The sequence below is a fragment of the Cytobacillus sp. SAFR-174 genome (assembly GCF_051964675.1).
Lineage (GTDB): Bacteria > Bacillota > Bacilli > Bacillales > Cytobacillaceae > Cytobacillus.
In genome coordinates this window covers 173015-229739 of record NZ_JBQCMZ010000002.1, presented here as the reverse complement: position 1 = coordinate 229739, position 56725 = coordinate 173015, and the positions used below count along the sequence as shown (strand labels likewise).

At 42.3% G+C, this 56725-nt stretch carries 62 protein-coding genes, 1 pseudogene and 1 riboswitch (2 of these 64 cut by a window edge); of the genes and pseudogenes, 19 read left to right on the top strand and 44 right to left on the bottom strand.

Annotated features, from left to right (window positions below; genetic code table 11):
• A protein-coding gene (gene thiM, locus ACTHRG_RS03400; RefSeq protein ID WP_440230581.1) for a hydroxyethylthiazole kinase crosses the window boundary here: on the bottom strand, positions 1–190 show its beginning. 626 nt of this gene lie to the left of the window's left edge; only the first 190 of its 816 coding nucleotides appear in the window; its start codon is at positions 188–190; its stop codon lies off the left edge, out of view.
• A gap of 13 nt (positions 191–203) precedes the next feature.
• Positions 204–965: a 3-oxoacyl-ACP reductase gene (locus tag ACTHRG_RS03395; RefSeq protein WP_076263339.1), complete on the bottom strand. Its 762-nt coding sequence runs from the start codon at positions 963–965 to the stop codon at positions 204–206.
• Between the two features lie 104 nt (positions 966–1069).
• Positions 1070–1182, bottom strand: a riboswitch (TPP riboswitch).
• Positions 1183–1297: 115 nt separating this feature from the next.
• Between ACTHRG_RS03395 and ACTHRG_RS03390 the strand changes: the two genes are divergently transcribed.
• Positions 1298–1750 carry an OsmC family protein gene (locus ACTHRG_RS03390; protein WP_076263341.1) on the top strand — a complete coding sequence of 151 codons (453 nt, stop codon included), beginning with the start codon at positions 1298–1300 and terminating at the stop codon, positions 1748–1750.
• Positions 1751–1785: 35 nt separating this feature from the next.
• Here ACTHRG_RS03390 and ACTHRG_RS03385 read toward each other — a convergent pair whose 3' ends face one another.
• Positions 1786–2535, bottom strand: a complete 750-nt coding sequence (locus tag ACTHRG_RS03385) for a Cof-type HAD-IIB family hydrolase (protein WP_076263343.1) — start codon at positions 2533–2535, stop codon at positions 1786–1788.
• Between the two features lie 141 nt (positions 2536–2676).
• Here ACTHRG_RS03385 and ACTHRG_RS03380 point away from each other — a divergent pair, with 141 nt between their 5' ends.
• The 3 genes from ACTHRG_RS03380 (at position 2677) to ACTHRG_RS03370 (ending at position 5167) form a co-directional block, all read left to right on the top strand.
• Positions 2677–3192 (top strand): CBO0543 family protein, encoded by a 516-nt coding sequence (locus tag ACTHRG_RS03380; protein ID WP_076263345.1) that lies wholly within the window; start codon positions 2677–2679, stop codon positions 3190–3192.
• A gap of 336 nt (positions 3193–3528) precedes the next feature.
• Complete coding sequence (locus ACTHRG_RS03375; RefSeq protein WP_076263347.1) at positions 3529–4095, top strand: sigma-70 family RNA polymerase sigma factor; 567 nt, start codon at positions 3529–3531, stop codon at positions 4093–4095.
• Positions 4088–5167 carry a hypothetical protein gene (locus tag ACTHRG_RS03370; RefSeq protein WP_076263349.1) on the top strand — a complete coding sequence of 360 codons (1080 nt, stop codon included), beginning with the start codon at positions 4088–4090 and terminating at the stop codon, positions 5165–5167. The genes ACTHRG_RS03375 and ACTHRG_RS03370 overlap by 8 nt, the downstream gene beginning before the upstream one ends.
• Positions 5168–5209: 42 nt before the next feature.
• On the opposite strand, the gene ACTHRG_RS03365 is transcribed toward ACTHRG_RS03370, so the two are convergent.
• Positions 5210–5500, bottom strand: coding sequence for a hypothetical protein (locus tag ACTHRG_RS03365; protein WP_048012061.1), 291 nt, complete (start codon positions 5498–5500; stop codon positions 5210–5212).
• A gap of 137 nt (positions 5501–5637) precedes the next feature.
• Between ACTHRG_RS03365 and ACTHRG_RS03360 the strand changes: the two genes are divergently transcribed.
• Positions 5638–6702, top strand: coding sequence for an AbrB family transcriptional regulator (locus tag ACTHRG_RS03360; RefSeq protein ID WP_076263351.1), 1065 nt, complete (start codon positions 5638–5640; stop codon positions 6700–6702).
• 189 nt (positions 6703–6891) lie between these two features.
• On the opposite strand, the gene ACTHRG_RS03355 is transcribed toward ACTHRG_RS03360, so the two are convergent.
• Entirely contained in the window at positions 6892–7644 is a 753-nt protein-coding gene (locus ACTHRG_RS03355) for a C39 family peptidase (RefSeq protein ID WP_076263369.1), read from the bottom strand.
• Between the two features lie 295 nt (positions 7645–7939).
• On the opposite strand from ACTHRG_RS03355, the gene ACTHRG_RS03350 reads away from it, so the two are divergent.
• Positions 7940–8875, top strand: coding sequence for a MerR family transcriptional regulator (locus ACTHRG_RS03350; RefSeq protein ID WP_076263353.1), 936 nt, complete (start codon positions 7940–7942; stop codon positions 8873–8875).
• 47 nt (positions 8876–8922) lie between these two features.
• On the opposite strand, the gene ACTHRG_RS03345 is transcribed toward ACTHRG_RS03350, so the two are convergent.
• A complete protein-coding gene (locus ACTHRG_RS03345; protein WP_076263355.1) occupies positions 8923–9936 on the bottom strand; it encodes a DUF3231 family protein in 1014 nt (337 codons plus the stop codon).
• Positions 9937–10019: 83 nt separating this feature from the next.
• Positions 10020–10844, bottom strand: coding sequence for an adenosylmethionine decarboxylase (gene speD / locus ACTHRG_RS03340; RefSeq protein ID WP_035330912.1), 825 nt, complete (start codon positions 10842–10844; stop codon positions 10020–10022).
• 225 nt (positions 10845–11069) lie between these two features.
• Between speD and ACTHRG_RS03335 the strand changes: the two genes are divergently transcribed.
• Both ACTHRG_RS03335 and ACTHRG_RS03330 read left to right on the top strand, forming a co-directional pair.
• Entirely contained in the window at positions 11070–12212 is a 1143-nt protein-coding gene (locus tag ACTHRG_RS03335) for a CAP domain-containing protein (RefSeq protein WP_286149096.1), read from the top strand.
• Between the two features lie 108 nt (positions 12213–12320).
• Positions 12321–12749, top strand: coding sequence for a cell wall hydrolase (locus tag ACTHRG_RS03330; RefSeq protein ID WP_076263359.1), 429 nt, complete (start codon positions 12321–12323; stop codon positions 12747–12749).
• Positions 12750–12793: 44 nt separating this feature from the next.
• Here ACTHRG_RS03330 and ACTHRG_RS03325 read toward each other — a convergent pair whose 3' ends face one another.
• The 4 genes from ACTHRG_RS03325 to ACTHRG_RS03310 all read right to left on the bottom strand — a co-directional run bounded on the left by ACTHRG_RS03325 (position 12794) and on the right by ACTHRG_RS03310 (position 15937).
• Positions 12794–13393, bottom strand: coding sequence for a YdcF family protein (locus ACTHRG_RS03325; protein WP_076263361.1), 600 nt, complete (start codon positions 13391–13393; stop codon positions 12794–12796).
• A gap of 123 nt (positions 13394–13516) precedes the next feature.
• Positions 13517–14152 (bottom strand): FMN-dependent NADH-azoreductase, encoded by a 636-nt coding sequence (locus ACTHRG_RS03320; protein WP_440230580.1) that lies wholly within the window; start codon positions 14150–14152, stop codon positions 13517–13519.
• 213 nt (positions 14153–14365) lie between these two features.
• The gene (locus ACTHRG_RS03315) at positions 14366–14515 is read right to left on the bottom strand and encodes a hypothetical protein (protein WP_175609184.1); all 150 of its coding nucleotides are present in this window, start codon (positions 14513–14515) and stop codon (positions 14366–14368) included.
• A gap of 192 nt (positions 14516–14707) precedes the next feature.
• The gene (locus ACTHRG_RS03310) at positions 14708–15937 is read right to left on the bottom strand and encodes a CNNM domain-containing protein (RefSeq protein WP_440230579.1); all 1230 of its coding nucleotides are present in this window, start codon (positions 15935–15937) and stop codon (positions 14708–14710) included.
• A gap of 489 nt (positions 15938–16426) precedes the next feature.
• Here ACTHRG_RS03310 and ACTHRG_RS03305 point away from each other — a divergent pair, with 489 nt between their 5' ends.
• Positions 16427–17698 (top strand): TolB family protein, encoded by a 1272-nt coding sequence (locus tag ACTHRG_RS03305; protein WP_440230578.1) that lies wholly within the window; start codon positions 16427–16429, stop codon positions 17696–17698.
• Positions 17699–17716: 18 nt separating this feature from the next.
• Here the strand turns inward: ACTHRG_RS03305 and ACTHRG_RS03300 are convergent, their stop codons facing one another.
• The 5 genes from ACTHRG_RS03300 to ACTHRG_RS03280 form a co-directional block, all read right to left on the bottom strand.
• Positions 17717–18415, bottom strand: coding sequence for an ABC transporter ATP-binding protein (locus ACTHRG_RS03300; RefSeq protein ID WP_076257816.1), 699 nt, complete (start codon positions 18413–18415; stop codon positions 17717–17719).
• Position 18416: 1 nt separating this feature from the next.
• Positions 18417–19370, bottom strand: a complete 954-nt coding sequence (locus ACTHRG_RS03295; protein WP_076257817.1) for an ABC transporter permease — start codon at positions 19368–19370, stop codon at positions 18417–18419.
• 35 nt (positions 19371–19405) lie between these two features.
• Positions 19406–19879: a nitrous oxide reductase accessory protein NosL gene (locus ACTHRG_RS03290; protein WP_076257818.1), complete on the bottom strand. Its 474-nt coding sequence runs from the start codon at positions 19877–19879 to the stop codon at positions 19406–19408.
• Positions 19869–21221 carry a right-handed parallel beta-helix repeat-containing protein gene (locus ACTHRG_RS03285; protein ID WP_076257819.1) on the bottom strand — a complete coding sequence of 451 codons (1353 nt, stop codon included), beginning with the start codon at positions 21219–21221 and terminating at the stop codon, positions 19869–19871. The genes ACTHRG_RS03290 and ACTHRG_RS03285 overlap by 11 nt, the downstream gene beginning before the upstream one ends.
• Before the next feature lie 121 nt (positions 21222–21342).
• On the bottom strand, positions 21343–22401 hold the full coding sequence (locus tag ACTHRG_RS03280; protein ID WP_076257820.1) for a multicopper oxidase domain-containing protein: 1059 nt from the start codon (positions 22399–22401) through the stop codon (positions 21343–21345).
• A gap of 347 nt (positions 22402–22748) precedes the next feature.
• Here ACTHRG_RS03280 and ACTHRG_RS03275 point away from each other — a divergent pair, with 347 nt between their 5' ends.
• Positions 22749–23579, top strand: a complete 831-nt coding sequence (locus tag ACTHRG_RS03275) for an undecaprenyl-diphosphate phosphatase (protein WP_048011828.1) — start codon at positions 22749–22751, stop codon at positions 23577–23579.
• Positions 23580–24000: 421 nt separating this feature from the next.
• On the opposite strand, the gene ACTHRG_RS03270 is transcribed toward ACTHRG_RS03275, so the two are convergent.
• Both ACTHRG_RS03270 and ACTHRG_RS03265 read right to left on the bottom strand, forming a co-directional pair.
• Positions 24001–24171, bottom strand: a complete 171-nt coding sequence (locus tag ACTHRG_RS03270) for a hypothetical protein (RefSeq protein ID WP_175609077.1) — start codon at positions 24169–24171, stop codon at positions 24001–24003.
• Positions 24161–24715, bottom strand: a complete 555-nt coding sequence (locus ACTHRG_RS03265; RefSeq protein ID WP_076257821.1) for a DUF1836 domain-containing protein — start codon at positions 24713–24715, stop codon at positions 24161–24163. Before ACTHRG_RS03265 ends, ACTHRG_RS03270 begins: the two co-directional genes overlap by 11 nt.
• A gap of 144 nt (positions 24716–24859) precedes the next feature.
• Here ACTHRG_RS03265 and trhA point away from each other — a divergent pair, with 144 nt between their 5' ends.
• Entirely contained in the window at positions 24860–25507 is a 648-nt protein-coding gene (gene trhA / locus ACTHRG_RS03260) for a PAQR family membrane homeostasis protein TrhA (protein WP_076257822.1), read from the top strand.
• A gap of 43 nt (positions 25508–25550) precedes the next feature.
• On the opposite strand, the gene ACTHRG_RS03255 is transcribed toward trhA, so the two are convergent.
• The gene (locus ACTHRG_RS03255) at positions 25551–26924 is read right to left on the bottom strand and encodes an N-acetylmuramoyl-L-alanine amidase (protein ID WP_076257823.1); all 1374 of its coding nucleotides are present in this window, start codon (positions 26922–26924) and stop codon (positions 25551–25553) included.
• Between the two features lie 255 nt (positions 26925–27179).
• Here ACTHRG_RS03255 and ACTHRG_RS03250 point away from each other — a divergent pair, with 255 nt between their 5' ends.
• Positions 27180–27782, top strand: coding sequence for a CotY/CotZ family spore coat protein (locus tag ACTHRG_RS03250; protein ID WP_061791756.1), 603 nt, complete (start codon positions 27180–27182; stop codon positions 27780–27782).
• Positions 27783–27870: 88 nt separating this feature from the next.
• Here the strand turns inward: ACTHRG_RS03250 and ACTHRG_RS03245 are convergent, their stop codons facing one another.
• Both ACTHRG_RS03245 and ACTHRG_RS03240 read right to left on the bottom strand, forming a co-directional pair.
• A complete protein-coding gene (locus tag ACTHRG_RS03245) occupies positions 27871–28242 on the bottom strand; it encodes a hypothetical protein (protein ID WP_061791757.1) in 372 nt (123 codons plus the stop codon).
• Positions 28243–28244: 2 nt separating this feature from the next.
• Positions 28245–29432 carry a ParM/StbA family protein gene (locus tag ACTHRG_RS03240; RefSeq protein WP_197199846.1) on the bottom strand — a complete coding sequence of 396 codons (1188 nt, stop codon included), beginning with the start codon at positions 29430–29432 and terminating at the stop codon, positions 28245–28247.
• Between the two features lie 175 nt (positions 29433–29607).
• Here ACTHRG_RS03240 and ACTHRG_RS03235 point away from each other — a divergent pair, with 175 nt between their 5' ends.
• From ACTHRG_RS03235 to ACTHRG_RS03225, 3 genes are all read left to right on the top strand, one after another.
• The gene (locus tag ACTHRG_RS03235) at positions 29608–30375 is read left to right on the top strand and encodes a CsxC family protein (protein ID WP_061791759.1); all 768 of its coding nucleotides are present in this window, start codon (positions 29608–29610) and stop codon (positions 30373–30375) included.
• 224 nt (positions 30376–30599) lie between these two features.
• A complete protein-coding gene (locus ACTHRG_RS03230; RefSeq protein ID WP_061791760.1) occupies positions 30600–31376 on the top strand; it encodes a CsxC family protein in 777 nt (258 codons plus the stop codon).
• Between the two features lie 80 nt (positions 31377–31456).
• The gene (locus tag ACTHRG_RS03225) at positions 31457–33472 is read left to right on the top strand and encodes a hypothetical protein (RefSeq protein ID WP_440230577.1); all 2016 of its coding nucleotides are present in this window, start codon (positions 31457–31459) and stop codon (positions 33470–33472) included.
• Positions 33473–33508: 36 nt separating this feature from the next.
• On the opposite strand, the gene ACTHRG_RS03220 is transcribed toward ACTHRG_RS03225, so the two are convergent.
• The gene (locus ACTHRG_RS03220) at positions 33509–34213 is read right to left on the bottom strand and encodes a CsxC family protein (protein ID WP_159344427.1); all 705 of its coding nucleotides are present in this window, start codon (positions 34211–34213) and stop codon (positions 33509–33511) included.
• 174 nt (positions 34214–34387) lie between these two features.
• Entirely contained in the window at positions 34388–34552 is a 165-nt protein-coding gene (locus ACTHRG_RS03215) for a hypothetical protein (protein ID WP_440230576.1), read from the bottom strand.
• Between the two features lie 118 nt (positions 34553–34670).
• Here ACTHRG_RS03215 and ACTHRG_RS03210 point away from each other — a divergent pair, with 118 nt between their 5' ends.
• Entirely contained in the window at positions 34671–35435 is a 765-nt protein-coding gene (locus tag ACTHRG_RS03210) for a type II toxin-antitoxin system SpoIISA family toxin (protein WP_440230575.1), read from the top strand.
• The gene (locus ACTHRG_RS03205) at positions 35416–35595 is read left to right on the top strand and encodes a type II toxin-antitoxin system SpoIISB family antitoxin (protein WP_035329945.1); all 180 of its coding nucleotides are present in this window, start codon (positions 35416–35418) and stop codon (positions 35593–35595) included. Before ACTHRG_RS03210 ends, ACTHRG_RS03205 begins: the two co-directional genes overlap by 20 nt.
• Positions 35596–35856: 261 nt before the next feature.
• Here ACTHRG_RS03205 and ACTHRG_RS03200 read toward each other — a convergent pair whose 3' ends face one another.
• The 3 genes from ACTHRG_RS03200 to ACTHRG_RS03190 form a co-directional block, all read right to left on the bottom strand.
• Complete coding sequence (locus ACTHRG_RS03200) at positions 35857–37227, bottom strand: aldehyde dehydrogenase (RefSeq protein WP_159344424.1); 1371 nt, start codon at positions 37225–37227, stop codon at positions 35857–35859.
• A 248-nt stretch (positions 37228–37475) separates the two neighbouring features.
• Positions 37476–38729: a methyl-accepting chemotaxis protein gene (locus ACTHRG_RS03195; RefSeq protein WP_197201313.1), complete on the bottom strand. Its 1254-nt coding sequence runs from the start codon at positions 38727–38729 to the stop codon at positions 37476–37478.
• A 201-nt stretch (positions 38730–38930) separates the two neighbouring features.
• Positions 38931–40091, bottom strand: coding sequence for an MFS transporter (locus ACTHRG_RS03190; protein ID WP_440230574.1), 1161 nt, complete (start codon positions 40089–40091; stop codon positions 38931–38933).
• A 247-nt stretch (positions 40092–40338) separates the two neighbouring features.
• On the opposite strand from ACTHRG_RS03190, the gene ACTHRG_RS03185 reads away from it, so the two are divergent.
• Positions 40339–40503 (top strand): hypothetical protein, encoded by a 165-nt coding sequence (locus ACTHRG_RS03185; RefSeq protein ID WP_169799804.1) that lies wholly within the window; start codon positions 40339–40341, stop codon positions 40501–40503.
• A 264-nt stretch (positions 40504–40767) separates the two neighbouring features.
• Positions 40768–41790 carry a DUF1646 family protein gene (locus tag ACTHRG_RS03180; RefSeq protein WP_061794295.1) on the top strand — a complete coding sequence of 341 codons (1023 nt, stop codon included), beginning with the start codon at positions 40768–40770 and terminating at the stop codon, positions 41788–41790.
• Positions 41791–41876: 86 nt separating this feature from the next.
• Here the strand turns inward: ACTHRG_RS03180 and ACTHRG_RS03175 are convergent, their stop codons facing one another.
• From ACTHRG_RS03175 to ACTHRG_RS03090, 18 genes and pseudogenes are all read right to left on the bottom strand, one after another.
• Complete coding sequence (locus ACTHRG_RS03175; protein WP_061794296.1) at positions 41877–43019, bottom strand: glycerate kinase; 1143 nt, start codon at positions 43017–43019, stop codon at positions 41877–41879.
• 153 nt (positions 43020–43172) lie between these two features.
• A pseudogene (locus ACTHRG_RS03170) lies at positions 43173–43292 on the bottom strand (sugar diacid recognition domain-containing protein); the annotation flags it as partial.
• A 104-nt stretch (positions 43293–43396) separates the two neighbouring features.
• The gene (locus ACTHRG_RS03165; protein WP_440230573.1) at positions 43397–44005 is read right to left on the bottom strand and encodes a precorrin-2 dehydrogenase/sirohydrochlorin ferrochelatase family protein; all 609 of its coding nucleotides are present in this window, start codon (positions 44003–44005) and stop codon (positions 43397–43399) included.
• Positions 43986–44738, bottom strand: coding sequence for a sirohydrochlorin chelatase (locus tag ACTHRG_RS03160; RefSeq protein ID WP_440230572.1), 753 nt, complete (start codon positions 44736–44738; stop codon positions 43986–43988). The genes ACTHRG_RS03165 and ACTHRG_RS03160 overlap by 20 nt, the downstream gene beginning before the upstream one ends.
• A gap of 30 nt (positions 44739–44768) precedes the next feature.
• Positions 44769–45545, bottom strand: a complete 777-nt coding sequence (cobA, locus tag ACTHRG_RS03155) for a uroporphyrinogen-III C-methyltransferase (protein ID WP_159344421.1) — start codon at positions 45543–45545, stop codon at positions 44769–44771.
• A 162-nt stretch (positions 45546–45707) separates the two neighbouring features.
• Positions 45708–46307, bottom strand: a complete 600-nt coding sequence (gene cysC / locus ACTHRG_RS03150; RefSeq protein WP_174751307.1) for an adenylyl-sulfate kinase — start codon at positions 46305–46307, stop codon at positions 45708–45710.
• Positions 46308–46319: 12 nt separating this feature from the next.
• Positions 46320–47465 carry a sulfate adenylyltransferase gene (gene sat, locus ACTHRG_RS03145; RefSeq protein ID WP_174751306.1) on the bottom strand — a complete coding sequence of 382 codons (1146 nt, stop codon included), beginning with the start codon at positions 47463–47465 and terminating at the stop codon, positions 46320–46322.
• Positions 47466–47491: 26 nt separating this feature from the next.
• Entirely contained in the window at positions 47492–48556 is a 1065-nt protein-coding gene (locus tag ACTHRG_RS03140; RefSeq protein ID WP_440230571.1) for an anion permease, read from the bottom strand.
• Between the two features lie 15 nt (positions 48557–48571).
• Entirely contained in the window at positions 48572–49288 is a 717-nt protein-coding gene (locus tag ACTHRG_RS03135) for a phosphoadenylyl-sulfate reductase (RefSeq protein WP_174751305.1), read from the bottom strand.
• Between the two features lie 101 nt (positions 49289–49389).
• Positions 49390–49512 (bottom strand): YezD family protein, encoded by a 123-nt coding sequence (locus tag ACTHRG_RS03130; RefSeq protein ID WP_373682874.1) that lies wholly within the window; start codon positions 49510–49512, stop codon positions 49390–49392.
• Between the two features lie 314 nt (positions 49513–49826).
• Positions 49827–50813, bottom strand: a complete 987-nt coding sequence (locus tag ACTHRG_RS03125) for a Gfo/Idh/MocA family protein (RefSeq protein WP_076257846.1) — start codon at positions 50811–50813, stop codon at positions 49827–49829.
• 77 nt (positions 50814–50890) lie between these two features.
• On the bottom strand, positions 50891–51721 hold the full coding sequence (locus ACTHRG_RS03120; RefSeq protein ID WP_440230570.1) for an ABC transporter ATP-binding protein: 831 nt from the start codon (positions 51719–51721) through the stop codon (positions 50891–50893).
• A gap of 101 nt (positions 51722–51822) precedes the next feature.
• Positions 51823–52362 (bottom strand): gamma carbonic anhydrase family protein, encoded by a 540-nt coding sequence (locus tag ACTHRG_RS03115; RefSeq protein WP_076257847.1) that lies wholly within the window; start codon positions 52360–52362, stop codon positions 51823–51825.
• A gap of 20 nt (positions 52363–52382) precedes the next feature.
• Positions 52383–53894 (bottom strand): tripartite tricarboxylate transporter permease, encoded by a 1512-nt coding sequence (locus ACTHRG_RS03110; protein ID WP_076257848.1) that lies wholly within the window; start codon positions 53892–53894, stop codon positions 52383–52385.
• A gap of 30 nt (positions 53895–53924) precedes the next feature.
• Positions 53925–54431: a tripartite tricarboxylate transporter TctB family protein gene (locus ACTHRG_RS03105; RefSeq protein ID WP_076257849.1), complete on the bottom strand. Its 507-nt coding sequence runs from the start codon at positions 54429–54431 to the stop codon at positions 53925–53927.
• 57 nt (positions 54432–54488) lie between these two features.
• A complete protein-coding gene (locus ACTHRG_RS03100; protein WP_440230569.1) occupies positions 54489–55310 on the bottom strand; it encodes an enoyl-CoA hydratase-related protein in 822 nt (273 codons plus the stop codon).
• 18 nt (positions 55311–55328) lie between these two features.
• Complete coding sequence (locus ACTHRG_RS03095; protein ID WP_076257851.1) at positions 55329–56549, bottom strand: CaiB/BaiF CoA transferase family protein; 1221 nt, start codon at positions 56547–56549, stop codon at positions 55329–55331.
• Between the two features lie 157 nt (positions 56550–56706).
• Positions 56707–56725, bottom strand: partial view of a GntR family transcriptional regulator gene (locus ACTHRG_RS03090; protein WP_440230568.1) — the 3' end only. It continues 635 nt past the right edge of the window; 19 of the gene's 654 nt are visible here — the last part of the coding sequence; its start codon lies beyond the right edge, outside the window; the stop codon is at positions 56707–56709.

Sequence of the window (56725 nt, the reverse complement as noted above, 5' to 3'; positions counted from 1 at the left end):
GAACCAGTGCCCCGGCGATTTTAGCCATATCACCCGCCTCTTCATGCGCATATGCCATTACAGGTGATGCCCCTATTGCCAGCAGGCCATTGGCAGTAAAATTGGTTACCACCACATTGGTGATATTATGTACCAGAGGGTTTGACTCTCTTACTTTATCTAATAGACTGCTAATCTCCTGAATATTCATTTAGAATCCTCCTTTAATTCATAACTAGTCCGCCATCCACAACCAAATTCTGTCCTGTAACTGCCCTTGCCCAGGGAGAGGCGAAGAAGACTATCGCATCTGCCACTTCTGCAGGATCTGTGACTTTTCTTAATGGAGTAGAGTTTTCGATAATTTCAAAGACTTCCTTAGAGGTCGAAGCACTGGCGTCTGTCGTTTTTAACAAACCGCCTGATACCATATTTGCAGTAATTCCATATTGGCCCAGCTCATTCGCCATATTTCTGGTGAAGCCTAATAAAGCAGCTTTGCTGGTCGTATAGTCATGATAGGGTACAACTGGATGCTGGAATAGGTTGGTGCCGACCGATATTATCCTGCCAAACTCCTGTTTTTTCATATCGTCAAGACCTGCCTGAACTGTGTTCAATGCTCCTAGAATTGCACCTTCCAGCTGATTTTTGTAATCGTCCCATTTAATTGTTTCTGCATCTTTTTTTGAAATAGGGTCAAATTGAAAATTCACAAGTGCATTATTGACTATGGTTGTAATGGGGGCTCCAAAGTGTTCCTTCGTTTTTTCATACATGGATTTCACTTGAACTCTGTCCCGAACATCAGCACGAATGGCAATGGCTGATTCGCCAATTTCCTTCTGCAGAGCATAGGCTTTTTCCTCGCTATGGAAATAGTTAATGACAATTCTCGCCCCTTCTCTCGCGAATGATTTTGCTGTTTCTTTGCCCAACCCTCTGCTGCTGCCTGTAATAATGACAATCTGATCGTTAAGATTCATAGAAAATCCTCCTTATTGATAGCCAATTCATTTGTTTTGAGAACAAAATAAAAACCAGATCCGAAATTGGACCTGGCTGAATAATCTAAGAGAAAGAACGTCGTTCCCCGCAATTACTACTTTCCTACGCTGGTATGATCCAGATCAGGTCCGAAGGGTAAAAAACAGTCCGGTTTCTTTCTCAGCCCGCGAGCATCGGGCACCCCTAGCAGTAAAACTATTAAGTTGGCTGTTTTTATCTTAGCCTGAAACGTGAAATCTGTAAAGTCTTGCAATTCTGCCTGTTCCTCTTTAATGTGTAAGTAGAAATACATAACTTGGAGGATTCAAATATGGCTGAACACCATTTTCATTTAAAAGCACATTGGCCTGGCCTTCGCAATGATGTGGGTGAAATTGAAACAGGCGGGCTTATAACTAAGGTATCTATCCCTCCGGAAATGAACGGTCCTGGAATCGGAACCAATCCGGATGAAATGCTTCTGGGGGCGGCGGCAACTTGTTATATTATTACCCTGGCAGCCATGATGGAACGCAGCCGGATTGAGAAAGATGACCTAACGATGGAATCCGTCGGTGTTGTGGATGTGACCAATGGTGTGATCACCTACAGGAAAATCATTCATCGGCCGGTTATCGTACTGAAGGCAGATGCCGATGAAAAGCACCTTGCACTTGCCCGAAAGCTTGCACAAAAAGCTGAAGCATCCTGCATGATTTCAAGGGCAATTAAAGGGAATGTAGAAGTCAAATTAGAGGAAACCATTCTTAGGTCAATGAAGTAAACCAAAAAACCGGCATGATAGCCGGTTTTTGTTCCCTATAGGGCCCATTTTCGGATTGCCTGTGCAACACCGGATTCATCATTGGTTCCCGTCACAGCATCGGCTGTTTCTTTCACGATTTCCTGGGCATTTCCCATTGCTACTCCCCAGCCTGATTCCTCAATCATGGCAATATCGTTCAAGCTGTCTCCCATGGCCATTACATTTTCCATTGAAATGCCAAGAATCTCTGTTACCTTCTGGATCGCTTTCGCTTTATTGATGCCCAGAGCATTGACTTCAATATTGGTTAAGCTTGAGTTAGTAATTTCCAAATCGCCTTTTGACTGCAGCTCGTTATGAATCAGTTCCCTGACTGCATCATCTGATATATCAAATCCAAATTTGAGCCACTCATGGTCATGGATATTCTCCGGCATTTCGTTGTTCCATACCCGTTCGCAGCTGGTGGCCCAGAAATTGGTTTTATGTGACTGTGATAAGTTCCACATCCATTCCATAACTTTGGAATCAACGGGAGCTCTAGAAATTGATTCTCCATCAGGGCCGAATATTTCACTGCCATTAACCGTGATTAAATAGGAGTTTAATTCCAGGGAATCGGCATGATCGCCTGCTGTGAGCCTTGATCTTCCGGTGCTCAAAATGACTTCGATTCCTTTCTCCTTCGCCTCTTTTATGGCTGCACGGTTCTCTTCAGGAATTTCCCCTCTGGAATTTAATAAAGTTCCATCCATATCGAGAGCGATTAATTTTATCTGCGGTGAAATTTTTGATTCTGTCATGATCCTCTCCCTTTCTTCTATTAACACAATAAAGCCATTATATAGTTAACCCGGCTATCCTTCAAAGACGGTGATTTTCAGGTGAATATTTTTTAAAAATATGGCAATACCTGTATGTATAAATATTAAAGGTGATGTCCTATGTATCTGATACTTGTTATTGCTGTATGGATTTTGTTTGCTTACCGCTTTATTGATTGGTCACAATGGAAAAAACAATACCCGACTGTGCTGTACTTTATTGCGATTAACCTTACCTATAATATGCTCTATTTTAATCATACTCTCTGGGCTTTTAGAGGCATTACGGCCGAATGGCTTAACCATTCCATTATTAACTTAGCTTTCACTTACTTTATAACTCCCATGGCTCTGATCATATATCTGCAGCGTTATCCTGAGAATAAAAATCATGGATACATTTACTCTGCTGTATGGATTGGCTTTTTTACCATCATTCAATCTCTGTTTGCCCATAAAGGGATGTTTGTGTACGATAATGGCTGGAACGGCTGGCATAATATTTGGCTGAATATTGCTTTGTTCGCAGTATTAAGAGTCCACTATAGAAAACCGGCAATGGCCATGCTCATTTCTTTGCCTGCTGCGGTGATTTTCTACTTATTATTTCCGTTTCCATTGGACAGCCTAAAATAAAGTGAAACTTCAATCAGTGGGGGTCTTACTGCCCGTTAGACTGCGATAAATGCAAGCTTGAAGTGAGGTGTAATGGAATGATCATTCAAGACGATTTGTCTGTGTTCTTATTTTTGCTCCTTCTGTTCTTAACCTATGCATTGATGTGGTTTTATTTAATCAGGAAAAAAGTGAATAAATAATTCAGGCGCAGACCAAATGGTTTGCGCTTTTTATGTATAATCTTAATAAATGCCAAAAAAATGAAGCGATTTGCTTGTATCTGTCGTCTAACTGTCAGTCAAATAAAAGGCAGCCAAAATCGGAGGCCTGGCATTTAAGGAAGGAGGCAGACATGTGAGCATTGATGAGTATGTAAAACGGTCAATTGAGGATAAAGTGGACCGTGCTCTCGTTCTTGAAACGATCATGGATGAGTATGGAACCGTTCTGAAAAGATTAATATACAGCTATGTGAAAGACTGGAATACTGCCAGCGATTTAACACAGGACACCTTTATTACTGTGTATGAAAAACTGGAAAATTTTCAGCAAAGATCTTCTTTTAAAACATGGATTTTCACAATCGCTATTAATAAAAGCAAGGATTACCTTAAAAGCTGGCATTATCGCAATTTGATTATGAATGAAAAGATTTTTCTTCTGAAAAAGGATAGAGGAAAAGATCCTGAAGCAGCGTTTCTGGAACAGGATGAACATCATGAATTGCTGAAAACGATAGAATCACTGACAGTAAAATACCGAGAAGTTTTTCTGCTCCATTATTATCAGGATTTTAGTCTTGCTGAAATAAGTGAAGCTCTTAATATTCCTATTTCAACCGTTAAAACACGCTTGTACAGAGGACAGGAAAAAGTCAGGAAAATTCTAACCGATTCAGAAAGAGGTGAACAGCATGGGTGATCTGAATCATGAAGTTAAGAAAGCAATGAATGCTGTATGGACGAAGGAATCTGTTTTCACAAAACAGGAAAAACAGATAGTCAGAAACCGGATAGGCTCTTCTGCTGTTAAGAGACGAAAAAAAGAATATGTTCCAAAGCTTCTGTCTGCAGCTGCAGCTGTCGGATTTGTCCTCTTGATTGGCGGGATTGCCGGAATTCAGACAGATTTCTTTACAAAGCAAAATGGACAGAAAACCGCCGTGGCAGATAGATATTTTTATCCTGGTCTTGCAGAGGGTGCTATGCTGAACAACTGGAAATTGAAAAGTTTTGAGAAGGATTCACATGGCAGCTTATCCGCAGTTTTTACAGGCAAAGCAGAAATCACAGGCACTCTGGATTTTAAGAATGACCTTGTATACTTTCTGCCTGATCATAATTCCTTAAAGCTGCTGCCGCTCATAGATGGCAAAAACGTAAAAATAGCTTTTAATGAGGCCGACCAGGAGAAGCTGAAAAAGGTGTTTGGCGTCAAAATGCCAATTAAAGAGGAAAATGTTTCTTTAATTATCGGCGGATATCGTGCTGCAGAAGGCACTGTCCATCAGGCTGACGCTGTTGAGGTGATTATGCCACAGGAACTGCAAATGGAGCCTCTGCCATTCCAGCTGATGCTGAACAATGATAAGAAGCTGGTCCTTCCAGAGCCATTAAACCATGTGTATAAAGAATTTTCTTTAAGAGGGACAGATGAGATATTAAGTGGTCTAAGACCGTCAGAAGTATTTCAGCTGTACTTATTCGCTGAGGAAATTGAAGATTATTATACTCAATATGCCTTGTTTAACCATGACCCGGGTATCGAAAAACCGTTTCCAACTCTGAATGATTACCTCAATGCGATAAGGGAGTCAGCATCTATACCGGAAGAAAAGACATTATTGCATAGGGTGAAGAATACTAGTCTGGAAGAAGTCATGATCGATGACTCTTCAGCGTATATTTCCATATCTGAAGAGGATGGGCTGGGCTTCGGCCTGAGCAAAAACAGCGAAGGAATATGGAAGGTAAACTGGATGCCAATCCAGTAAATGGGCTGAGCTTGTACCTTTAATGGTGCAGGCTCTTTACTTTTACCTGAATTGGCCCCCAAAGAACACAATGATCGCGAGGACGGATGAAAGAAAAAGCGTGAGGATAATGGAAAATAAGACATGAAAGCCCGCCTGCCAATTTTGGACTTTCTTTAAGACTATAACACTCACGAGGAAGACAAGGACTGTCAGGAGGAGAAGAAGTGAAAATGGACGATGTCCGATATTATGCAGGTAAAGATCATACAGAGGCGAAAAACCAAGAAGTAGAAATAAACCGAGGCATATAAAAGATAAGATGAAAACCAGATGGCTTAATTTTTCCGGCATGGTTAGTCCCCCTTCTAAGAATACTGACCTCTTTATAAATGTATGAAAACATTCCATTACATAAAACTTGTAATTCCTTCATAGTTCAAATATGGTATAAATATCTTTAGGTAATCTAATTAAAAGAAGGTTTTTTCGTGACTAAAAATGTTTTCTTCACCTTTTCTGCTGCTGTAATAGGTGCAGGGTTATTTTCTTTATTGCACATTCCTGTCGCCTTTTTGCTTGGTGCATTGACTGGTGTAATGATTGGAAGCCGGCTCAGCAGGATTCCATTTTACTGGCCAGCCGCATTTCGCGATGCCGGGATGATCATCGTCGGATACAGCATCGGCCTTTCCTTTACACAGGACGCGGTGCTGCTTATTCTCCAGAAGCTCCCTTTTATTTTTCTCATTACGGTTTGCCTGATCCTCTTTAGTGCCCTTTCTGCCCTTCTCATTGCTAAATTAATGGGCATCGATTATGCAACAGTGCTGATCGGGAGTATTCCCGGAGGTCTTTCGCAAATGATTCTTCTGGCAGAGGAAGTCAAAGGAATTGATATCACAGTAGTTACCTTTATGCAGGTTGCAAGGCTGACTATGATTATCTTCATTGTCCCTGTTCTGGTTTTCGGACCATGGATGGACAACGCAAGCAGTACGGATTTTACAGCTTCAGTTCCATTATGGAGGGATTTATTCCCTGATATCTTACTCTTTTCTCTTGTTTCCTTTGCCGGCATTATTCTAAGCAAACGCCTGAAGCTCCCTACTGCATACCTTCTCGGTCCGATTATAGGAACAGCTGTTCTTGTCATTTCCGGCATAAATGGCCCTCAGCTCCCCCCGTCTGTTTTGGATTTTTCACAGCTATTAATAGGAGCTCATATCGGCATGATGATGAAGCCTGAAAAACTGGGCAATAAGATTAAAACGATTTCACTTGCTGCCTTGAGCGGCCTGCTTCTCATGGTATGCTCGGCCCTGCTTGGCTTTTGGGTAATACACGCTTTTGACCTTTCCCCTGCCACCGGACTACTGAGCCTTGCACCGGGAGGGATGGATCAGATGGCCATCATCGCACATGAAACCGGGGCCGACCTGGCCATCGTAACAGGATATCAGCTTTTTCGCTTATTCTTTATCTTCTTTGTAGTGCCTCCGTTTTTAAAATGGATCTTTTTGAAGTATAAGAGAATGGGATCATTAAGCAAATAAAGTGAAACTTCAGTGGGGTTTTCCTTATCCCTCACGGATTGTTAGTTGAACCAATCGGGCCTTTACGGGCAGTTTGACACCCGCTTATCCTCCTTGGATTCCTCTGAGTCTTGAAGTGGGGGTCTTACTGCCCGTTAGACTGCGATAAAGAAGGGACTGCAAACTGCAGCCCCTTCTTTTGCCAGTATACTAGTTAATGACAATAGCCTGTGACCCCATTAGCTCCCAGGCTTCTATAAATTGCTGTTTAGGCACCTTTTTATTTTTCGTGCCATACGGATCGTTAATATAGATATTTTCCTCATCATACCCGGTTATGGCTACACTATGCATCTGGAAGGTCACATCCACCGGTCCGCCCGGTGTATTCCAGGTTTCAAAAGATGCAGCGGGTGACAGGCTTGCGGTTGTAATGATCCAGACCGGCGACCCTTTCGCTACTTTTTCAAGCAGCACATCGAACGGTTTGCCAGTCAGATTCTCAGCACGATCAGGAAAGTACTTTTTCGCCAGATTGAAAATCGGCCCCTCATAAACGCCCAATCCCGGACCATCCTCCATATTGCCTACAAAGCCCTCATTGGGATTCCCGTACTCACCTCCGCTAAACTTGAGCGGTACCCGGCTAACTTCCTTTGCCAACTCATTTTTTGATACTTTAATGCCTTCATAGCTTATAATCATTGCTAAACTGGTAATCTCACAACCATTATATAAACGCGGGTGATCCATTTGGTTGTACAATGGCACATCCAGAAGCACCGATTGCTTTTGAATTTCCTGCTTCACAGGCGGTTCATGCATAGCCTCCGCATGAGGAACAGCTGTATAGGATATTTCCTTTTCCTTTGAGTGTTCATTGCTCCCCATCTTTATGCCTCCCACAGTCAGAGACAATCCAACCCCGGCTGCTATAGACATTGCGATAATTCTATTACCCAATTGATCATGCTCCCTTTTCATTTCGCTGTTTTCATAATATCCTAGTTTGCTAAACTCCCCTACCATTGTGCCATACCCGCCCGGATATGACAAATCGCCTTATGATTGGCAAATTTTTTAGGATCTTTGTCAAAATGGCTGTTTTTTGCTTTTTTCTGATGAATAAGGTCTTGTTTTGATAGCTTTTGTCATGCGGCAGGAAAAAGAGGGATAGCATGCTGAATAGGTTAGTAGAAATTGATTCGGAACCCGCTTCCGAATGATTCAGAATCTATTTTGGAAAGGGCTGAGTTAAATGGATACGCAATATATGAAGGCTTATACAATTAAAGAGGTTTCGAAAATGCTGAATGTGCCTCCGGGGACCTTAAGACAATGGGAAAAGGATTTGAACGGATTATTGCTGATTCCCAGGTCCAAACAGGGAGCCCGTTTTTATACAGACCATGAAATTGCATTGCTTGAAAAAGTGAAGCAAATGCGCGATAAAAACCTGAGCAAGGAAATGATCCGGGAATTAATGCAAAAACATATGGACTATGCTTCTGAAACGTCTTCACCAGCAAATGAAACGGCTTTGGCGGCAATAGAACCGGAAACAGCATTACATAAAGAGCAGGAATCAGTCATGAATGCTGAACAGCTCATGGCTATCATGGAAAATTTCAGGGACAGTTTACTTTCAGATGTCAGAAATGAAATTCGCAGCGGCGTTCGAAAAGATGTATTAGAAGAAGTGAAAAAAGAGATTAGCAAAGGATCTTTGCATACCGTGAAAAGCCTATCGGATTCAATCTACAAATCAGGCGAAAAAACGAAAGCGGAAATTGAATCTCTGTCAGCGAGGATTGAGCAGACTTCGGAGCATACTTCCGAAGCGTTCGGAACTCTTTCGAAAAGGGTTGCGAAGAGTTCGAAACGTACTTCCGATCAAATTCATCATTTGACAAACAAACTGACGGAATCCTCTGAAGCATCCTCCGAAGAATTCAAAACCATGATCCATTACATCTCCTCTTCTGCCGAGGTGACCAGCACCGAAATCAGCTCGCTGATCGAAACGTTAAATACGGACAGGGAAATTTATATCGAAACCATTAATAAAGAGCGGGAGCAATATTGGCATGAAGTAAAGCAGCGGGAAGATGTTTTTCAGGATATGATTGTTTCCTTCCGAAGTGCGGCTGCCGCACAGGAACCTGAAAAAAAATGGTGGAAGTTTTGGAAATAGAATTGGTGTATATTTGTAAAGAACCAGGAGAGCAGCATTCCCTGGTTCTAGTTTTGCCTTCTGGCCAGGTCTTTCCGGTTGGGGGAACCTGGCGGCTGTTCCAGCCACTTGTGTTTGATCATAATGTCTGCTCCGTCCTTGGCAAACTGGGCAATCTCAAGAGAAAGACGTTCATAATTCAGGATTAAATCACTTCTTTGGCTTGCGGAAGCTGCTGCGGCATAGTTTCCCGATCCCAATGTACTCAGAAACGCCATAAGCTGCATCATCAGCCGTTCTGAGAATGGTGATTCGTCGTTTCCCTTTACAGCATAATCAGGGGAATTAGGGGCTTGTATATCATTGTCCAGCAATGCTGCACTAAGAACTTTCACATGTTTTTTTGAAATATCCTTACCCCGTTCCATATAGCTGATTATCTCTTTTGATTTGGCAGCCTGTGAAAAACTGAGAGCAAGCATGGTTCCAACCATGTTGGTTTCTACATTAAAGGATAAATGGGCAATCTCAATCGCATTTAATGGCCGCGGTTTCTTTAAAGGATTTAAGCCGCTTAAATAGCTTTTATCATCAATCATGTCTGTTTCCGCCGGAAGATCTATGTACGGCCTTCTCAGATAAATTCCCTTCTCTAAGGCTATATCCGTTGCTTTTTCAAACAATTCGACGGTTTGATCAATGCATTTAATAAAGTATGCTCTAATATCTTTCCTGGAACACATGCCCAAAGAACTGCCATATGCAACAAGGCCGGATTTGGCCATCTGCATAATAAATTCCAGCATAAATGTATCTGTATATAACTTTTGAGCATGGAGATTAACATCATTAGATGAAAAGCCTCTTGGTATTGGAAACTTTTCATTTTGGAAGAAATCAGTCAAAAACCTGATATGCCCGTCCGATAATTGCCGGGCGAATTCAATGACAGGTTTTATTTCATGATCTTCCACAGTCTTTACAAAATAATCCAGAAGGGGCAATGACATGCTGTCATTTAGGTAACCCGTCCATAAAACTGCCATTTCACCTGATGTCAAATGAATCTTGTTTTCTTCCATCCCAAATCCCCCTAATTATCGTTATTCTATATCTTTTCCTGATTTCGGGGGATTATGACAAAAGACTCCCTGATTGGGAGCCTTCACTCTGATATAGAACCGGGTTTAATATTTTTCCCGTAAAAAATTTCGTCCATCTCTGTTGTGAGCCGCTCAGTAATCTCTTCGGCCTCTTTTGGATCAAGCTTGTCCTTTGTGTAACCAAATAAATAATTATCCAAATCGAAGTCCCTTATTTTACATTTGGTATGAAAGGTATGTGCCTGATAAATATTTACGTCGATCATATCAAAATCTTCTTTTGCTTCGTCAGGAATATAATTTTGGATCGAACTGATATCATGGTCGATATAAAGTTTTTTCCCGTCCTTGTCCCGTGTAAATCCCCTGACTCTGTAATCGATGGTCATGATATCAGTGTCAAAGGAATGGATCAGGTAATTAAGGGCTTTTAGCGGGGAAATTTCTCCGCAGGTGGATACATCAATATCAGCCCTGAATGTGCTGATTCCTTCGTCAGGATGATATTCAGGATAGGTATGAACCGTAATATGGCTTTTATCCAGCTGCATGACTACGTTATCCGGCAGCGGTCCGGGAGATTCATCATAAGATTCAGCCGGTACCTCCACTACTGGCCCTTCAGATACAAGGACCGTCACACTTGCACCCTGTGGCACATAATCCTGCTGTGCCACATTCAGGACATGGGCACCAATAATATCGGAAACATTCGTAAGTATTTTTGTGAGCCGTTCCGCGCTATATTCCTCATCAATATAATCTATATAGGCTTCACGCTCTTCTCTTGTCCTCGTATAACAGATATCATACATATTAAAGCTGAGTGATTTCGTCAGATTATTAAATCCATGCAGCTCAATTCTTTGTTCCGGTGTTAGTTTCAACATGCTTCCCCCTTTGCAGCTCATCTGTTCATTTTCATTTTTATAATTATGTTACCCAAACTTTTCACTTAAAAACGGAAAATATCGAATCACGGTTAAAGTGACAGGCAAACAGGGTAGAAAAATAAGGATGGCCGCAATGTTTTGCATTTCCGGAATTTTAGATCTTATAATGAATGGGCATACCTTTGATATTGGGTTGAAAGGTGCATGGGAGGAGATTATTTGAGGAAGGTTTTATTTATACTTATCTTGTTATTTCTCGGTTTCGCCTTTTCACAGCCGGATGAGAAATCAGCAGATGATACTAATTCAGGAACTGTAATGGATAATATAAAAACGGATATTCAGTTTTTTAAAGACAATAAAGACCTCCAGAATGTAATTACCGGCATGATGGAAGAGGCCCAAAACTGGGCGGATCAATTTCTCCTGACAATCAGTCAATATACCGGGGAAAAAAATCTTTCAACTGAGGATAAAGCAGAAAAACCGGTTTTGGAAGCTCCTGAGGAACAAACCTTTTCTATTCATAATATAGAAATAGGTGATGATAAGGCGGAAATCGAAAAAAATCTTGGTCCCTCGAATCGTATCTCGGCGAATGAATATGGAACAGACTGGCATGCCTATCATGATCACTATCAAAATTTCGTAATGGTCGCTTATGACAAACAGGAAAAAGCAGCGGGCATCTATACAAATCAGGATCTGATTTCTTCCACAAAAGAGATTGCCTACGGGACGCCAAAGTCATCCGTGGCGGAGCAGCTTGGAAAGCCGCTTGACAGTATGAGAAAGGATTTGGTCATCTTTCAGCTTGAAGAGAATCGTGATTATGACTTATACGAACTGGATGGGAATTACGTAACCATTTTTTATGATAAGCATCGTGACAATACGGTCACATCCATTCAAATAATCAGCAAATCACTCGAAAAGCAAAAAGAATCCTTTTATGCAAATGCCAGCAGTGTTTTAAAAGAAGGATTTGAATGGCAGCTTTTCGACATTACCAATGCCGAGAGAGTAAATCATGGAGTGCCCGTTCTGGAGTGGGACGATACTGTTAAGGAAACGGCGCGTAAGCACAGCAGCGATATGGCAGAGAACAATTATTTTGACCATACCAACCTGCAGGGCCTCTCCCCTTTTGACAGAATGCAGGCGGATGAAGTTTCATTTATGTTAGCCGGGGAAAACCTTGCTTCCGGTCAATTCAGCAGTATCTTTGCTCACGAAGGGTTAATGAATTCACTCGGCCACCGCAAAAATATTCTGCGTGCGGATTATGAATTTTTAGGTGTCGGTGTCGCTTTTAATTCAAAATCACAGCCTTATTATACGGAAAATTTTTATGCCAACTAAAAGCTCCAGCTTCTGCCGGAGCTTTTTCCTTGTAAAAAGCACATTCCACTCTTATGTGCATACCCTATATCAGCCTATATAAAATTAGAGGAATTGGGGTGAGACAGAATGGCAGTGGTGAAGGCACGAGAACAAGATATAGATTTGCTTGCCCGCCTTCTTCGGGCAGAAGCTGAAGGCGAAGGCCAGCAGGGCATGTTAATGGTGGGAAATGTGGGGATTAACCGTATCAGGGCAAATTGTTCTGATTTCGTTGGTATTCGCACCATACCGCAAATGATTTACCAGCCACATGCTTTTGAAGCTGTCCAAAAAGGCTATTTTTATCAGAGGGCAAGGGAAGTGGAAAGAAGACTCGCGCGAAGGGCTGTACGTGGTGAGCGGATCTGGCCATCCAAATTTGCACTATGGTATTTCCGGCCGCCTGGCGAATGTCCGCCCACATGGTACAATCAGCCCTTAGCCGGAAGATTTAAGCTGCATTGCTTTTACGAGCCTACAGCGGAAGAATGCGAGAATATTTATAATACATTTTAAAAAAATCCCTGCCAGATGGATACTGGCGGGGACTTTTCTCATCATTACATTTCCTGATCAATCAGAATGCCTTTTTTCACGTAATCAATTATTTTTCCTGCTTCATCAAACGCTCTTTTTCTCCCATAAGGATGCTGCTTCCATTGCTCTTTCCCGGTTGAACCATCATCAGAACATACGAGAGAATAGTTAATCCAATTTGGCATGTACGTCAATAATGTTAAGTGCAGCCTCCTCATATGAAAAGGAGCAGTTACAACAATGATATTGGAGATGTTCTCCAGCCCGCACATCCGGTCCATAACCAGCATGGAGGCAAGCACATTTTCTTTTGTATGGAGAGAACTATTTTCAATGAAGAGATCATTTCGAGGAATTCCGTACATAATGGCTTTTTTCATTAACATTTCAGCTTCAGTCATGTCCTGGCCGGGCCATTTTACACCACCTGACAAAAGCAGCTTTTTTGCCCTTCCTTCCTTGTATATCCTGATCGCTTCAGGCAATCGGTATTCTGCTGCTTTGCTGCTTCCAGGCACAAAAATTAAATCTCCTTTTTGCAGATTATCCTCAATCCCATCATAAAGCAGCTTGGAAACATCATCCTCATTTAAATGGCTGGGGCTGAATTCCGAGATTTTCATGAAACGTCCCCCTTTCGTTCCCAGCTTCTATTCTTCCTGTATTATACTATTCTTCCGGGACAAGAGCTCTCCTTATATATGCCTAGTCAAAAAGAAAAAGCAGCGGAAATCCGCTGCTTTTGTTTAGAATGTTTTCGCTTTGTCTTTTGCACGGGCAATGGCGTCAGCCTTGATTTCTTCAGCTTTATTAGGCATTGCGTTGTGCCCTTCCACAAACAGACCCTCGAATGAAGGAACGCCGAAGAATTGCATTAATACTGTTAAATAGCGGTGACCCATTTCCATCTCTGCTGCAGGCCCTTCGGAATAGATGCCCCCACGAGCCTGGATGTGAATCGCTTTTTTGTCAGTCAATAACCCGATTGGGCCTTCAGCCGTATACTTAAACGTCTTGCCGGCTACAGCCACTGAATCAAGATACGCTTTCATGACTGGAGGGAATGAGAAGTTCCAAAGCGGTGTTACAAACACATATTTATCAGCGGCAACAAACTGCTCGCTTAGTTCGGATAACCGGCCTACTTTTGTCTTTTCATCTTCTGACAGTTCATCAAAACCTTTGCCTGACTGAAGCTTGCCCCATCCGCTGAAAACATCCACATCAATTGCCGGGATATTTTCCTTGTATAAATCAATATGAACGATTTCGTCATTTGGATTAGCTTCCTTGTAGGAATCAATAAATGCCTTTCCTGCTGCCATGCTGTATGACACCTTATCATCATGAGGGTGTGCTGTAATGTATAAAACCTGAGCCATAATTTTATCACCTTTCCAATTTAAGTAGTCAATTTAGTTTGAATCAGAAGTAAAATATGTATTCATCCTGCAGTATGATCATTTTTATTCTTAATCCGAGATAATCATATTCAAAACAAAAAAGATTTTCAAATGATTTGCTCATGCTATTTTTAATACCCATAATAAATGAATAATAATCCACAAAAAAAAGACCCCTGATCGGGTCCTTAATTATTCTTGGATTTCAGGTGAATACGGATTGGTTCCGATATTTTTTCTCATTTCATCTGTTAGTTCAAAAGGAATGCTTGAACTTGCTTCTCCATCTTTTTCATAGTTCATTTGTAAGCTTCCGTCATAATGAAAGGGTTTATTTTCCATGATAAAGTCACCTCAAATTTGTTATTTTTATTCTATTATATACTAAAAAGGACCTATATTTTCAGAAAAATAAAAATTATTTATTTATTTTCCTGTACCTATTGTTCCCATCCTCCTGTTGGTTTTATCCTGCTTTCTTTAAATGGATAGTAAAAAAGCATTATTCCCGTCCGGAAATAATGCTTATATACATCAAGGTGTTTTTTTCTTAATTTCGACCAGCTTAATCCTATTGTCTTTTATTGATTTTATTTCAAAATGCAGATGATGGTATTCGAATGTTTCTCCTTCTTCTGGAAAATGACCCAGTTCTTTTAGTAAAAATCCTGCAAGGATGTCTTCCTCTTCGGGGATTTTTGTTTTAAAGACTTCATTAATTCTGCGGATTGCCAATTTGCCGTGAACAATAATATGATTTTCCGTTAATTCGTCGATCAGCACTTCCGCGTTTTCATCCGTTTCATCTTCAATTTCCTGGCCCAGCATCGCTTCAAGAATATCCTCATGTGTGATGATGCCTTTCGTCCCGCCATATTCATCAAGTACAATGGCAAGATGCTTCCTTTCTTTCATCATCATTTTGAATACCTTGTCAATGCTATGAAATTCATATACAAATAAAGGCTCTAAATCAGTAAAATCCTTCAGGGACTTCTCAGGCTGATTGGACCAGGAGAGCAAAACCTTAGCATGGAAAACCCCGACAATGTTATCCATATTATCTTTATACACCGGATACCTTGTAAAACGATTATCCAACACTATATTCTTTGCTTCTTCTATCGTTGCTTCATATGGAATGCCTTCAATTTCCATTCGCGGCGTTTTTAGCGCATCACTGACATCTAAATTATAAAAATCAATGATCCCTTTAATTCGCTGTGTTTCTTCTTCATGGAAGGTTCCTTCGCTTGTAGCTATATCAACCATGGTAATGAGCTCTTCCTTGGATACAGATACTGAACCCACATCATTTTTAGAAAGAAATTTAATAATTACCCTCGTGAACCTGGATATTAGAAAAGTGACCGGCTTTAAAATCAGCATAAGAATTCGAATGACCGGAAATACAAGATAAGCAATTTTGTCGGCAAAGCTTGCTGCGATGGACTTTGGCAGAACTTCCGCAAATAAAATTAATGCTACAGTCAGAATTCCTGTTGCCACCCCTACATTGAAATCATAATCAAGCGCAATTATGGTAACCAGTGTAGGCAGCATAATATTAGCAATATTATTGCCAATCAATATGGATGTAATCATCTCATCAGGCTTTGACACCACATCCAAAATTCTTTGTGCTTTCTTATCATTATTATCTGCTCTGGATTTTAATTTCATTTTGTTAACAGCAGTTAAGGCAGTCTCACTTCCCGACAGGAAAAAGGACATGAACATAAAAAACAAAATAGCAATGAACAAAGTTGATTTCCTCCAATATTAATCCATTTTTAATTGTTTTTACCCCATTAACATCCGAAAAAACGGAGCTGGACAATTTTGTCTGCTAATCCATCATTATAAAGTAATTGAAATTATATCGAAAATTTAAAGCATTTATTCAATCTGCTCTTTTCATTTGCTTTCAATAAAGTGAAACTTCAATCAGTGGGGGTTTTCCTTATCCCCCACTGATTGTTAGTCGCGTTCTAGTGTCGCTAAGATCTCCGCTAGCGCTTCGATCAATCGACACTACGAACCCGATTGGTTCAACTAAGCCTCTGCCTGCGCGTCGGCAAGTTTCACTGTATCTCACCAATCGGGCCTTACGGGCAGTTGACCCCCACTTATCCTTCTTTGATTCAACTAAGTCTTGAAGTGGGGGTCTTATTGCCCGTTAGACTGCGATAAAATAACTCTCTTTGTCCATAATAAGCATGATTAAATAACTTGAAGGAAGATGAGAAGGATATGCGCAAGCTGCTTTTGCTGCTTTGCTGCTTACTGCTTATTATCCCGTCAGATGCATGGGGAGATACGGCAGAAGATCATTTGCAGGCAGCTTTTATACGAAATGGCTATTTGTGGATCAAGATAGGAGCGGCTGAGGAACAGATTACTGCTGAACCTGGAAATTTCACAAATACGCCTAAGTGGTCCTATGATGGCCAATGGCTCCTATATGAAAAGAAATCGCAGGAACCCCATTCGCCTGATATGGGAAACAGCACAGAGATATGGGTATTCAATGTAAAGTCAAAGAAGCATAAAAGGATTTTTCAAGGCGGCGGGAATGCCAAATGGGCACCTTCCGATTATAGGATTGCTTTCACCAGCCACGGAGTCTTAAACATATCGGATATGAATCAATTCTATAATATCGCTTTAGGAGTAGATGATTATAATTGGTATCCTGACGGAAAAGGATTTATTTTATCTTCAAGCGCCGTCTTAAAGCCGGACGGCTGGACCAGTCCCATTTTATATAAGGTTCAGCTGCCGGAACAGCTTGAGGATATGAATTTGACTCAGCATGTGAAACCGATCTTTACTATACCTAAGAAAATAGGCAACGGCAAGGCATCCATTATGTCTATAAACGCTACCACATTGGAATTCTCACCAGACGGGAAATGGATTTCTTTCATAGTGAGTCCAACTGCATCCCTGGCCATGGACAGTGATATGGTTTGTGTTATTTCTCCTGATGGGAAGAATTTTGAAGTTATTGATGAGATGATCCTTCATCTGGACGTTCCTAAGTGGGCGCCGGGCAGGAATTTATTGGGCTACATTGCTGGCGGGGGCAGAATTGTCATGGGCTTCAAAAACAAAAAATTGAAGGTGGCTGAATTGCCAGCTTTTAAAACCTTGAACCTTACCCCTGCTAAATTTGCGGAAATGGGCTTTACGTGGGTGGATAATGAAAGGCTCGTAGCTTCACGCGTGGATGAAAGTGAATGGTCAAACGATCCGCAAAGGCGGCCCGAACCAACACTATGTCTGATTCAGCTCAACATGACCCAGCAGACGAGAATCACCTATCCCAAAAATTCAATTGGAGATTATAACCCTCTTTATTTAAAGACGGCCGGCAAATTAACTTGGGTCAGAAAAAAGCTTGCCGGGCAAAAAGGAGACATATGGGCTGCTGAGCTTAGTGGGAAAAATGCGAAGGTATGGGCAAAGGATGTTGAACAATATTCATTTTATGAAAACAGATGTCAAAAAAGCGGTTCCTAAATGGAATCGCTCTTTGTTTTAGTCCGATTGGTGTTCCTTTTTGTGTATAGAAAGGAATACCTCCTCTAATGAGGAACATTTGTATTCTTTGTAAGCTTGATCAAGTGTTCCGTGAAATTTTATTTTCCCGTTAAATAAGATAATCAGTTTGTCGGCGATTTCTATGGCGTCCCTCATAATGTGGCTGCTGATAATGATCGTTTTATTCTTCTCTTTCAACTCCTTTATTATCTTTTTCAGCTGAATAACCCAATAGGGATCTAATCCGTCTGTCGGTTCATCAAGGATATAGATGTCCGTATCGGCGAGCAGACACTGAGCCAGATTAAGCCGCTGACTCATCCCTTTTGAAAATCCTCCAGCTTTCTGGTTCCGTTCCCTCCATAAGCCTGTTTTTTCTAAAACTAATTTGATCGTTTCCTTGTCTTTGTTTAAAAATCGAGCATAATAATCAAGGATTTCATAGGGTGTAAGCTCTGCTGGGAACATCATTTGGTCAGGCATGTAAGCAAATGGCTTCCGCTGTTTCGAATGGAACATTACACTTCCAGTAGTGGGACTTTCAACACCTGTAAGCATTTTAATCATCGTACTTTTTCCCGCTCCATTCCCCCCGCACAATACGATACATTCCCCCTGATCAAGGTGGAGATTCAGCGGTGCTAATGCTGTCTTGTTTTTATATGCTTTGGATAACTCCTTCAATTCCATTATCATCTTATACACCTCTTTTCGTTAAAAGCCGGGCTGAAGATAGAATGGTAATTAGAATTATGAGGGTAATGGATATTGTAAGGGCAAGAGTTAAAGAGCCATTTGCGCCCCACTTTTCAATTATTAAATATTCAGGACCGAATACATATTCAGAATTCAGTTTAGAGATCGACCATACGCGGACGGATTCAACCGGGTTCAGAAGGATAAACAAGAACAGGCTGTTTTGCTTGAATGCATATGGAACCCACCCGATGACAGAAAAGATGATAAATTCGTATACAAACACCATTAGAATCCATAATATAATGGCTGCGGACAATCCCTGCATCCTTGTTTTGGAAAGGGCTCCAATCAGTAAGGATGCCGCTGAGAATACAAGGATTAAAAACATGTTCACCAGCAGAAAAACCTGATAGATATGGGCTGCAAAAGAGCTTCCAGCCAAAGAGAAAATTAAGCCGAATAACCCATACGAAATACCTGCTGCAAAGAATAACGAGAGAACTAAAGCCAGGAATTTACTGATCAGATAATATCCTGAAGATGCCCGATAAGTTCTGTATAAGGATAATCTCCCATTTTCTTTATCGGCAATAATGGAACTCCCTCCAAGAATCATGCAGATCACCGGAATCATCCAAAGAGATAGATTGATCAGCATGGCAATCGAACGGTTGTAGGCAGACTGGCTGAATCCCGCTGCATTGCCCTCTTCCGCCTTTATTTCTTTAAGGCCGTAATATTCCGGGTTCACACCCATTGTCTCAATATTGTCATTAACACCCTCCAGCCCATACGTTACTTCAGCGGGATCGGATTTTACAGACTGAAGGCCATACAAATAAAGGAGAACTGCCAGAAAGAAAAATAGAATCATAAAATTAAAAAGCCATCTGCTTCTTAACAGCAGCCGAAGTTCATGTTTTGTCATAGAATACAAAAGTCCGGGATTCATATTGATTCCTCCTCGTGCTGAGGGTATTTATCTCGTTAATGGCTGTGATTCTTTCCGTCTCCTTTAAAGCTCTTCATATCAGCTTCCAGAAGCTCATCTATAGAGTACACAGTTCCACCGTGCTTTTTCCGGTATTCCTCGGCTTTTTTCAATGATTCAAAAGCTGCTATTCCATAGCTCATGGGGCTATCAATATCGCTGTGCTGTATAAATGCAGCAGCATCAAACAATATCCATTCCCTGCTGAGATAATCATGAACAAAGGCTGCCTCATATTCAGGCTTCTCTGTCTGTAAATAGTGTGTCATACACCCAATATCATCGAACAATACAGGCTCACCGCTTTTTAAAATAAGCTGTGCTGATGATTCCAAATCAGCAATTCCCATGTTACAGTTAGCACAGTTATCCTGATTCAGTTTAATTTCAGCCGGTTCGGATGCTGCTGAAGAACAGGCACTCAGCAATATTGCGAGAACAGCCATTAGGAGTACAGGTCTAAATTTCATGGTGCTTCCTCCCATAATTCAAGATAAGCAAACTTGTTAAAGCGATAAGGAAAAAGAACAGGATTAAAGAAGAATCACGGCTTGGAGAGGCATTCCTTTTTTCTGATTTGAGTTCTTTCTGTTTTACAGGCGCAGCTTCAGCAAGCGGTGACTCATCTATGATAAAAGCATCAGATGGAATCGGAGTGTATTGTTCAATCATATTCCACAATTCTACGGCCGGACTTTGATAAAAGATCTGCAGTAAAGGTTCTTTATCTGCCATTTGATAAAAAACATCACCGCTTTTGTAGGCAAAGTCCACTTTATGGTCATGATCCAAATTCAATAAAGGATGATCATCAAAATAGTTGCCATAAGTATCCTTACTGAATAGATTCCTGTTATCTTTTTCGGAAATGATTTGCCTTGTATTCCCCGAGAAGTTATTTAAATAAATGGTGTTATTATTTGAGTTCTTCCCCATTTCCAGCCCGGTATCATTCTCCTGAACCTGATTAAATTCAAGTCGGTTCCGCTGTGCGTTTTCAAGAATCATACCCCTGTAATTGCCCCTCACAATATTGGAAGCAATTTTGGAATCAAATGTGTCATACATAAAAATCCCGGCACCCTCATTTTCAGTATTCTTATAAAAATAGTTCTCAAGAATAAATACTTCATTGCTTTGCATGATCATGAGCCCATTAACGCTTTCGGTCACCCTATTATCTGCAATTAATACATTTCGGGAATCCATTGTGTGCACGCCATAGCGTGCTTTGGACATGCTGTTTCCCATAACTTCGCAAAAATCAGAATAGGACACATAAACACCGTCCTGCGTGTGGTAGAAGTAATTATTTCTAACCGCAGTATTTGGAGATTCAACCAAATAGATGCCAAAGCCCTTGTGACGGTCCTTACTCTGGAAGCTTGTAATGATATTATTTTCAAACCGGTGTCCATATGAATTCCTTGCATATATGCCGTGAAAAACATTCCTCAGCGCTATATGGTGAAGATAGGCACGGTCTCCTGTCACATAGATTCCGGCATTCTGTGATCCGCTGCCTTCCACTTCCAAGTTTTCCACTATGACATCATCAGCTGAGATTGTCAGCACATGGCCATTTTCAGATCCTATAATTCTTGTTCCTTTATCCCCGATAATATGAACTTTTCTCTCTATTGAAAAATTGCCTTCATATTTTTCAGAATGTAATTTAATGACTGATACACTCGGATCCGACAAGGCTTCTCTCAGCTCTTTTGATGAGGCTGCAGAGAATTCCTGAGCGGAAGCTTTTCCGGCCAGGATCATACTGAAAAATAATACAAACCATCCGATTTTTTTATACATTCAGCGATCACCTGCCCGATACTTCACTATCCGGCTATCTTTAGCAGACAGCCGGAAAAAGTGATTTCATTTTTTATTTTTTTCTTGTATAATTTAGTTTAAGTTGAGTTTTTATTTATATTTAATGGCTCATTGTAGCCTTGCCGTCGTCTTCACCGGTCTCTGTTACCTTTAGAATGGCGACGGCTCCTTTTTGTGCGTGGTTAAATTGATGCGTCACGATTGGGTAGCTGCCTTCCTTCGTAACGGTAAATTCCACAACAGCTCCGCCGCTCGCCGGGAGCATGACCGTCTGGAGACCTTTGTAATGGTTAAAAGGGTTGCCGTCAATGTATACATCATCAAACACCGTACCAACCACATGGAAAGAGCTTACTTCATTTGGCCCCACATTGTTTACATAGATCCTCACTTTATCCCCTACTTTAGCGAGAAGCGGATTGTCCTTAAGTGTGAACGTATCGCCATTTGTATTAGGGTCTCCCTCTTTTAGCGCTTTTGTTGAGAAAACCACATGACTCGGAACACCATTTGTAAAATCATCAAGGTCGTTGTATTTATACCATTCGTTTTGAATAATTGTGTATTCTCTATCAATCTCTTTATCAGTCGGATAGCCGGCTTTTGGCTTTACAATGATCGTTCCGTGCATTCCGTTTGCGATATGTGATAATACCGGTGAAGTTCCGCAGTGATACATAAACACCCCCGGTTTATTGGCAGGGTAACTGAATGTTCCCGTTTCATCAGGCTTGACGTTCGAGAAGTCTTTTGACGGAGCTGCGTGTACAGCGTGGAAGTCCATGCTGTGCGGTATAGCCGGATCCATGTTTTTTAAAGTGAAATTAATTGTGTCCCCTTCATTGACAACTACTACCGGTCCCGGAGCTTCCCCGTTAAATGTCCACGCTTTATAGAATTTACCTTTGTCGATTTCAATATCTGTAATTTGGGAAGTCATTTCGACATTCACTTCATTCGCCCCGACTCTTTCAATCTTCAATGGTATAGGCTCCTGATTTAAATCTTTGTGCGGAGCGATTGCTTCAGGCTGGGTTTCTGCTGCAAGGACTTTTTCCTCAGGCTGAAGGGAATTTTCCGGTGCTGCCCCCTGACTGCATCCCGTTAGCAAGCCTATGCCAATTGCGGAAGTAAGCAGATATTTTACTCCTTTTTTCATTTTGATTTCCTCCTTATAATCGATTGGTTTATCTGCTTTTATCATATGGGAAATCAGCTCTGAAATTGGTGATTTTTCTCACAAGACTATGTAATTCTGTGAAGAGTTTGTGAATTAGTGATCGAACTATTTTTTACTGAGATCCTATTAGATTTCTAAGACTTTGAACGGAGATTTCTGCCTGGTATTGACCAGTGCTACAAATCACTTTTAGTACATTTTCCGCTGAATTAATAGACAGTTTACAACTATATTACTTTGTAAAATAGTGTTCCTATCTATCTCAAATGGTTTATAATCATTAAATGGAGTTGTTTGCATCAGATTAAAAGGAGAATGTAACAGTTATGGATTTTATTATGATTTTGAAAGCAATTATATTGGGGTTTGTTGAAGGAATGACAGAGTTTGCCCCAGTGTCATCGACAGGACATATGATTATTGTGGATGATATGTGGCTAAATACAAAAGAGTTTTTGTCTAAATATGAAGCCAATACCTTTAAAGTCGTTATTCAGCTCGGTTCCATTTTAGCGGTTGTGATCATTTTTAGAGACCGATTCATTGAAATGCTTGGTCTAGGTGGGCGGGGTAAAAGCTCTGAAGAAAAACAAAGCCGCCTGAAATTATCTCAAGTCATTGTCGGGTTAATTCCAGCAGGGATTCTTGGCGTTTTATTTGAGGATTATATTGATGAACACCTGTTTTCAACTGAGACGGTACTGATTGGTTTAGTTATTGGTGCTTTTCTAATGATTTTTGCTGATATTTTTGGAGGCAAAAACCCGAAGACAGTTTCTGTTGATCAAATCACCTATAAACAGGCTTTATCTATTGGATTGATACAGTGTTTCTCCCTATGGCCTGGATTCTCGCGTTCAGGTTCCACCATTTCCGGCGGCGTGCTGCTTGGCCTGTCACACCGCGCTGCAGCTGATTTTACTTTTATCATGGCAGTGCCGATCATGGCGGGTGCAAGTTTTCTTTCATTAATAAAGAATCTTGAATACTTTTCAGTCGAGGCGCTTCCGTTCTTTATTGCAGGATTCATCAGTGCATTTATTTTTGCATTAGTTTCGATCCGCTTCTTCTTGAAGATTATCGGCAAGATTAAACTGATACCTTTTGCCATTTACAGGATTGTTCTGGCGGGGGTTATCTATTTCGTATTTCTATAAAAATGAACCCGGGCTGTGGCAGCCCGGGTTTTTGTATGTTTGGAGCCTGCTGATTTCCGATGCGGGGATTTGTTTATGGTGAGGATTTGTATTATGGGAAGGTGGTTCGGACTCAGATTTCGGGATTGTGGCTGTTTGTGTCTGAAGTTGTTTCATGTTCTGACTCAGACTCCATGATTATTGCTTTTTGTGTCCGAAGTTACCTCAGGTTCGGACTAAGACACCTGGATTTTCCCTTTTTGTGTCCGAAGTTGCCTCAGGTTCGGACTCAGACACTTGGATTTTCCCTTTTTGAGTCTGAAGTTGTTTCATGTTTTGACTCAGACTCCCTGATTTACTCTTTTTGTGTCCGAAGCTGCTCCAGGTTCAAACACATCGGGCTGGATGTCCCCTATCAACGCCCATTCCAACAATCCCATTATCAAAACACATTTTTAAGAAAGCTGATAATTAACCGCGGTATCCACAGTATGATCCGAATAAAGAATTCTACAGCAATTGAATCGAGGATCTCGTCCGAGATTTCGCGCAGCCATCCTGGTTTTCGTTTTTCTTTTTTTCTAAGGAAGGTACCCGCTTTTCTATTTCTCATCGCCTGTCTCCTTTACTTCATCCACAATGCGCTCAGCTGCTTTGCGGTACAAATTGCTCATGTGAACCAGTGAAGCTGCGAGCAGGACTTTTTCGAGCTGTGCCGGCTGCCCTTCGTTTAGTTCTGCCGCCCTGCCCGCCTGACTTTCCAGATCGTTCATAAATGCATCGGCATTCAGTTTCGCCAAATCAAGGTAAAGCTGATAAAAATGGTCCAAATCCAACTTTCCTTCAGCCGTCCCCGAGTTGACGTCATTTAGCAGGCTCTTAATGTCGTTTATGGATAGAGCCCCTTTTAGCTGATAGATAAAAGCAATTAATATAAGGTGCTCCTTTGAATATTTTTTATTTTTAATCGGAAAAAACAACTTCCCTTTTGCATAGTTATTTATCATTGTCTTAGTCAGCACTTTTTCTTCTTCATTTCTCGTCGTGCTGCCAAAAGTATTTTCAAAAAGCTGGATTACCTGATCCATATATAAATCTATTTGCGGTATATCTTCCAATTGAATTTGGTTATCCGCTATGAGTTTCTCCAGTTCCATAACAATCCCTCAAACCTCTCATTTGTCGTTATGTAAATTCTACTTAAAAATACGCAGATTGTAAATATTGACTAGATGCTGTTTTGTATATATTATAATAAGTAGTTATAGAAACTACATATAAGAACATTAGGAGGAGATAGTATGAATTCGTACATCCGGGAGCCCATCAACGGACTAACCCATTTAGCAGGAGCCATTTTATCCTTTGCCGGATTGCTTGCTATGGTGATCAAAGCCTCGCTGACAACCTCTTCACCAATTGCCATTACGGCTGTTGCTATTTTTGGAATCAGTTTGATGCTTCTGTATTCAGCATCAGCTACCTACCATATGGTCATCGCCAAGGATAAAGTCATTGCCTTTTTAAGAAAGCTTGATCATTCTATGATTTATGTATTGATTGCAGGTTCGTATACACCTTTTTGCCTCATTACTTTAAATGGTGTGACCGGCTGGGTTCTATTTGGAATTGTTACAGCTGTTGCTTTGTCAGGCATTCTGTTTAAAATGATTTGGTTTAACTGTCCTCGCTGGCTTTCAACAGCGTTATACATTGCCATGGGATGGATTATCGTTTTCGCTTTCTCACCTCTTTCTGAATCATTAAGCTCAGCAGGGGTTCTGCTTCTTTTACTTGGAGGCATCCTTTACACGATCGGCGGAGTGATTTATGCTGTTAAACCAAAATTCCTTGAGTTCGATCATATGGGTTTTCATGAGATTTTTCATATTTTCATTATGATGGGAAGCATGGCTCATTTTCTTTGTGTGTTTATGTATGTGATTTAATAGATAGTAAAAAAGCGGACACTGTTCAGTCCGCTTTTTTTGATTAGCTGCCTTCTATATCCTTCAAAACAGCTTCCAGTTTTTCATTGGAAAATGTGACCATATTTTTGTAGATGTTCATGATGGATTCAGCATAATTAGTACCGGGTACTGCCCATTTTCCGTTCAATTCCTTCCATAGCTTTGCAGAGCCTCTTTTCACCAGACTGAAACGCGGATCCACCATCGTGTATTTGGTAGGCAGGGGCTGTGTCGAAGCGTAGGCATATAAATGCTGTAAATGTGCCAAAACGCCTTCCTCTTGTGTGGAAAAGCTTGCTCCTTTCGCTCCATTCCCTGTTGCGCCAATGCCTGCAAAGTTATTTTGGCCAGCTTTAACATCACCGGTAAATCGCAGAAAGTTGGTTTCATGCATGGCCTGTGCAAAAGCTGCATCCCCTCTGATTCCGTAATATTCTCCAAAAGCTGAATAGAATGAACCTAAATTGGGGGCATTCGGGTTTATCTGTTTTGCATATTGATTCATATGCTCAGCGGACAAATGAGTTGCGCCAAGAATGGAATACCCTCTGGGTTCAGAAGGAACTGCCGATGGAGCGTCTGATTGTATATAGGCATCCGTTATGCCTGCTTTTTTTACTGTTTCCAGCTGCTTTTCTGCATTTTCCTTTGTACTGAAAGCCCCGGCCTGTACACGGTACCAGACTGTGCCTGATATTTTAGCAATGGCTATAACCGATTCAATGCCCTTGTTTTTTAGAAGAGAGCCCCTGTCCTCAGCATTTTTTCTATTTGTAAATGACCCGGCAATCACTCTGTACAGGTTACTGGGATCGACTGGCTTTGGAGGCTTTGGCGGAACAGCTGTTTTTGCTTTAAGATTAAAGGCCCTTACAATCCCATTAACATGTCCCTGTGCCACTCTTTGTCTCCACAGCGGATCTTTCATTAAAGCGGCATCAGCTGAATTATCTATAAACCCATTTTCTGTTAACATGGCAGGCATGGCAGATTCACGCAGCACATGAAAGTCTGCCTTCTTCTTCCCTCTATCAATAAGATTATTCAGTTTAATGACTTCAGCATGAATACTATTCTGAATAAGGCCGGTCTGCGAAGAGTTTCTTAAGCTGTTATGAATGAAATCTTCATATCCCCTCGCTGCACCATTTGCTGCATTGCAGTGAATGGACAGGTAAAAGTCAGCGCCCCAGCTATTGGCTTCAGAGGTTCTTTGGTTCAGACTTTTAGTCGCATCATTTTCACGGCTCATTTTTACTTCTGCATTCTGATAACCTGCAACTAAGATGTTTTTTATATTTTTTGCGATATCAAGCGCAATGTCCTTTTCTCTTATACCGTTTCCCTGAGCGCCCGGGTCCGTCCCTCCATGTCCAGGGTCTAAATAAAGCTTCATTGTATTCACTCCTTAATATGGTATTTCAAAGGCCTGAAGCTTTTCTGTCATTATAAGTCAATTTAACACAGCAAGTACTTGCCAGTAATATTTTATGTTTACATGCAGAGATGGCTTGTACACATGACCATGCGTTTCTGCTGCCCATAATAGGAATCACAAAAAATTATCTTTTTATAGGCGGCATTCTCATTCAAAATCTTTCGTGCAGCCGTATGCTAATGGTGGAACTAATTTTTCAGGGAGTGAAAAATCATGGGTTTGTGCGGGAAAAAAAATAAAGACTTTGAAAGGCATGATTTTTGCCATGAGCATGATTATGACTGTGATTGTCATATAAAACCGGAATGGGACGAGGGGAAACACCGGAAAAATTTCTATGAAAATTGTGTTGATGAGGTTTTGGAAGCCATTTTCAGAGCACAGAAAAAAGCGGGTATGGATGATGACTGCAGGAGTTCCTGCCGGGAATCCATTGATGACCTTATGGGAGGACATAAGAAACCAAAAAAGAATACAATTCCTTTCCTTTTATATTGCGGGAGCTGTGAACCATTTAAAGCCACAGGTGTTACTACATTCACTCATCATTCTAAGGAAAAGAAATTTGCTTGTATTACATCATTCATTTTTAGAATAAAAGAATTTGATGGCAAATGCGCTGTATTGGAACTGTTGACGTTCAAGCAATGTAAATCCTCTAAAGATCCATTTAAATCGCATACAAAAGATTTCTGTTCCCCTTGCAGCCAAATCGACTGTGAAAACGTAGAGGATCTCATTCCTACAGGCATTTGCATAAATGTGGATCTTTCCTGTTTTTGTGCTGTAACCTGTCTTCCTGCCGTCCGCTTATAAAAGTTTCATGGCTCATCCTAATTTAAGCAGGCAACCAAAAAAGGTACACCCTTGTGGCATGGTGCACCTTTTTTGGTATTTTAGAATATTATCCTCCAAATGCCTCCAGCACATCCTCTACTTCTTTTAAATCAACCTCATCTTGTTTTGAGCCGTGAAAAACTGTCTCTTTATATGCTGGCGTCTGGCCTGCAGCGTAGCCTGACTGCATCATTTTCTTAATTTCATGAATTTCTGAAAGTATAATATCACTGTTCATATTTTTTGGATGTAGATAGCTGTTCAAAGCTGACAGAACTAAATGGATCAGTGTATTATTATTTGAATGATAGTCGACTTGTTCCTGAATCTTCTGTGATACTTTTACTGAATTGCCGGTTTTGACATCAATGAAATGATCCGGGATTGTTAAGGCTGTTTTATTCGCATAGTCGGTATAAGTTCTCAACTTTTCCATCATCCTTAACCTCTGTTTGAAATGGAATGATTACTTTCTTTTTCCCTTTTAAGCTGATTCATTTTTGCCAGAATCATAAGGCCAAGAACATTTAATTTTTCCATGTTTTCAGGAAACGTTAATTCAATTGGCCTTCCTCTATCCGACCATTTCGCGGCAGCTTCCTGAATTTGCTTTTGGGCGAGTTTGGCTGCTCCTCCTACAGCAATATACCGGACAGCCCCTTTAATCTCTGATGAGCTGCTCCTTACACGATCAAAATGCTCCAGGTATTTGATTGCCATCGACTTTAACTGCGGCAAAATGTATTTGCTTATATCCTTTCTGACCCCTGCAAAAGGCTCGACATACCATCCTGAAGGCCCTTCCGCCAATTTTTCCTCCAGTTCGGCACGGGAGTCAAATCGGTACATTTCCTTTTTACTCACCCTTTGAATGATGTGGTCCAGAAATTGGTTGATCCCGAAAGGCTCCCCCTCTACAGATGCGACAGGCTTATTATTTTTTATTCCCACAAAATCGACTGAGTCTCCTCCAAGGTCGCCAATGATGATTCCTTTTTGTGATTCTTTAACAAGCTCTTCATCCTTAATGTTCAAGGTTTCCTGATCTCTGGTTAACCCCAAATAGGCACACGCACCTTCAGCACCGACAATTACATCATTGATGCTGACTTTAACAGTTAACTCCTTTGGTTCAGATATTCCGGGAACTTTATGAAAAATGATTGTGTGTGTTCCAGCCAATTTGTCTTTAAGGCGGGTTTTTCTCTCTTTATACTGTGTTGTTGGAAGAGATACAGCTAATTGATCAATAGAATAGGTGATTTCTGTTTCTTCGGGATGCTGAAGAGCAGCATGATAGCCTGCAAGGCCAAATAGCAGCAAATAGGTTCTGTCTTCATCAACTTTCTGGTTATTGAATGCAGTCAGGCTTACGTCCCGCTGTTTAGCCGCTCCTTTGCCGATATAGAATATTTCCCTTCGATCTACAACAGCCTGGCTCTTTACCTCCACAATTAAATTTTCTTCAAACACTATATCATCATCATCGTATGGCTTTTCGTAAAATTCTTCATCAAAAAGAGCAATAGCATTTGGAATTTGATATTCCGAATGAATACCATTTTCAGAAGCTAATGCCTTATACCAGCTGTTTCCGATATCTACAGCAAGAAAATTATGTCTATCCATTTCTCCTCACTCCTCCTTTTGAATCTTATGCGTGATAGAAGTCCAATTGTGCCCGTACCCTTTCACATTTTATCCGCCATTGCATCAACCCTTTAAATTTCCATGTTTGTCCAATGCATTCAAATAAGGATTTGCATAGTATATCTTGAAGTAAATTTATTAAGGAGGAACAACATTGAAAAAAGATAACAAATGCGTAGATATTAATGTGTCTGCTAATGTGGGAGAGTGTGCTTATTCTCCTGGATCCACTCCTATTGCAGACGCAGGTGAAGCCATCATTAGAGTACCTGTTGAACTTGCTGTTTTGAATATTAGGACAAACCTTGCAGCAAAAATCAAGTTTCCGGAGCCAGTCCTGGAAATAAAAGATATTAAAAAGAGAGTTCAAATCGTCCAGTGCAAGCTTCTTCTTCCAGGTGTTGCAGCAGGAACGAATCCTTTTGTGGAAGGTTCCTATCATTTATTCATCAAAGGATATGTACGAAAAAACATTCAATATGCTTCACCTTGCTACAATTCAGGGGTTTGTGTGAACTCGGAGATGCGGTCACTGACAACTGATGTGCCTTTTGAATGTGTCGTCGAAATTGCAGAAGATGATTTTGATAGAACTCCTCAGCTTCCTTTCCAGAATGCACGTGCAGAATTTGATTTCTTCAGACAGCAGGACCTTGGACATGGCTATCCTGAAAAAGATCACTTCCTTTCCAGCGATCTTTCCCAGTTCCATCAGGACAGCAGCCAGTTTTACAATCAAATGCCATATTGCGAGTTGATCTCAAGCAGGATTACAGAATGGGATGAAGCTCTTGACCGCAAGCCATTCCACAACAGTGCAAACTGGCAGGAAGGAACATTCGAAACGATCTCTGAAAAAATGTTCTTGCAGTTTACTGTGAAAGTTCTTCAAAACCAGCAAGTCAGAGTAACAGCACTTTAATACAGCGACTGGCAATACCTGTTCCTTTTCGGGGACAGGTATTGCTTTTTTATGTTTGTTTACTAGCATCATATTCAAAAGCCCTTAAAATGACATTCACCTATCAAACTTCCCTATACCCATTTTTCGTTTTGGCAGTTATCTGGTTTTACATAGGTAAGCGCCCAAACATAGACGATTATCATGCATAGGATGTGATTATCATGATTTCAGGAGGAGCCCAAATGTCTGAAGAACATAAAGATCGAGATAAAGCGGAATGCCAGATTTCTGCTCAGAACTGTGATTGTGAAAGCACCACTCATCATCCTCATGTGAATATTGGAAAAATTACGGCAAAGGTCCCTGTCGTTCTGGCTGAGCTATGTCTAAAAGTGAATGTAAATGCCCTAATTACTTTTCCGGAACCTGTACTTGAAATTAAGGATATCAAGAAAACAGTAAAGTTAACACAATGCCGCCTTTTATTGCCTGCTGATCAGCTATTTATTAAAGGCTTTGTCCGCAAAAATATTCAGTATGCCAGCCCCTGTCCTGACATCGAAATGCATACAGACAAAACCGTAGCATCTGATATTCATTCCTATACAGTTGATGTTCCGTTCCAATGTGTGACCGAAATTAAAGAATTTCTTACCTGTCCGGTAATGCCCGAAATGAATCACCGCCAGGAATTTGATTTCCTCGTATCAAAGCCTGTACCGAGGGGATACCCCGAGAAGGATGAGTTACAATCGAGTGATCTTTCCCAATTTCATCAGAAAAGTGTGCAGCATTATAATGAATTGCCATTCTGTGAACTGGTTTCAAGCAGAATAATTGAATGGGATGAAGCGATTGACCGCCGTCCTCTGCCAAACCGCTCGCCGATCGGAGAAGGAGTATTTACAAAGGTAGAGGAAAAAATGGTTGTAGATTTGGTCATTAAAGTACTGCAAAAACAGCAAATCCGTGTTTCTTCAACCACCAATGATCACGATGACTGCTTCGATTGTGAATAGATCTCAGCAGACTCTTTTCCATTGATTGATGAGCTTTTACTATTTGACGTAAGGAGGGGACCGGTGGGGATGCTCTGCAATTGCAGCACCTTCCTATGTATATGAGTGATATGAGAAGTGCCTATAACCGGATTTATCGGATCGATGCAGATACTGGAAATCCAATGGAACAACAGCAGTTTTTATTTTATACAGGAAACGATTCAAAAAGCCAAAAACCAGCTGAAGCTGTAAATGAAGAGGAACCTAAAAAAGATCAAAAGGCAGCTGGGAACTCTTTTACCCGCGGAAAAACAAAGTCGTTTCCGCTTATTTTACCGCCTCCTTCTGTAGAATCGAGCCAAATTATCAAAACCAGTGAACTGTCTGAAAAAGCAGCTGAAAAGGATAATACGGAGAAGGAAAGTGTACCTCCTAAAGATAAAACTGAAATGACAAAGCCTAAAAAATTTAGACTTCCGAAGCAGCTGAATGACATGCTGACGCCCTTTTCACCAATGCTGAGCTGGTCCCCTTCTTTACCCAGTAAATACTCAAACCAGCCTGTATTCACGAAGAGCCATTTGCCTGGCGGGTCAGATGAAAAAGGTTTATCTAGGCCGGATGCAGAAGCAAACCTGAACGAATTAATGCCAGCAGAAAAATTCCCCGGCCCAGCAGGCAATCCTGAAACCAGAGTATTTGAGGAAAAAGCAGAAATGCAAAAATACAATGCTTCTGTTAAGGATCCGGAAGAAACTGATCTGACACAGGAATTTCTTAGCATGCTGGATGGAGGCGTGATGAACGAAACAAGTGAAGAAACAGAATTGAATAACAGCATACCTAAAGCAGCTAATAAACAATCTGAGTCTGCTATGTCATTGGAAGATGAATTTGCCGATATGCTTGACTTGTCTTTCTCCACCGAAAATGAATCTGACTATTTGGAGCCCAAACAGGATGAAGCATTTGCACTGATTTTAGAATCTGGCTATGACAAGAGTGAATCTTCTGACCATGACACTGGTAATCATTTGGAGTGCGAAGAATCTTCATCTGAAAGAGAGCATCCTATTTTGAAGGAACCGAATGAATGTGACTTTGAAGAAAATTGGCAAGCTAATCAAGACGAAGAGTCATCCAGCTATGAAGGCGAATTCTCACTAATGCTGAAAAAAGCCTGCAGCATTCTGGATAAGGAGTGTGAAGACACTCCCCCGCTTCAGGAAAAATTCCTGGCCCTGCTGGATGAATCTTCTGATCAAAGTAATAGCTGTCCTGATTTTTTGAAGGAAGAATTATTTATGGAAAGTGATTGTAAAGAATCTGAATCGGCAGCCCAGTCTGAAGAAGCCACATATAAGGAAGTTTCTTCACTGCTTGATTACTTCTCAGCAATGCTGCAGGGTGTTATTTTAAGCGAAGTATCGGAACACGAGGAAGAAGAGTCCATCAGCGAAACTGAAGAGAGAGTGAATCCTGTCTCGGACGAAAGTGAAGCTTCAGCAGAGTTAAGTGATGACCTTTTTGATATGCTGGAGGAATTCTCCTCAAGCAGCAGTCTTCTGAATGAAGAAGAACCTTCACCATGCTGCTGCGAATGTTTCCGGAATGAGCTTCAAGTCAAGCTTCCTGTTTTAATAGGAAAAGCGGAACTGGACTTTACACTATTCGATTTCATGCCGTTCCCTATTAGGAATGGTCACATTTCAAAAATGGAATGGTCAGTGGACTCCTTGCAATGCTCTGCCATTTTGCCTTCTAAAACAATTTTTATCAAAGGAACCCTTATGGCAGACATCCTTTTTGTAACTCATAGTAATCTGCAAAACATAAGGATGCCCGTTTCTATAGATAAAACCATAGAGCTGGAGTGGATTTCCCCTCCCCAGATGCCAGCTTCATCTAATAAAAAGGAGTTTATGTATATTCACGAAAACAGACTGGATCATCATTATGAATATTTCCAGGAATTCACAGAGGAAATCACCTGTAAATTGAAGAGTATTCGTGTTCTCTGGCATGGGGATGCAGAAGATCATTCCGGGCTGGAAATCATGGGGAAAGCCTTGCTGTCTCTGGATTTCTTTCAGGAGCAAATCATACAAATATAAAGAGGGTATCACATGAAGATACCCTCTCATTTCTTATTAGTCGTCTAAGCCGTTTGCCAATTGACGCTGAGTTAATCTTACAAGCAAATTAACTTCTGCTTTTTCAGTAATCTTGTCAAATCTGCCCCATTTATCAAAATCGCTCAGAATATCCATTTGAGTAACGGAAGCATATAGAAGTTTACACTTGATTGGCTCATTCAAGAACTCAAATGTCAAGGAGCCAAAGCTGCATCTGTCTGCACCCATGCCATTTTTTGCAAGCTCTCTGATTTCGTTGGAATTGCTGTTCTTATTGCTGAATTCCCAATCAATTTCAGGAAGGGTGTTCACCAGTGAGTAGCACTTAAATGGAACGTTGACACTGTAATCTTTCACATAGCCTTCACAATCATCAACATATTGAATGTTTTTGTGAATATACCCTTCTACATAAAGCTTTACGGATGTTGGTGCTGTGTCAGGGAAGCCTTCAGGAATAACAGGCACAGCCTTGCATTGTGTCAGATAAACGTTCTTTCGGATTTGTTTAACTTCTGTTGCATATGAAGGAAGATAGATATCCGCTTCAGTTAATGTCTGAATTGGTACATCCCCAAGAATTACTGTCTGTTCTACTCCGCCTGTATTTTCCGGAGTCCCTACATCACAAAAATGAGTATGCGATTTAGCCGTGTCACACTTCGGCATTGGAGGACATTTGTCGCTGCTTCCACAGCCATACGAATGGTTTTTCTTCATATTCTACACTCCTACTTGTTGTTTTTAGCCAACAGAATCCGAAGCTTTCCAACATAAAAAAGCTTGTTTTCTATGGCTTACTATTGTATATGCGGCTGGTCGCAACAAGGAGTGGACAAGTTGAGGATGGCATTTATATCATTTTTTATAAAAAGTGAAAAACTGTACTAATAACTACTCTTTACAGCTTACACTCCAATTAACGGCAAATAGATCTCTGTCTACACGAGCATGCTTATTTGAATCTTCACACAATTCAATCACCTGCTTTAAATTGAAGTGATTGATGATTGTCAGAACTACAAGAACTGCTGCCGTTATGGTTAGGTATTTCTTCATATTTTTACTTCCTCCGCAATCATTTTCAAATTTATGGAATAATTTCTGGTATAATGGAATCAAAATTATGCAAATGTTCTAACAGAAATTCATTTTATGGCAGACGAGGCGATTTTTTGTGCTGATATTCTTTAAGATTGCTGTGTGGATCATAGTCGCTTGTCTTGGGTTTTATGTTATTTCTGTCTGGCTTTGGGAAAAGAAAGTGAAAGAAAAAATGTCCGTCATTCGTAAAACATGGTATATCCTTTTTGTGCTTGGTGCGGTAATCTATTGGACAAATGAGCCGGATTCCATTTTTGATCACTGGCAGAATTACCTGATTGTCGCGATTATATTTGCCCTTGTTGATGCTTTTGTTTTTCTTGGATCTTATTTGAAAAGAGTCGGAAATAATGAACTGGCAACTGACACAAGAGATTTACTCGAAGAAAACAGCGACCTGTTAAATTCACATATGAATAAGCTGAAATCGTTTCAATATTTATTGAAAAATGAACCGATTGACATTTATTATGGAAATGAAGAAGCTTATCTTGCAGGAATCGAAAAGCTTTTGGCTGACTTTGCGGAAAAAATCGATATGAAGGCATCGTTATGCAGGTATTCAACACAGGAAGAGAAAGACTATCTCCTTGAGCACTACATCGATAAAGCCCTGATTCATAGCCGGCTAAACCGCAGGGAAGTTTATTATGATGAGGAAGAAAAACTGGCGCTAATTCCTTTTTCCATTTTCGAAGAAGATTATGTCATTAAAGTGACCTCCGGCCAATTTGTAACCGAATTCGACTATTTGCTATTCACTTCACTTATATCAATATACGATCTAATGCTCCCTGCCGAACAGGAGGACGAAGACCATGAAGGAACCAGCGGATAAGAAAAAGAATTTACCGCAGATAAATTCCAGCAGCACCATGAAAACCCTGAAGAAAAAATCCCGGATCAGCCTGCCGGGCTTTGAAGTCAGCCCTCACACCGAAAGAATATTAAAAGAGAATAAAAGATTAATAAGCGTTTATACCAAAACGAAAACTTGAGCATACTATATGGCGTGGAAGTAAATTTCTTCCGCGCCATATTCATGTTCGTGGAGCGGGGACATATACTATAGTAAAAAAGGGCTGATTTCATTGAAAAAACTGACCAAGAAAGTCAAAAATATAAACTTCCCCACCTTCTCGGTTTCCCCATACACCAAAAACCTTTCAAAAAAAACCGAAGCCGCCATACAGAATTTAAATAAGGATCTCAAGCCTCCGAAAAACAATGCTTAGAACCCCTCTGCAAATATGACTTTGTTATTTTATAAAAAATTTCACCTTTTTTAATGCATCTTTTGTGGTCGGATATCGGAATGGCAAATCGAATCTGGTGGTTTGCTTCAGAATGCTTTTTTCATGTGAAAACACATCAAAGCTGCCCTTTCCGTGATAAGCGCCAATCCCGCTCTCCCCTACTCCCCCGAAAGGAAGATATGGTGAGCTCAAATGATAAACAGTATCATTAATGCATCCGCCTCCAAAGGAAATACTACTGAGAATCTGGTTTTGGACACACACACTTTCTGTAAAGATATATAGGGCCAAAGGTTTTGGGCGTGCAGTAACTTCTCCAATTATTTTGGACAAGTCGTCATATTCAAGCACGGGGAGAATCGGCCCGAATATTTCATCCTGCATTACCTCATCATTCCAGGTAATATTGCCGAGAACAGTCGGTTCGATACTTAGAGCGCTTAAGTCATGCCTGCCTCCGTGAATAGCAGTGGCATTGGTTAAAAATTTAGCGAGTCGGCTGAAGTGTTTTTCACTGACGATTCGCGTAAATTGGCCGGATGCAATCGGATTTTCTCCATAAAGCTCCTGTATGGCCTGCTTTAGTTCTTTAAGAAATTCTTCTTTAACTCTGCTGTGAACATAAAGATAATCAGGAGCCACACACGTTTGGCCGGCATTAATGTATTTTCCCCAGGCAATTCTCTTCGCGGCAAGCTTCAGATTAGCATCTTCATGTACGATGCACGGACTCTTCCCGCCCAGTTCCAGCGTAACAGGTGTAAGATTTTTCGAAGCGGCTTCCATAATGATTTTTCCAACAGGGACACTTCCTGTGAAGAAAATATAGTCGACCTTTTCATTTAGAAGCGCTGTGCTTGTTTCTGCGTCTCCTTCAACTACTGAAATATACTCTTCAGGAAAATGGCTGCTGATCATTTTTGACAGCAATGCCGAAGTTTGCGATGTTAATTCCGATGGCTTCAGGATTGCGCAATTCCCTGCCGCAATAGCGCCTATTAGCGGTGCAATGGCCAGCTGGAAAGGATAATTCCAGGGCGCTATGATAAGCGCAACTCCATATGGCTCCGGATAGATATAGCTTTTCGAACCGATCTGGGCAATGGTGGACTTTGCCTTCCTTGGCTTTGACCACTTTTTTAAATGTTTCATGGTAAAGCGGATTTCCTCGAGCAGGATTCCGATTTCCGTCAAGTATGCGTCAAACTCACTTTTATTGAGATCGGCTTTTAAAGCATTCATTAATTCCTGCTCATGCTGCTTTATGACTGTACGCAGTTTGCCGAGGGCTTCCATTCTGAATAAGACATCCTTTGTTTTACCTGAGGAGAAGAAGGTTCTTTGTTTTTGAATGAGTTCGCCGAAATTTTCCATGGATTACCTCCAAATGGGCTTATGTTTATGGATATAGTATCATTTTGGCGCGAGGAAATACATAAATAGGTATGTTATTTAACATAAAAACAACCGGGTTTCCCCGGCTGGCAGCCCCCATTTCTCTAATTGCTTTCCTCATTTTCTTTGACCCTTTCCCCAATTTCCCGAAAGTTTTCCTAAAGTCACCTTTTAAAATAAACCCTTTGTGATCTTTCACCTTTATGTGGTAATCCCATACTGGAACTCTATAACTTAAACCTGCTGATCAACCCTTTCAAATCCTCGGCCATGACTGTAAGGTGATCAGCGGAAAGAGATATTTCCTCCATTGATGCTGCCTGTTCTTCAGTAGATGCCAGTACACTTTGTGTGGCCATGGCGGATTCATTTGCCACATGGGTTATCTCATCCATGGACTGGACCATTTGCTGGGATCCGGCAGACATTTGCTGAATGGCTGAAGCGACTTCCTGCATTTGATTTGTCACCATGCTGACAGACTGCCGGATTTGTTTGAAGGAATCCCCTGCTCCCTTCATGACTTCCATGCCTTCTGTTACTTCATGATTGACGGTATCCATGGTTTGGACGACCTGATGGGTTTCTTCCTGGATTTTTGAGATCAGCTGGCTGATTTGCAGAGTGGATTCCGCCGATTTTTCAGCGAGATTTCTGACCTCGTTCGCTACAACCGCAAAGCCTTTTCCCTGTTCTCCTGCACGGGCCGCTTCGATGGCAGCATTTAATGCCAGAAGATTCGTTTGAGCGGCAATGCCTGTGATCACTTCGATAATCTTTCCAATCTCCTGTGAACGCTGGCCAAGACCTTTTACCACCTTGGATAAGTCCTGTACATTTACATGAATGGAATTCATTTGGCAGCCTGCTGTTGAAATGGATGCATCGCCCTGATTTGCTTTTTCCAGAGAATCATTGATTTGCTCTGTCACCTGTTCTGAATTAGCCGCCACCTGTGTCAGTGTTTCAGACATCTGCATAATGACATTGGAAGCCGTTCCGACACCGTGGACCTGGTTGTCTGCCCCTGCAGCAATCTCTTCAATCACCTCAGCAATGTGGCTTGTTGCCATATTGGTCTGCTGGGCGCCTGATGATAGCTGCTGGGCATATTGTGTGACTTCGTCGGAAGCCAGAACCACTTTATTCAGAACCTCCTGCCAGGCGGAGGCAGTGTGATTCAGAGCTGAAGCAATGGAACCAAGCTGACCCACTGATTTTTCGTCCAGTCTTGTGGACATGTTTCCATCTGCAAGTTCATCAATAAATCTATTAATTTTGCTGATGGGTGCAATAAATTTGCGGTAGTTCATAAAAGCGGATAATATTCCCGCCAGCGTGCCAAGGATGACAATAAACCCAATGGTCGTCCAAAACGCACTGCCTTCAAGCCCATTACCAACACAAACTGTAATGCCGATGATCAATACAGTAGGAATAATTACGATTAAAGTACGGAGAATATAGCTAAGCTGGCTCATGTAACAGACTCCTTTATTATTATTTCAGTAAAACAGATTCCAAATTCCCCCTATATTATCATGTTCTGCCAAGAGACAATTTGATTATAGTGGATAAAAGGAAGATATATCAATATATTTTGTGGAATTATTTTTTAATAATTGAAATAGTTTGTCATTTTACTCTAAAAAAATGCCGGCCTCCATAGAAGCCGACATCAATTAATCTGCTGCAGCAGTCCTTCTTTCTTTTTTCGCCATGGAAAGAGCTGCCGTGCCAAAAGCAATAATAATAAAAATACTTCCGGCAGCTGCATTATATTCAACGGAGGTTGTCTCAATCATGATTCCGCCGATCATGCTGCCAAATGCCATTCCCATGTGGACTGCGGAATTGTTCAATGTCTGCTGGATATCCGAAGTTTCCGGAGTTACTTCAATTAAGTAGCTGTGTATGGCCGGTGTGACCGCCCAGCTGAGCATACTCCAAATGACAACTGTAAAAAGGAAAACCGGCAGGGAAACAGCGGCAAAAGGCAATGCGAAAAGGGTAAGTCCAAACATGGCAACAAGTGTTAAGATGACCGATTTTGCACCAAAACGGTCAGCCAGATGACCGCCAAGGCCGCCTCCGATTACCGCCGCAATCCCGAAAATCAGATACACGATACTGACCCAGTTTCCGTCAAGCCCCATATTCATTTTCAGAAAAGGTGTCAGGTATCCGTAAAAAGCTAAATGACCGGTCATTAATAAAAAGGATGTTATCTGGATAAGTGCTATTTTCCTGCTTTTCAGCGTTCTAAGCTGTACGCCAATCGGCACAGCGGGCTTTGGAGCAACCTTTCCCAGAAAGAAGTACACCCCCGCCATAGATAAGAGTGTAAGTGCTGAAATCAGCATAAATGGAGCACGCCAGCCAAAAGCATTTCCAAGCATTAATCCTATCGGAACCCCAAGAACAAGGGAAGCACTGATTCCCATAAACACGATGCCGATCGCACGTGCACGATATTCTTCTGAAACGATGTAGGACGCCATAGTCATGCATAAGGCAATAAGAAGTGAGCCGCTTCCTGCCGCCAGAATTCGGCCGACTAATAAAACACTATAAAGCGGACTGAATACAGCCACAATGTTCCCGGCCAAAAATACAGCCAATGATATCATCATTAAACGGCTGCGTTCCATTTTAACCGTTATCGTGAGCAGAACAGGCGCTGCTATGGCAAAGGCGAGCGAAAATACGGTAATCAACAAACCTGCCTGCCCCAGGCTGACACCCAAATCTGAAGCGACAAGATCCAGCAGCCCTCCTATAATCAATTCCACCATCCCAACAACAAATGATATGATTGCCAATAAATAGATGCGTTTATCCAAGCTGAACTTCCTCTCTAGTATCCTAGCGATTATCTTAATTTCAATAAAATAACATCTTAACATACTTGACTGTGCAAGCTCAAAGGATAGAATAATCTAAATATAATAAATGCCTATTTGTAAATAAAAATAATTTTTTGTGGAAAAATAAAAATATCACCCTAAGACAACTTCCAGAATTTACATGTTTGAATATAACAGTAAAATAGGAATGTAATTAACAAATACTGTAAAGGAGTTGATTCATTTGTTGGACAATCAAGCAAAGAAAGGGCTTAATTTATCCCCGCAGACACCACCTGTGATTGAAGAAATACAGCCTGCCGCTACAACTCCTATTCACACAAATGCCATCAAAAGCATGGAACCTGAATTCAATCTGACTGGAACCGTTTTAAATGACTATAGCTAAGTGATAATCCCTGCGGGTCTCCAGCAGGGTTTTTTTATCGCAGTCTAACGGGCAGTAAGACCCCCACTTCAAGATTCAGAGGAATCAATGGATGATAAGTGGGGATCCAACTGCCCGTAAAGGCCCGATTGGTTCAACTAACAATCGCGGGGAGAAAAGCACTCCCCGCTGATTGACTTTATGGCAAGTTTGTCCGGGGGTTTGCATATGCATGTAATATTCCTTGTGATTAAGCTGGGAAAATAACCAAATGGAGCAGGATTTATGATTTATTTGTTAGTGGTTATTTTCATTATTGTTCTTGTCATGCCTTTTCTTTCTGAGTTTGTGGAAAAAAATCTGGAGATGTTTTTATTTTTAATGGGGCTTGCAGCAGCACTTGCAAGCGGAGTTCTGAATAGCGGCCTTTTTGTACAAGCGGCACAGGAGCCTGTAAAAATTACACTTGCTGTCTTTATTGCGGGCCTCTTGTTTAAATGGTTTCAGGCAAATCTGGAAAAAAGCATCCTTTCAGTAAGCCGGCGTATGCCGTTTCGATTATTTGCAGCTTTGATTGTCATTTTCCTTGGATTAATTTCAAGTGTCATTACCGCTATTATCGCTGCGCTGGTTCTTGTGTTAATTGTCAGTGCCCTAAGGCTGGACAGAAGTTCAGAAGTCAGGCTGACGGTGCTCGCCTGCTTTTCGATTGGCCTTGGCGCTGCATTGACGCCGATCGGGGAACCGCTTTCCACCATTGCAATCAGTAAATTGAAAGAAGACTTTTTCTTTTTGATGGAATTGGTTGGACCGCAAATTATCATCGCCCTCGTATTTTTCGGAATAATGGCAGTGATAGCTGTAAAACCGCCTGTTTCTGGAAAAGCTTCCTTTACCAAGAAGCCTGCCAGTGAAAGCTATGAAGAAATTTTTGTCAGAGCTCTGAAGATTTATTTTTTCGTCATGGGTCTGACGATGCTTGGGGCCGGTTTTGAACCGTTAATCAATCATTTTTTAATCGGTTTAAATCCGCTTTTGTTATATTGGATCAATATGATTTCTGCTGTCCTGGACAATGCCACCCTTGCAGCGGCTGAAATCAGCCCATCCATGGATCATTTTACCGTTCAATCCATTCTCCTTGGACTCTTGATCAGCGGCGGAATGCTGATTCCCGGGAATATTCCCAATATCATTGCTGCCGGGAAACTGAAGATTACAAGTAAAGAGTGGGCCGTATTCGGGGTTCCTTTTGGGCTGGTCACGATGATTGGATATTTTGTGCTTATTATAATCACAGGTAATTGAAAAGGACTGCCCGCAGTCCTTTTTCGTTTTCTTTCTTTAAAGTTTACATAACATTATTATTATCTATTAAAAAAAGAAGCTGAATCTCACAGCTTCTCATTATTCATTTTCATAAGGGCTGCTATGTTCCTCGCTGTTCTTTCCATATAAATGGCTGCTTTCTCAAAGGCATCCGGAAGGGTTATCACGCCAGGAACAATGCTGAATAGCGCATCAATACCATGTTCATGCACGATATGGCTGTCGTCCGATAAGGAACCTGCAAGACCGATGACGGGTATTCCGTGCTTCTTCGCCGCTTTTGCCACCCCAATCGGCGTTTTTCCATGAATCGTCTGGCTGTCAATCCTGCCTTCGCCTGTAATGACAAGGTCAGCACCTTTTACTTCTTCCTCAAAGTTAACCGCTTCAAGAACGATTTCAATCCCTCTTTTTAAGTCAGCATTTAAGAAGGCAAGCAGACTTCCGCCGATGCCTCCAGCCGCTCCTGCCCCCTCTATATCGCGGAACGGTTTGCCGAGTGCATGTTCAGCAACATCTGCAAAATGGCCCAGATTCCGATCCAGCAGCTCTGCCATCTCAGGGGTCGCGCCTTTTTGGGGGCCAAAGACAGCGGAAGCACCTCTTGGACCAGTTAATGGGTTATCAACGTCACAGGCCACTTCGAAATGGACGTCCCGAATCCTTGAATCAAGGTTTGACATGTCGATGGCTGAAAGATCAGCAAGCGATCCTCCGCCCGGGCCGATTTCGCTGCCGGTTTTGTCAAGAAGCTTTCCGCCTAAAGCTTGTATCATTCCTGCCCCGGCATCATTTGTGGCACTTCCGCCAATTCCAATTATGATGTGCTTCACTCCTGTGTCCATTGCTGCAGCGATTAATTCACCTGTTCCCCTCGTGGACGTCAGCAAGGGGTTCCGTATTTCTTTAGGAACCAGATGCAAGCCAGAGGCAGCGGCCATCTCAATGACAGCTGTCTTTCCATCGCCCATCAGGCCAAAGAAAGCCTTAACAGGTTCCCCGAGAGGTCCAGTAACTGATCGCTCTATGATCGTTCCTCCCGTTGCATCAGCCAGCGATTGCACCGTTCCCTCTCCGCCGTCGGCCATCGGCATTTTTTTGTATTGTGCATTGGGAAAGATCGCTTTAAACCCTCGCTCAATGGCATTCGCTGCCTCAAGTGCCGATAAACTCTCTTTAAATGAATCTGGCGCAATGACTATTTTCATTCCTGTTTTCCCCTTTCTTTAGCCAAAAAGCTGAAAGACTCCAAATATCAAAGTTGAAATAACAGCAAGTTCTTCTTGCAGCTTGAGAACAATTACGGTTCTCGGGATTTGCAGGACTGCTCCAGAACGAGTTCCGCTGCCATTTATTGATCCTTTCTTTTCACCTGATCCGATTATGATGCCTTCTTCATTCATAACATTTATGTTTTTATTAAGAATTTTCATCGTGCGCTCCACTATTTCCTGAGCAAGTTCAAAGGATAAAAAATGCACTTTACACGCCGCCTTCCACGATTCATTACTAACAATGTACCATAGTGAATTTGCACAATAAACAAAATAAACAACCGTGTGCCAGGACACGGTTGAGGATTTGTTTATTCTAATGACTGCAGATATGCCCATTTGCGTTCCCTCTCATCCTCTGAAAGTCGATAACGATCATCCAGGAGTTCGGCAAGCAGTTCATTTTTTTCCGAAGGAGGGATAGAAAGCTTTTTAATATAATCGCGGCAGTTTCCCAGAAATTCTGAATATCCTGTCCAGCTTTCATCAAATTGTTCATCCAGCTGTTTTTTTAACATCCGGGTCAGCTTTGGGCTTGCACCATTGGAGGTGATAGCAATTTGAAGAGGACCGCGCCTTACAGCTGCCGGAAAGATTACATTTCCTTCTCCTGCTTCATCGACAACGCAGACCAGCTGACCTGAATCCAGCGATTTAGCCAAGGCATGGTTAGCTTCACGTTCATTTGTGGCCAGAATGGATAAAAAAGCATCTTTAAAATCATCTGCGGAAGCTTCCCGCTGAATGAGCTCATAGCCTCTTTGATGGGCTAAATGAAGAAGCTCATCTGTAAAATCAGGAGCAACAAACGTAATATGGGCTCGTTCAGCTTCAAGTGTTTTCACTTTTCGAAAGGCAATTCTGCCGCCGCCGGCAATAACGATTTTCTTGCTGGTTAAATCAATGAATAACGGCTGCATTTATATTCACCTCTCCATTCGCTTTTTCAGCGACCAGATTCTGGATAGCTGCATGTTTTCCCAGTGTATCAGTAAGGGTTACGGAGCAGCCTGCCTTTACTTTCTTATTTACCTCTCTTACTACCTCACTTAGCAGAAGCCCCGAGAATAATAGATAAGGGATGACAATCACATTGCCGCTTGCCTTTTGACATATGGAATCAAGACCATCCTGGAAGGACGGAGCAGCTGCCGCTAAATAGCAGACCTGCACATTTTTTACACGGAGACGTTTGCTGATTCCGGTTTTGATAGAGTCAAAAGCTCTTAGAATGGAAGGATCACTGCTGCCTCTTCCCACAATTAAAACAGAATCTAAAGGAGATATCGGCTGGGCATCTGCTGTAACAAGCTCTGCAATGGCGTCTAGAATAGTGTCCTGGACTCCAAAAGGGTCCGCCATCTTTACGATGATGCCGTGATATTTTTCTATTAAAGGGGCAAGCTCTTCAGGAATATCCTTCTTGATATGGCCGGCTGCGAGTAAAAATAAAGGGACAATGACAATTTCGGAGGCGCCTTTACGGACACAGTATTCAAAGCCGGTTTCAATATCAGGCTCTGTTAATTCCAGAAAACAAATCTTTTGAATGGGAGCATCGACTTTTTTCATAACACTTTCGATAAAAAGGTTTGCTTCGGCAGCTCCTTTTTTGGAACGTGTGCCATGGCCGATGTATAGGACCGCTTTCATTAGTTAGGCTCCCTCCTTTATTAGGATCGCCTACCCTTGGACAGCAGGCAGATGCGGTGCAATTTCTTCTTCGAACCAATTAATTTTATGGTGCATGGCGACAACATTCCCAATGACGATCATGCTTGGATTCGTGATGTTTGATTCTTTCACTTTGTTCTCAATAGTAGCAAGCGTGCCCGTAACGGTCCGCTGCTCTGAAAGTGTTCCCCAGTGCACGAGGGCAATCGGTGTTTGAGGGGATTTTCCGTTTTGAATGAGGTTCTTCACAATATTAGGCAAATGGGAAACTCCCATATATACACATATCGTGTCTACTGCATGTGCCAGATGGGCCCACTGGTGTTCGGCTTCTTCATTTCCTGCCTGGTGTCCTGTGACAAATGCGAAACTTTTGCTTAAGGTCCGGTGGGTGACCGGAATCCCCGCATATGCAGATGCCGCGATCCCTGCAGTGACCCCAGGCACAATTTCAAATGGCACATCATGATTGGCGCACTCTTCTGCCTCTTCCCCGCCCCTGCCGAATACAAATGGATCCCCGCCTTTCAGCCGGCAGACCTGCAGACCTTTTTTCGCATATTTAACAAGCAGATGATTAATGGTTTCCTGTTTCATCACATGATGATTGGGGAGCTTGCCGCAATACACCAGCTGAGCTTCTTTCTTCGCATAGTTTAATAGTTCACGGTTTACGAGACGATCATACAGAACAACATCTGCCTCCTGCAGGCATCTCATTCCCTTAACAGTCATCAGGTCCGGGTCACCCGGTCCGGCACCTACTAAATAAACTTTTCCTGTCATTCTCATGACCGCCCTTTCTGTAATGTCTTTTAATATATGCATTTTAACGCTTTTCCTAAGCTAATAATCTGATTGATTTCTATAATACCATTTTTCGGGGTGAAATAGTAGGAATTATTTTTTCAGAAAAGGAGCCTCCTATTAGAAAGAAGCTCCCGGTTTTTATAGAATATTCTTTTCACGCAAATGTGTTAATATCTGCCCGACTGCTTCTTCTACAGTGTACCGGTCAGATCGTACCGTAATTTCAGGGCTTTCAGGTGCTTCGTACGGGGAATCGATTCCTGTAAAATCCTTAATTTCCCCGCGTCTGGCTTTTGCGTATAATTGTTTTGGATCCCGCCGTTCGCATTCTTCGAGCGGACAGTCGATGAAGACTTCAATAAATTCTCCTTCTTCAAACAGCGCCCTGACAGTTTCCCTGTCCGACCGGAAAGGAGAAATGAACGCTGTTGTAACAATCTTGCCGCTGTCCACAAACAGCTTCGCGACTTCGCCAATGCGCCTGATATTTTCATTTCTGTCTGCCTCTGAAAAGCCAAGGTCTTTATTTAAGCCGTGTCTGACATTGTCGCCGTCCAGGACATATTCATTGATGCCCTGGCGGAATAGTTCGTGAGATACAGCATTGGCAATCGTTGATTTGCCTGAGCCTGATAGGCCGGTAAACCAGAGGACCACACTTCCGTGGCCGTTCTGTGCCCGTCTGTCTTCCTTCGTAATTGCGGCGTCATGCCAGGTGATGTTTGTAGCCTTTGTCATGTTAACCGCCCCTTATACCGTTTCTTTTTCTCTCATGCCTTCTATTAACACCTCGACAACCTCTTTGCGGCTGAAAGTCGATGGCGGCAGCTCTCCGTTCCGGAGCATTTCCCTTACCTTTGTGCCGGATAGAATGACGCGGTCTTCTTTGCTGTGCGGGCAGGTTTTATCAGATGCCATGCCTTCGCATCTATTGCAATAGAAGCTGTGCTCAAAGAACAGCGGTTTGATGCCAAGCTCTTCTTCTGTAAAATGGCTGAAAATATGCTGCGCATCATATGTGCCGTAATAATTGCCGACACCGGCATGGTCTCTTCCGACAATGAAGTGTGTGCAGCCGAAGTTTTTCCTTGCAATGGCATGGAAGATCGCTTCGCGCGGCCCCGCATATCTCATTGCTGCGGGATAGACAGCCAGCTGTGTGCGCTCTTTTGGATAGTAATTTTCCAGGAGAACCCGGTAGCTCTTTAGACGGACATCAGCAGGGATATCATCTGATTTTGTTTCACCCACAAGCGGGTTCAAAAACAGTCCATCCACCGTTTCCAAAGCAGCTTTTTGGATGTATTCGTGTGCTCTGTGCACAGGGTTTCTTGTCTGGAAGCCAACTACTGTTTTCCAGCCTTTTTCTTCAAACAGTGCCCTTGTATCTTTAGGCTCGAACCATACATCCTCTGCTACGCCTTTGCCAGGTTTTTTAATCAGCGTCACCTCGCCGGCAGCATAAACCGGGCCGCGTTCAAAAAGTCTTTTTACGCCGGGATGTGCCAGTTCCTCCGTTTTGTAGACTTCACGTGCCTCTTTGCTCAGGTCCGGCTCATACCATTCTGATACCGTGATGACTCCGTATACTTCACCTTCGTGAATCAGCTTAAACTTTTCACCAGCTGCAAGCTCTTTCGCTTTTTCAGCTGACACCGGCAGTGTAACCGGAATGGACCAAATGGTTCCGTCTGCCAGTCTCATCTTTTCAACAACAGATTCATAGTCTGCTTTAGCTAGGAAACCTTTCAGAGGACTGAATAAGCCGACACCTATAAGTTCCAGATCACTCAGTGCGATGGCATCTATTAAAATTTCTTTTTCAATTCCTGTCAGGTCATAATTTGGATTATAGCTTTGAATTAATTTCCCTCCATGAGGTTTCGGCAGAGCCATTTTTCATCAACCTTTCTTTTTCGGATTTACTTTTTTTCAGTTATCGGCCTTACACTGGCTGGTGCCTGATTCATTAAGAATTTCACTCCGAAAACGGAGATAAGGACACCGGCCATCGCAATCACCGGATATACATTTTGTTCAATGAGCAGCTGGATAAGCGTATAGGATAGGACCATCGATAAAACAGGTGAGACAACCCATACGACTAATAGCTGCACGACAATGTCCTTCTTGAAGACTGATCGTCCCTGGTTTACAAATCCGATTCCGATGATGGAGGAAGTGGTGATTTGCGTTAAAGGGACAGGGATTCCAAAAACGGAAGCAATCGTAACAATACCTGCTCCTGTTCCTGAAATGACACAGCCTTCTTCAAGACGGATTTTGGTAATCTTTTTACCATTCGTCTCGAGGACTTTTTTTCCCAGCAGAACTGCTCCAAAAGCGACAAACATCCCGCCCCAGAAGATTCCGCTGCCTGTGCTCATAATGCCTGCACCAACCAGCGGCCCGACTGCATTGGCAACATTGTTCATGCCTGCCGAGAATGCTTCAAACACGCCCATGAAAACGACGAGTATGGCTAAAATCGGAGTTGCTTTAGGCTTTTTAATCAGGTTCTGAACGTAGCTTCTCTTTAAAAAAGCGGCTGCCGCTATGGCAATTAAAAAAGCGGCAAATGGAGTAAGCAGCCAGAATGTGACGATCCAGGCAAGCTTTCCGGCAAATACAGATTGGTAGACGATTCCGGCACCAACAACTGAACCGACCGTCACCTCACTGGTTGAAAGCGGGATGCCGAATACATTGGCCAGAAATAGCGATAATGCTGCAGATGCAATCACAATCAGCGCGATGGCAACCGTGAAGGTCTCTTTAGGAACAATACCGCTTCCCATCGTCTTTACCACTTCTCCTCCGCCAAGCCATGCTCCGAAGAATACGGCCAAGCCGCAAAGAATAAGAGCTAACATGCGGTTTTTCAGGACACCTGAACCATACGCGATCCCCATGGATGCTGCTGCTCCGCTTGCCCCGATATTCATGGCGAAAAATAAACCGACAGTGACCGCTATGATCGTAAGCATGGTATCACCCTCCTTTTAGCTCGTATGAAGGCCGCATTCAGTTTTGCCTGTGCCAGACCATCGGCCCGCACGGGAATCGCCATTTTCATCGACTGCCTGTGTACAGGGAAAGCAGCCGATGCTAGGATAGCCATGGTCATGCAATGTGTTGTAGGGCAGGTCTTTTTCCCTGATGTAGGACCAAACTTCATCCCATGTCCAGTGAATCAGCGGGCAGATCTTGATATTCTTGAATTTTTCATCCCTGTTTAGGAATTGAGTATTCGCTCTTGTCGGCGACTGCTCCCGGCGAAGGCCGGAGATCCAGGCTTGCTTTGGTGTTAACGCTTCTCTTAAAGGAATCACTTTGCGGATCTGGCAGCATGAATTCGGCTCCCTCTTCCAAAGGGCTGAACCGAATTCTGCAGCCTGCTGGTCCAGTGTCAGCTTGGGCTCTTTCCGCTCAATCCTGAGGCTTGGAAAGCGGGCTTCCATTTTATCAATCACTTCATAGGTTTCCGGAAAATGAAGCCCGGTGTCCAGAAATACAATATGGGCATCTGGCTTAATTTCCTGGATGAGGTCAATCAGCACGATGGCTTCCGCTCCGAAGCTCGATGCATAGACAATTTTATCTTCAGGATAATGTTCATAAGCCCATTTCAATACAGTGCCTGCGCCTTTTAATTTGTCATCAATAGGGAATGCATCTGAGATTTGATTCCAATTTTCATATGTTACTGCAGTGCTCATCTTGCAGTACTCCTTTCATTTTCCAGAAATCTTTTAAAATCAAAAAGGCAGTCTTCCCGCCTGAAAAATAACATCAGTTGGAAAAACCGCCTCTAGTTTGTCTAGTCAGCGCGCTTATTTGGTTGAAGACGAACCTTTTCGTTCTTCTCAAGTTGTATGACCTTGCCATCCTGGACGACCAGCGTGATCGATCCGAATTTAATGCTCTGAAGCATCTGCTTCAAATGAGCAGATAACTCTTCCCAGTCTGCCTGTTTCAGTGAGGCTCGCCTCCTTTTTTTTGTTGAGGAAAGGATACGTTTTTTAGTTTGTTTTTAGTGATGTTGAGATTAATCCTACCATACCAATAGGAATTGTCAACAACTTATTTAAAGAAAATTATAAAAATCTGATAAATGGGCTTTTCTTCACTGAAAACCGTGAATTGTGGCCAGCTTGTTTTACCACTTACTGAATAAGTGGTGTCTTTCAAATACCTATTTTTTAAGTGCAAAAAGAACTAAAAAGGACCGAACAGCAATTGTTCGATCCCTTCCTTTTATTTTTGGTCAGCCGGATAAATTACACCCATTTGCCTGCGTGCTTCATCCAGAATTTCCATTGTAGTCATAGAGTTTGCAAACGAGTTCACTTCAGATTCGGTTTTGCCCGCCTGAATCAGTTTTATGAATTCTACCGCTTCGTAATACATCGAATCGCTTAATTGATCCTGTGTGAGATCTTCACTTTCTCCGTTGCGGTAATGCAGTGTAACTTTTTCAGGAGCACTTATTTTATCTATCACAATATTGCCTTCTTCTCCCTGGATTTCTGCAGGAAGGGTTGAATTAGTGATTTTGCTGAACATAATCACCGCATCCATGCCGGGATATTTAAGGACCATGCTTCCTTCCCCATCGACCCCTGAATCCAGTTTATAGCCTGCAGCTTTAATTGCCTCCGGTTTGCCGAATAAAGCCACAAGCGGATAAATGCAGTATATTCCAATGTCCATTAATGAACCATTCGAAAGTTCGGGATTGAATGCATTCAGCACCGTTCCCTGCCTGTAAGCATCATAGCGGGAAGAATACTGGCAAAAGCTTGCAAAATACCTGCGAGCTTGTCCGATTTTATGAAGGTTTTCTTTTACGGCCAAAAAATTAGGCATTAATGCAGACTTTAAGGCTTCCATAAGCAGAACGTTGTTTTCCCTTGCTGCAGCGATCATCGTCTGCAATTCCTTCGTATTCGAGGCAATCGGCTTTTCGCATAAAACATGAACCTTGTGTTTCATAAAAAGAATAGCCTGCTCTGAATGCAGGGAATTCGGGCTTGCAATATAAACGGCATCGATTTCGCCGCTTGCGGCCATCGTCTGTAAATCAGTAAAAGTCCTCTTCACACCATATTTGCCTGCAAATTCTTTTGCTTTTTCCTCAGTGCGGGAATAAACAGCTGTCAGCTGAAAATCTTCAGCCTGCAGTGCCGCTTTTAAAAATCTTTCTGTAATCCAGTTAGTGCCTACTATACCGAAACGAACCAATTTCATTCCTCCATTTTGTATGTATAAGATATCTTAATATAATGAAGGACAATTGCCCAAAAATCAATCATTTGCCATTATGATTGGCTATGCGCCAGCCTGGACGAAGATTTTACACGTACCCAGGGACGGCCGTTTTCCCATTCTACCGAGATTGGTACACGAAATGTTTCCTCAAGCAGCAGATCGGTCAGTGTATGACACTTACTCCCCTGTGCGATGACCTTCCCATCCTTCAGCAGCATGGTGTGGGTGATGGAGGGAACAATTTCTTCAATATGATGGGTCACATATAGAATCGTGGGGCCGCCAGGCTGTGCAGCCATTTTTTCAATAGAGCCCAGTAATTCTTCCTTCGAATAGATATCCAGCCCATTGCATGGTTCATCGAGAATCAGCAGCCGAGGTGAAGCCATTAGCGCTCTTGCAATCATCGCCTTTCGTTTCTCTCCCTGTGAAAGGGATGTGAGAGTCTGATTCTGAACATGGCTAATATTGAACTGATTCATTAAGTCCTTTGCCTGATCCAGGTCCTGCTGTGTTATTTCCTGATAGAGACCGATTGACGCAAACTTTCCGCTGAGAACAATTTCAAGGGCGGATTCGGACGGCCGAAATTGAAACTTATCGTCAAGCGAGGTACTTACCCAGCCGATGGATTTTCGAAGCTCCGGAATATTGGTCTTCCCATAAAGATTTCCTAAAACGGACACCTGGCCGCCATTAGGCCACAGGTAGCCGGTAATCATCTGCAGGATCGTGGTTTTTCCGGATCCATTCAAGCCTAAAAGGGCCCAATGCTCTCCTTCACTTACCTTCCATGAAACACTGTCCAATATCTGCTTCCCGTTTCTTTTCCAGCTGACCTTATCCAGTGATATGATATTTCCTGATTCCCCATGACTCATTTTTGTACCCTCCTTCTCTCTTTGAATATAAATAGAGCTAGAGACAATATAGACTTCCCCGGAAGCTGCCGGAAATCCTTTGTCTTTAGCTCATTCTTTTTCTAATAATCCAGTTTTTGCTGATCTGAGAGAATTCCGGCACGGCGGAATTTCACAGCATTCTTACGATAAAATTCAGCTCCTGCAAGGATACGGTCCTGAAGTTCCTCCTTTACCGGCTTTAACGTTCTTGCTGGAACGCCTGCTGCAAGCATGTGATTTTCAATCACTTTATTTTCCCCGACGACTGCTCCAGCCGCTATCACCGCCCCTGCCTTTATATGAGCACCATTCAGGATGATAGCCCCCATGCCGATCAGGGCACCGTCTTCAATGGTGCAGCCGTGGATCACACAATTATGGCCAATTGTGACATTCTGTCCAATGGTAACCGGATAGCCTTCATCCACGTGAATCATCGTTCCTTCCTGTACATTGGTGCCTTTTCCGATTTTAATCGAATCATTGTCACCTCGCAGCACAGTATTGAACCAGATGGATACATCAGCCTCCAGTTTCACATTACCGATGATATAGGTGTTAGGTGCCAAATAGACAGATTCATGCACGTCCGGATTCTGTCCTTCAAAATTAAATATCATCTCCACATCACCTCCGCCTTTTAGGAAGCCACGGTCTGATCCGTGCCGCCACCCTGGTTTCTGCGCTTTTTAATCCATTTATTAATGAAAGGGTACAAAATACTGATGATCGACAGAATGATGAAGGCTAAAGCAATCGGCCTTGTGAAGAAAATAGAAATATCATTGTTTGACATTTGCATGGCCCGTCTGAACTGATCTTCCGCAATGGGACCGAGCACAACGCCAAGAACAATGGGTGCCAGCGGGAATTTGGCATTCTCCAGATAATAGCCGATGATTCCGAATACCAGCATCATAGCCACATCAAATATGGAGTTGCGGACAGCGAATGTACCCACTATACAAAAGAGAATTATGAGTGGTCCAATAACCGTATATGGTACCAGCAAAATCTTTGAGAAGATCGAAATAAACGGTTTGGCAATAAGTAATATCATCAAATTGGCAACCAGAAGTCCCATCAGGATGGTATAAATTAAAGAACCCTGTGTGGTAAACATTAAAGGCCCCGGCTGAATCCCATGCAGGATAAAGGCACCGAGCAAAATGGCAGTTGTAGCACTGCCCGGGATTCCCAGGGATAGGAGTGGAACCATGGCACCCATCGCCGCTGCGTTATTGGCGGATTCCGGTGCAGCAACTCCTTCAGGAATACCTGTTCCGAATTCTTTTGATTTTTTTGACCAGCGGGCGGCTTCACTGTAGCTGAGCATGGCAGCAGTCGTTGCCCCAATACCGGGAAGGATTCCTATAAATACTCCTAACAGCGATGAACGGCCAATGACACCCGAAATACGCTTCATCACATTCCAGTCAGGCAGTTCAGATCTCACCTTTTGCTTCGTATTTACCTTATGGACCTGCTGGACACGGCGCAGCACCTCTGAAATGGCGAATAATCCAATCAGAACAGGAATGAAGTCAATACCCGACATTAACTGGCCTGATCCGAATGTAAATCTTGGCACACCCGTCATTGTATCGATGCCTATCGTGGCGATAAACAAACCGAAGGAAACACCAATAAATCCTTTGACCAAATTGCCTGCGCTCAAGGAAGCTACTACCGTCAGACCCATTAGAGCCAGCGCAAAATACTCCGGGGACGAAAAACTCAGAGCAAAAGAGGCGAGCAGAGGTGTCAGAAAGATTAAAACCAGAGTTCCAAAAACACCCCCTGTTGCGGAACTGAAGATGGAAATGCCGAGGGCTTTTCCCCCTTCCCCCTTCTTTGCCATGGGATACCCGTCGAAAACGGTTGCCACCGCTTCCGGAGTGCCTGGGGTTCTAAACAGAATAGCGCTTATGGACCCTGAAAAAACAGACGTGGCATAAATGGAAGTCAGCAGCAGGAATGCCGCAGCCGGATCCATTGCATAACTGACAGGAAGAAGAATAATGACCAGCATGGTTCCGCTTATACCCGGGATCCCTCCTCCAATGAAACCAAGCAGGACGCCGACCATAAGAATGAAAAAATTAAAAGGCTCAAAAAGATTGCCAAAACCGCCTAAAAGTCCTTCTATCATTCCGTTCACCTCTTTTATTAAAGTTGGCTATTAATAAAACAGCAAGCTAAGTGAATAAAAAATCCCGGTTCCCCGCGGGAATGGCAAATTTAATAAAATGGGAAACAGCACAATAGACCCTGCAGTTGCCAGAATACCTGTCAGCAATGCCCGAATATAGCTTTTCATTCCAAACAGAAGCGCCATAACAAAAATCCCCAGAATCGTCGCAATAATAAAACCAACATAACCAAGAATAAAGGTATAGATTGCAAGAACCGCGAACAAGTGGAAGAACTTTTTCGGATGAACCAGCTGGTCTTCGCTATCTGTATCTGCTGAGTCACCGGCATCCCCCTTGATATTCTGAACATTCTTCGCCTTCAAAGCCCTCAACAGCAGGATAACCGATAGAATTAGCATCAGGATCATTAAAGCTGCCGGCCATGTTCCTGCTGAAATGAAATTTCCTGTCCTATTTTCTATCTGGAGTGACATGACCAGAAAAAAAGACGAAAAGACGATCATGATTATGGAAAGATTTCGTTCCAGCTGCATCTCTCATTCCCCCTGAAATTTTTATAGAGGAGGCTATGAGCCTCCTGGAGATTTTCTTTAAGAGTACTTAAAAATAGGCTTGCGCTTCTCCAAAAATGAGTGAACTCCTTCTCTATAATCCTCTGAAATAAATGAGTCAATCACCATCTGGGCCGTCTCAGGGGAATCTTCCACTGCCCCGGCAAGCACTTCGTGAATGATTTTTTTGGAACCGCGGACCGACAGCTGGGCATTTCGGCAAATTAATTCTGCATATTTGAGAGTTTCCTCATTTATGGACTCTGTTGGATAGATCCGGTCAATGAGACCGATTCTGTATGCCTCGTCTGCATCCATCAGCCTTCCGGTATACAGAATATCCTTGGCCTTTGCCGGTCCGACCAGATCTGCCAGATTTTTGGTCCCTGGTGTATTGTATACTAATCCAAGCTTAGCTGGAGTTATGCCAAACCTCCCTTTGTCATCAGAGAACCTGAAGTCACAGGCAACGGCAATCTCACAACCGCCTCCAACACAAAAACCCTTTATCATAGCAATCGTTGGCTTTGATGCATCCATAATTGCTTTTTCCGCTATCATGGTGGCTTTGTTATATTTTTCAGCACCTTCTGCTGTATACCTAAGGGATTTGAATTCGCTGATATCTGCTCCTGCCGAGAAGGCAGCTGTACCAGTGCCTTTAAAAATAATCACTTTTACATTAGGGTTTTGTTCGCATTCATCCACAAGCTGTGGAATCCTTAACCAAATGTCATAACTTAGTGCGTTCCTTTTTTCCGGCCGGTTGAAGCAGATAAAGGCAATATCCCCTTCAACCTTCAGATAAACCGGCTCACTGCACGTTTTTTCCCCGCTATATGCTTCGAGACTTTTAGACATATCACGCCGACCTTTCTGCTATTTTTTATTCAGGATTGGATCATTTTCCAAAGTTCTGACAGCTCCGGCTTTTGTTAAATTCCGGATGGACTTTTCGTCATACCCGAGGCCCGTTAATACCTCAATCGTGTCCTGTCCGAACAGTGGTGAAGGGGTTCTCACCTCACCAGGAGTTTCAGAAAATTTTGTGGGAATGCCAATCATTTTCATTTTTCCGATGACAGGATGTTCAACTTCCTGAATCATGCCTCTCGCTTCATAGTGCGGATCCTGAACAGCCTCTGCAAAGTTATTGATGGGTCCCGCAGGCACTCCCGCTTTTTCGCAGCGGTCTATCCAATAATTCGTATCCTGCTGCATAAGTACTTCTTCAATATCTTCTTCCAGGTCAATCACATGCTGGTTTCTCAATAAATTCGTTTTATAACGGGGATCGTTTATCCAATCAGGCCTTTCGGCAACATCTGTGCAAAACCTTTCCCAAGTTCTCTGATTGGCACATCCGAGCATCATATAACCTGATTTGGTTTTTACAGCCTGATAAGGAGCAGACACCCGGTGCCGCCAGCCGGTTGCCTCCGGTATCGTTCCTTCTGCAAAATAGGCTCCTGCCTCCCACGTAAACCATGGAAGACCGATTTCTGCGAGGGCAATATCCACATGCTGGCCTTCCCCCGTCTTCATTTTATGGATATAAGCTGCCAGAATCGAATAGGCTGCCGTTATGCCTGCACCAATGTCATAAACGGCAATGCCGGATTTCATCGGACGCATTCCTTTTTCCCCGGTCATGCTCATAAGGCCTGTCATCCCTTGGGCTACCAGGTCGAACCCGCCTTTATGGGAATAAGGACCGGTCTGCCCATAGCCTGATATCGAACAATAAACCAAGCCGGGATTAATCTCTTTCAGGCTTTCATAATCAATGCCAAGTGATTTGGTCACACCCGGACGATAATTCTCCACCACCACATCTGCTTCCTTAGCCAGCTTGTAAAAGACTTCTTTTCCTTCTTGAGTTTTAAGATTTAAAGCAATGCTTTTTTTATTTCGGTTAATTTGGAAAAAGCAAGTGGATTCCCCATTCACATAAGGCCCCATTTGGCGGGAATCGTCTCCGCCGTTCACTTTCTCCACTTTCATGACTTCCGCACCGAGATCAGCAAGGACCATGGTACAGTACGGGCCCGCCATGATTTGCGATGCATCAAGGACTTTCATTCCTTGTAATGGTCCCATCCAGAACACCCCATTTGAATATTTGTGTCGGAAGTGAGCCCGAAGTGACCGGCAGCTGTTCATTTCTATACATTTCTAAATTGTGCATGTTATAATAAAATCGATTTTTTATGACGAGAGAGCATTTCTATTTTGGCGAGTGGAGATGCTCCCTTTTTTATTCACGGATCATATTT

Bases quoted from the DNA above. Each gene is read 5' to 3' on its own strand.
- ACTHRG_RS03395 (WP_076263339.1), bottom strand. From the start codon at position 965: ATGAATCTTAACGATCAGATTGTCATTATTACAGGCAGCAGCAGAGGG.
- ACTHRG_RS03390 (WP_076263341.1), top strand. From the start codon at position 1,298: ATGGCTGAACACCATTTTCATTTAAAAGCACATTGGCCTGGCCTTCGC.
- ACTHRG_RS03385 (WP_076263343.1), bottom strand. From the start codon at position 2,535: ATGACAGAATCAAAAATTTCACCGCAGATAAAATTAATCGCTCTCGAT.
- ACTHRG_RS03380 (WP_076263345.1), top strand. From the start codon at position 2,677: ATGTATCTGATACTTGTTATTGCTGTATGGATTTTGTTTGCTTACCGC.
- ACTHRG_RS03370 (WP_076263349.1), top strand. From the start codon at position 4,088: ATGGGTGATCTGAATCATGAAGTTAAGAAAGCAATGAATGCTGTATGG.
- ACTHRG_RS03365 (WP_048012061.1), bottom strand. From the start codon at position 5,500: ATGCCGGAAAAATTAAGCCATCTGGTTTTCATCTTATCTTTTATATGC.
- ACTHRG_RS03350 (WP_076263353.1), top strand. From the start codon at position 7,940: ATGGATACGCAATATATGAAGGCTTATACAATTAAAGAGGTTTCGAAA.
- ACTHRG_RS03345 (WP_076263355.1), bottom strand. From the start codon at position 9,936: ATGGAAGAAAACAAGATTCATTTGACATCAGGTGAAATGGCAGTTTTA.
- ACTHRG_RS03330 (WP_076263359.1), top strand. From the start codon at position 12,321: ATGGCAGTGGTGAAGGCACGAGAACAAGATATAGATTTGCTTGCCCGC.
- ACTHRG_RS03325 (WP_076263361.1), bottom strand. From the start codon at position 13,393: ATGAAAATCTCGGAATTCAGCCCCAGCCATTTAAATGAGGATGATGTT.
- ACTHRG_RS03320 (WP_440230580.1), bottom strand. From the start codon at position 14,152: ATGGCTCAGGTTTTATACATTACAGCACACCCTCATGATGATAAGGTG.
- ACTHRG_RS03315 (WP_175609184.1), bottom strand. From the start codon at position 14,515: ATGGAAAATAAACCCTTTCATTATGACGGAAGCTTACAAATGAACTAT.
- ACTHRG_RS03305 (WP_440230578.1), top strand. From the start codon at position 16,427: ATGCGCAAGCTGCTTTTGCTGCTTTGCTGCTTACTGCTTATTATCCCG.
- ACTHRG_RS03300 (WP_076257816.1), bottom strand. From the start codon at position 18,415: ATGATAATGGAATTGAAGGAGTTATCCAAAGCATATAAAAACAAGACA.
- ACTHRG_RS03295 (WP_076257817.1), bottom strand. From the start codon at position 19,370: ATGAATCCCGGACTTTTGTATTCTATGACAAAACATGAACTTCGGCTG.
- ACTHRG_RS03290 (WP_076257818.1), bottom strand. From the start codon at position 19,879: ATGAAATTTAGACCTGTACTCCTAATGGCTGTTCTCGCAATATTGCTG.
- ACTHRG_RS03285 (WP_076257819.1), bottom strand. From the start codon at position 21,221: ATGTATAAAAAAATCGGATGGTTTGTATTATTTTTCAGTATGATCCTG.
- ACTHRG_RS03280 (WP_076257820.1), bottom strand. From the start codon at position 22,401: ATGAAAAAAGGAGTAAAATATCTGCTTACTTCCGCAATTGGCATAGGC.
- ACTHRG_RS03275 (WP_048011828.1), top strand. From the start codon at position 22,749: ATGGATTTTATTATGATTTTGAAAGCAATTATATTGGGGTTTGTTGAA.
- ACTHRG_RS03270 (WP_175609077.1), bottom strand. From the start codon at position 24,171: ATGAGAAATAGAAAAGCGGGTACCTTCCTTAGAAAAAAAGAAAAACGA.
- ACTHRG_RS03265 (WP_076257821.1), bottom strand. From the start codon at position 24,715: ATGGAACTGGAGAAACTCATAGCGGATAACCAAATTCAATTGGAAGAT.
- trhA (WP_076257822.1), top strand. From the start codon at position 24,860: ATGAATTCGTACATCCGGGAGCCCATCAACGGACTAACCCATTTAGCA.
- ACTHRG_RS03255 (WP_076257823.1), bottom strand. From the start codon at position 26,924: ATGAAGCTTTATTTAGACCCTGGACATGGAGGGACGGACCCGGGCGCT.
- ACTHRG_RS03250 (WP_061791756.1), top strand. From the start codon at position 27,180: ATGGGTTTGTGCGGGAAAAAAAATAAAGACTTTGAAAGGCATGATTTT.
- ACTHRG_RS03245 (WP_061791757.1), bottom strand. From the start codon at position 28,242: ATGATGGAAAAGTTGAGAACTTATACCGACTATGCGAATAAAACAGCC.
- ACTHRG_RS03240 (WP_197199846.1), bottom strand. From the start codon at position 29,432: ATGGATAGACATAATTTTCTTGCTGTAGATATCGGAAACAGCTGGTAT.
- ACTHRG_RS03230 (WP_061791760.1), top strand. From the start codon at position 30,600: ATGTCTGAAGAACATAAAGATCGAGATAAAGCGGAATGCCAGATTTCT.
- ACTHRG_RS03220 (WP_159344427.1), bottom strand. From the start codon at position 34,213: ATGAAGAAAAACCATTCGTATGGCTGTGGAAGCAGCGACAAATGTCCT.
- ACTHRG_RS03215 (WP_440230576.1), bottom strand. From the start codon at position 34,552: ATGAAGAAATACCTAACCATAACGGCAGCAGTTCTTGTAGTTCTGACA.
- ACTHRG_RS03205 (WP_035329945.1), top strand. From the start codon at position 35,416: ATGAAGGAACCAGCGGATAAGAAAAAGAATTTACCGCAGATAAATTCC.
- ACTHRG_RS03200 (WP_159344424.1), bottom strand. From the start codon at position 37,227: ATGGAAAATTTCGGCGAACTCATTCAAAAACAAAGAACCTTCTTCTCC.
- ACTHRG_RS03195 (WP_197201313.1), bottom strand. From the start codon at position 38,729: ATGAGCCAGCTTAGCTATATTCTCCGTACTTTAATCGTAATTATTCCT.
- ACTHRG_RS03180 (WP_061794295.1), top strand. From the start codon at position 40,768: ATGATTTATTTGTTAGTGGTTATTTTCATTATTGTTCTTGTCATGCCT.
- ACTHRG_RS03175 (WP_061794296.1), bottom strand. From the start codon at position 43,019: ATGAAAATAGTCATTGCGCCAGATTCATTTAAAGAGAGTTTATCGGCA.
- ACTHRG_RS03165 (WP_440230573.1), bottom strand. From the start codon at position 44,005: ATGCAGCCGTTATTCATTGATTTAACCAGCAAGAAAATCGTTATTGCC.
- ACTHRG_RS03160 (WP_440230572.1), bottom strand. From the start codon at position 44,738: ATGAAAGCGGTCCTATACATCGGCCATGGCACACGTTCCAAAAAAGGA.
- cobA (WP_159344421.1), bottom strand. From the start codon at position 45,545: ATGACAGGAAAAGTTTATTTAGTAGGTGCCGGACCGGGTGACCCGGAC.
- cysC (WP_174751307.1), bottom strand. From the start codon at position 46,307: ATGACAAAGGCTACAAACATCACCTGGCATGACGCCGCAATTACGAAG.
- sat (WP_174751306.1), bottom strand. From the start codon at position 47,465: ATGGCTCTGCCGAAACCTCATGGAGGGAAATTAATTCAAAGCTATAAT.
- ACTHRG_RS03140 (WP_440230571.1), bottom strand. From the start codon at position 48,556: ATGCTTACGATCATAGCGGTCACTGTCGGTTTATTTTTCGCCATGAAT.
- ACTHRG_RS03135 (WP_174751305.1), bottom strand. From the start codon at position 49,288: ATGAGCACTGCAGTAACATATGAAAATTGGAATCAAATCTCAGATGCA.
- ACTHRG_RS03120 (WP_440230570.1), bottom strand. From the start codon at position 51,721: ATGAGTCATGGGGAATCAGGAAATATCATATCACTGGATAAGGTCAGC.
- ACTHRG_RS03115 (WP_076257847.1), bottom strand. From the start codon at position 52,362: ATGATATTTAATTTTGAAGGACAGAATCCGGACGTGCATGAATCTGTC.
- ACTHRG_RS03110 (WP_076257848.1), bottom strand. From the start codon at position 53,894: ATGATAGAAGGACTTTTAGGCGGTTTTGGCAATCTTTTTGAGCCTTTT.
- ACTHRG_RS03105 (WP_076257849.1), bottom strand. From the start codon at position 54,431: ATGCAGCTGGAACGAAATCTTTCCATAATCATGATCGTCTTTTCGTCT.
- ACTHRG_RS03100 (WP_440230569.1), bottom strand. From the start codon at position 55,310: ATGTCTAAAAGTCTCGAAGCATATAGCGGGGAAAAAACGTGCAGTGAG.
- ACTHRG_RS03095 (WP_076257851.1), bottom strand. From the start codon at position 56,549: ATGGGACCATTACAAGGAATGAAAGTCCTTGATGCATCGCAAATCATG.